The sequence below is a fragment of the Enterobacter cloacae complex sp. 2022EL-00788 genome, from assembly GCF_026627565.1.
In the GTDB taxonomy this organism is placed as follows: domain Bacteria; phylum Pseudomonadota; class Gammaproteobacteria; order Enterobacterales; family Enterobacteriaceae; genus Enterobacter; species Enterobacter pasteurii.
Window position 1 is genome coordinate 228,970 of record NZ_JAPNMC010000007.1, and the last position, 57,671, is coordinate 286,640.

The 57,671-nt window shown below is 54.1% G+C and carries 52 protein-coding genes (2 of these 52 only partly in view); 12 read left to right on the top strand and 40 right to left on the bottom strand.

Annotation, left to right across the window (positions count from 1 at the left end; translation table 11 throughout):
- The 5 genes in view from OWK27_RS13490 to OWK27_RS13510 are tightly spaced (at most 60 nt apart) and all read right to left on the bottom strand, a layout consistent with a single transcriptional unit that may run on beyond the window.
- Positions 1 to 1,819: the 5' end (the start) of a trifunctional serine/threonine-protein kinase/ATP-binding protein/sensor histidine kinase gene (locus tag OWK27_RS13490; RefSeq protein ID WP_267590554.1), read on the bottom strand. It extends 3,764 nt beyond the left edge of the window; 1,819 of the gene's 5,583 nt are visible here — the first part of the coding sequence; its start codon is at positions 1,817 to 1,819; the stop codon falls past the left edge of the window.
- 9 nt (positions 1,820 to 1,828) lie between these two features.
- The gene (locus OWK27_RS13495; RefSeq protein WP_242173775.1) at positions 1,829 to 2,209 is read right to left on the bottom strand and encodes a response regulator transcription factor; all 381 of its coding nucleotides are present in this window, start codon (positions 2,207 to 2,209) and stop codon (positions 1,829 to 1,831) included.
- A 22-nt stretch (positions 2,210 to 2,231) separates the two neighbouring features.
- Complete coding sequence (locus tag OWK27_RS13500; RefSeq protein WP_148422096.1) at positions 2,232 to 2,492, bottom strand: XapX domain-containing protein; 261 nt, start codon at positions 2,490 to 2,492, stop codon at positions 2,232 to 2,234.
- Positions 2,489 to 2,701 (bottom strand): DUF1427 family protein, encoded by a 213-nt coding sequence (locus OWK27_RS13505; protein ID WP_267590555.1) that lies wholly within the window; start codon positions 2,699 to 2,701, stop codon positions 2,489 to 2,491. Before OWK27_RS13505 ends, OWK27_RS13500 begins: the two co-directional genes overlap by 4 nt.
- Before the next feature lie 60 nt (positions 2,702 to 2,761).
- Positions 2,762 to 3,448, bottom strand: coding sequence for a hydrolase (locus OWK27_RS13510; protein ID WP_148422098.1), 687 nt, complete (start codon positions 3,446 to 3,448; stop codon positions 2,762 to 2,764).
- Positions 3,449 to 3,665: 217 nt separating this feature from the next.
- On the opposite strand from OWK27_RS13510, the gene OWK27_RS13515 reads away from it, so the two are divergent.
- From OWK27_RS13515 to OWK27_RS13535, 5 genes are all read left to right on the top strand, one after another.
- Complete coding sequence (locus tag OWK27_RS13515; RefSeq protein WP_267590556.1) at positions 3,666 to 5,537, top strand: amidohydrolase; 1,872 nt, start codon at positions 3,666 to 3,668, stop codon at positions 5,535 to 5,537.
- On the top strand, positions 5,537 to 5,944 hold the full coding sequence (locus OWK27_RS13520) for a DoxX family protein (RefSeq protein ID WP_267590557.1): 408 nt from the start codon (positions 5,537 to 5,539) through the stop codon (positions 5,942 to 5,944). The genes OWK27_RS13515 and OWK27_RS13520 overlap by 1 nt, the downstream gene beginning before the upstream one ends.
- Positions 5,941 to 7,560: an MFS transporter gene (locus OWK27_RS13525; protein WP_267590558.1), complete on the top strand. Its 1,620-nt coding sequence runs from the start codon at positions 5,941 to 5,943 to the stop codon at positions 7,558 to 7,560. The genes OWK27_RS13520 and OWK27_RS13525 overlap by 4 nt, the downstream gene beginning before the upstream one ends.
- Before the next feature lie 30 nt (positions 7,561 to 7,590).
- Complete coding sequence (locus OWK27_RS13530; RefSeq protein WP_267590559.1) at positions 7,591 to 8,412, top strand: alpha/beta fold hydrolase; 822 nt, start codon at positions 7,591 to 7,593, stop codon at positions 8,410 to 8,412.
- Positions 8,413 to 8,537: 125 nt separating this feature from the next.
- A complete protein-coding gene (locus OWK27_RS13535) occupies positions 8,538 to 9,779 on the top strand; it encodes a hypothetical protein (protein WP_267590560.1) in 1,242 nt (413 codons plus the stop codon).
- A gap of 37 nt (positions 9,780 to 9,816) precedes the next feature.
- Here OWK27_RS13535 and OWK27_RS13540 read toward each other — a convergent pair whose 3' ends face one another.
- Entirely contained in the window at positions 9,817 to 11,211 is a 1,395-nt protein-coding gene (locus OWK27_RS13540) for an MFS transporter (protein ID WP_256122508.1), read from the bottom strand.
- A 50-nt stretch (positions 11,212 to 11,261) separates the two neighbouring features.
- On the bottom strand, positions 11,262 to 12,350 hold the full coding sequence (locus OWK27_RS13545) for a cellulase family glycosylhydrolase (protein WP_267590561.1): 1,089 nt from the start codon (positions 12,348 to 12,350) through the stop codon (positions 11,262 to 11,264).
- Between the two features lie 185 nt (positions 12,351 to 12,535).
- On the opposite strand from OWK27_RS13545, the gene OWK27_RS13550 reads away from it, so the two are divergent.
- Positions 12,536 to 13,543, top strand: coding sequence for a LacI family DNA-binding transcriptional regulator (locus OWK27_RS13550; protein ID WP_267590562.1), 1,008 nt, complete (start codon positions 12,536 to 12,538; stop codon positions 13,541 to 13,543).
- Here the strand turns inward: OWK27_RS13550 and fosA are convergent.
- Positions 13,529 to 13,954, bottom strand: a complete 426-nt coding sequence (gene fosA, locus OWK27_RS13555; RefSeq protein ID WP_267590605.1) for a FosA/FosA2 family fosfomycin resistance glutathione transferase — start codon at positions 13,952 to 13,954, stop codon at positions 13,529 to 13,531. The genes OWK27_RS13550 and fosA overlap by 15 nt on opposite strands.
- 199 nt (positions 13,955 to 14,153) lie before the next feature.
- Here fosA and trpS point away from each other — a divergent pair, with 199 nt between their 5' ends.
- Positions 14,154 to 15,155 (top strand): tryptophan--tRNA ligase, encoded by a 1,002-nt coding sequence (gene trpS / locus OWK27_RS13560; protein WP_267590563.1) that lies wholly within the window; start codon positions 14,154 to 14,156, stop codon positions 15,153 to 15,155.
- A gap of 582 nt (positions 15,156 to 15,737) precedes the next feature.
- Here trpS and OWK27_RS13565 read toward each other — a convergent pair.
- The 3 genes from OWK27_RS13565 to OWK27_RS13575 are packed head-to-tail and all read right to left on the bottom strand — an operon-like array spanning position 15,738 to position 17,038.
- Positions 15,738 to 16,235: an Hcp family type VI secretion system effector gene (locus tag OWK27_RS13565; RefSeq protein ID WP_267590564.1), complete on the bottom strand. Its 498-nt coding sequence runs from the start codon at positions 16,233 to 16,235 to the stop codon at positions 15,738 to 15,740.
- A gap of 18 nt (positions 16,236 to 16,253) precedes the next feature.
- On the bottom strand, positions 16,254 to 16,586 hold the full coding sequence (locus OWK27_RS13570) for a DUF1493 family protein (protein WP_267590565.1): 333 nt from the start codon (positions 16,584 to 16,586) through the stop codon (positions 16,254 to 16,256).
- Positions 16,580 to 17,038, bottom strand: a complete 459-nt coding sequence (locus OWK27_RS13575) for an STM2901 family protein (RefSeq protein ID WP_267590566.1) — start codon at positions 17,036 to 17,038, stop codon at positions 16,580 to 16,582. Before OWK27_RS13575 ends, OWK27_RS13570 begins: the two co-directional genes overlap by 7 nt.
- A gap of 527 nt (positions 17,039 to 17,565) precedes the next feature.
- On the opposite strand from OWK27_RS13575, the gene OWK27_RS13580 reads away from it, so the two are divergent.
- Positions 17,566 to 17,928, top strand: a complete 363-nt coding sequence (locus OWK27_RS13580) for an amidohydrolase family protein (RefSeq protein WP_267590567.1) — start codon at positions 17,566 to 17,568, stop codon at positions 17,926 to 17,928.
- Positions 17,929 to 17,951: 23 nt separating this feature from the next.
- On the opposite strand, the gene OWK27_RS13585 is transcribed toward OWK27_RS13580, so the two are convergent.
- From OWK27_RS13585 to OWK27_RS13710, 26 genes are all read right to left on the bottom strand, one after another.
- On the bottom strand, positions 17,952 to 19,313 hold the full coding sequence (locus tag OWK27_RS13585) for a VasL domain-containing protein (RefSeq protein WP_267590568.1): 1,362 nt from the start codon (positions 19,311 to 19,313) through the stop codon (positions 17,952 to 17,954).
- A gap of 63 nt (positions 19,314 to 19,376) precedes the next feature.
- Positions 19,377 to 19,838 (bottom strand): hypothetical protein, encoded by a 462-nt coding sequence (locus OWK27_RS13590; protein ID WP_267590569.1) that lies wholly within the window; start codon positions 19,836 to 19,838, stop codon positions 19,377 to 19,379.
- A 23-nt stretch (positions 19,839 to 19,861) separates the two neighbouring features.
- Positions 19,862 to 20,305 carry a type VI secretion system baseplate subunit TssE gene (tssE, locus tag OWK27_RS13595; RefSeq protein ID WP_176608819.1) on the bottom strand — a complete coding sequence of 148 codons (444 nt, stop codon included), beginning with the start codon at positions 20,303 to 20,305 and terminating at the stop codon, positions 19,862 to 19,864.
- Position 20,306: 1 nt separating this feature from the next.
- Positions 20,307 to 20,843, bottom strand: coding sequence for a type VI secretion system lipoprotein TssJ (gene tssJ, locus OWK27_RS13600; RefSeq protein WP_267590570.1), 537 nt, complete (start codon positions 20,841 to 20,843; stop codon positions 20,307 to 20,309).
- Positions 20,824 to 21,924, bottom strand: a complete 1,101-nt coding sequence (tssG, locus tag OWK27_RS13605; RefSeq protein ID WP_267590571.1) for a type VI secretion system baseplate subunit TssG — start codon at positions 21,922 to 21,924, stop codon at positions 20,824 to 20,826. The genes tssJ and tssG overlap by 20 nt, the downstream gene beginning before the upstream one ends.
- The gene (gene tssF / locus OWK27_RS13610) at positions 21,879 to 23,642 is read right to left on the bottom strand and encodes a type VI secretion system baseplate subunit TssF (protein ID WP_267590572.1); all 1,764 of its coding nucleotides are present in this window, start codon (positions 23,640 to 23,642) and stop codon (positions 21,879 to 21,881) included. The genes tssG and tssF overlap by 46 nt, the downstream gene beginning before the upstream one ends.
- Positions 23,643 to 23,665: 23 nt before the next feature.
- Positions 23,666 to 25,252, bottom strand: a complete 1,587-nt coding sequence (tssA, locus tag OWK27_RS13615; RefSeq protein WP_267590573.1) for a type VI secretion system protein TssA — start codon at positions 25,250 to 25,252, stop codon at positions 23,666 to 23,668.
- Positions 25,252 to 28,635, bottom strand: a complete 3,384-nt coding sequence (locus OWK27_RS13620; RefSeq protein WP_267590574.1) for an ImcF-related family protein — start codon at positions 28,633 to 28,635, stop codon at positions 25,252 to 25,254. Before OWK27_RS13620 ends, tssA begins: the two co-directional genes overlap by 1 nt.
- Positions 28,619 to 29,776, bottom strand: a complete 1,158-nt coding sequence (locus OWK27_RS13625; protein ID WP_267590575.1) for a type VI secretion protein — start codon at positions 29,774 to 29,776, stop codon at positions 28,619 to 28,621. Before OWK27_RS13625 ends, OWK27_RS13620 begins: the two co-directional genes overlap by 17 nt.
- Positions 29,777 to 29,779: 3 nt before the next feature.
- The gene (locus OWK27_RS13630; protein WP_267590576.1) at positions 29,780 to 30,046 is read right to left on the bottom strand and encodes a PAAR domain-containing protein; all 267 of its coding nucleotides are present in this window, start codon (positions 30,044 to 30,046) and stop codon (positions 29,780 to 29,782) included.
- Between the two features lie 90 nt (positions 30,047 to 30,136).
- Positions 30,137 to 30,691: a tetratricopeptide repeat protein gene (locus OWK27_RS13635; protein ID WP_267590577.1), complete on the bottom strand. Its 555-nt coding sequence runs from the start codon at positions 30,689 to 30,691 to the stop codon at positions 30,137 to 30,139.
- A 123-nt stretch (positions 30,692 to 30,814) separates the two neighbouring features.
- Positions 30,815 to 31,495 (bottom strand): DUF2931 family protein, encoded by a 681-nt coding sequence (locus tag OWK27_RS13640; RefSeq protein ID WP_267590578.1) that lies wholly within the window; start codon positions 31,493 to 31,495, stop codon positions 30,815 to 30,817.
- A 44-nt stretch (positions 31,496 to 31,539) separates the two neighbouring features.
- Complete coding sequence (locus OWK27_RS13645; RefSeq protein ID WP_267590579.1) at positions 31,540 to 32,220, bottom strand: DUF2931 family protein; 681 nt, start codon at positions 32,218 to 32,220, stop codon at positions 31,540 to 31,542.
- A gap of 17 nt (positions 32,221 to 32,237) precedes the next feature.
- Complete coding sequence (locus OWK27_RS13650) at positions 32,238 to 33,920, bottom strand: T6SS phospholipase effector Tle1-like catalytic domain-containing protein (RefSeq protein ID WP_267590580.1); 1,683 nt, start codon at positions 33,918 to 33,920, stop codon at positions 32,238 to 32,240.
- Positions 33,917 to 36,442, bottom strand: a complete 2,526-nt coding sequence (locus OWK27_RS13655; protein WP_267590581.1) for a type VI secretion system Vgr family protein — start codon at positions 36,440 to 36,442, stop codon at positions 33,917 to 33,919. Before OWK27_RS13655 ends, OWK27_RS13650 begins: the two co-directional genes overlap by 4 nt.
- Positions 36,429 to 36,971 carry a putative T6SS immunity periplasmic lipoprotein gene (locus tag OWK27_RS13660; protein WP_267590582.1) on the bottom strand — a complete coding sequence of 181 codons (543 nt, stop codon included), beginning with the start codon at positions 36,969 to 36,971 and terminating at the stop codon, positions 36,429 to 36,431. Before OWK27_RS13660 ends, OWK27_RS13655 begins: the two co-directional genes overlap by 14 nt.
- Positions 36,965 to 37,525 (bottom strand): type IV secretion protein Rhs, encoded by a 561-nt coding sequence (locus OWK27_RS13665; protein ID WP_267590583.1) that lies wholly within the window; start codon positions 37,523 to 37,525, stop codon positions 36,965 to 36,967. The genes OWK27_RS13660 and OWK27_RS13665 overlap by 7 nt, the downstream gene beginning before the upstream one ends.
- Positions 37,522 to 40,152, bottom strand: a complete 2,631-nt coding sequence (gene tssH, locus OWK27_RS13670; RefSeq protein ID WP_267590584.1) for a type VI secretion system ATPase TssH — start codon at positions 40,150 to 40,152, stop codon at positions 37,522 to 37,524. The genes OWK27_RS13665 and tssH overlap by 4 nt, the downstream gene beginning before the upstream one ends.
- Before the next feature lie 172 nt (positions 40,153 to 40,324).
- Complete coding sequence (gene hcp / locus OWK27_RS13675; protein ID WP_001007319.1) at positions 40,325 to 40,816, bottom strand: type VI secretion system effector Hcp; 492 nt, start codon at positions 40,814 to 40,816, stop codon at positions 40,325 to 40,327.
- A 5-nt stretch (positions 40,817 to 40,821) separates the two neighbouring features.
- Positions 40,822 to 42,558 (bottom strand): OmpA family protein, encoded by a 1,737-nt coding sequence (locus OWK27_RS13680; RefSeq protein WP_267590585.1) that lies wholly within the window; start codon positions 42,556 to 42,558, stop codon positions 40,822 to 40,824.
- 2 nt (positions 42,559 to 42,560) lie between these two features.
- Complete coding sequence (gene tssL / locus OWK27_RS13685) at positions 42,561 to 43,214, bottom strand: type VI secretion system protein TssL, short form (RefSeq protein WP_267590586.1); 654 nt, start codon at positions 43,212 to 43,214, stop codon at positions 42,561 to 42,563.
- On the bottom strand, positions 43,211 to 44,548 hold the full coding sequence (gene tssK / locus OWK27_RS13690; protein WP_267590587.1) for a type VI secretion system baseplate subunit TssK: 1,338 nt from the start codon (positions 44,546 to 44,548) through the stop codon (positions 43,211 to 43,213). Before tssK ends, tssL begins: the two co-directional genes overlap by 4 nt.
- Positions 44,549 to 44,563: 15 nt before the next feature.
- Positions 44,564 to 46,111 (bottom strand): type VI secretion system contractile sheath large subunit, encoded by a 1,548-nt coding sequence (tssC, locus tag OWK27_RS13695; protein ID WP_267590588.1) that lies wholly within the window; start codon positions 46,109 to 46,111, stop codon positions 44,564 to 44,566.
- Positions 46,112 to 46,143: 32 nt separating this feature from the next.
- Positions 46,144 to 46,644 (bottom strand): type VI secretion system contractile sheath small subunit, encoded by a 501-nt coding sequence (tssB, locus tag OWK27_RS13700; RefSeq protein ID WP_014830481.1) that lies wholly within the window; start codon positions 46,642 to 46,644, stop codon positions 46,144 to 46,146.
- 704 nt (positions 46,645 to 47,348) lie between these two features.
- Positions 47,349 to 47,819 carry a SymE family type I addiction module toxin gene (locus tag OWK27_RS13705; protein WP_095907288.1) on the bottom strand — a complete coding sequence of 157 codons (471 nt, stop codon included), beginning with the start codon at positions 47,817 to 47,819 and terminating at the stop codon, positions 47,349 to 47,351.
- Between the two features lie 303 nt (positions 47,820 to 48,122).
- The gene (locus tag OWK27_RS13710; protein WP_267590589.1) at positions 48,123 to 48,431 is read right to left on the bottom strand and encodes a helix-turn-helix domain-containing protein; all 309 of its coding nucleotides are present in this window, start codon (positions 48,429 to 48,431) and stop codon (positions 48,123 to 48,125) included.
- A 556-nt stretch (positions 48,432 to 48,987) separates the two neighbouring features.
- Here OWK27_RS13710 and dndB point away from each other — a divergent pair.
- From dndB to dndE, 4 genes are read left to right on the top strand one after another with little or no spacing between them, the layout of a single operon-like run.
- Complete coding sequence (dndB, locus tag OWK27_RS13715; RefSeq protein WP_267590590.1) at positions 48,988 to 50,073, top strand: DNA sulfur modification protein DndB; 1,086 nt, start codon at positions 48,988 to 48,990, stop codon at positions 50,071 to 50,073.
- Positions 50,070 to 51,704 carry a DNA phosphorothioation system sulfurtransferase DndC gene (gene dndC / locus OWK27_RS13720; protein ID WP_149121090.1) on the top strand — a complete coding sequence of 545 codons (1,635 nt, stop codon included), beginning with the start codon at positions 50,070 to 50,072 and terminating at the stop codon, positions 51,702 to 51,704. Before dndB ends, dndC begins: the two co-directional genes overlap by 4 nt.
- Positions 51,694 to 53,694, top strand: coding sequence for a DNA sulfur modification protein DndD (gene dndD, locus OWK27_RS13725; protein WP_267590591.1), 2,001 nt, complete (start codon positions 51,694 to 51,696; stop codon positions 53,692 to 53,694). Before dndC ends, dndD begins: the two co-directional genes overlap by 11 nt.
- Positions 53,694 to 54,047 carry a DNA sulfur modification protein DndE gene (gene dndE, locus OWK27_RS13730; RefSeq protein ID WP_149121092.1) on the top strand — a complete coding sequence of 118 codons (354 nt, stop codon included), beginning with the start codon at positions 53,694 to 53,696 and terminating at the stop codon, positions 54,045 to 54,047. The genes dndD and dndE overlap by 1 nt, the downstream gene beginning before the upstream one ends.
- A gap of 71 nt (positions 54,048 to 54,118) precedes the next feature.
- Here dndE and OWK27_RS13735 read toward each other — a convergent pair whose 3' ends face one another.
- The 3 genes in view from OWK27_RS13735 to OWK27_RS13745 are tightly spaced (at most 27 nt apart) and all read right to left on the bottom strand, a layout consistent with a single transcriptional unit that may run on beyond the window.
- Positions 54,119 to 55,843, bottom strand: coding sequence for a DUF262 domain-containing protein (locus tag OWK27_RS13735; protein WP_149121093.1), 1,725 nt, complete (start codon positions 55,841 to 55,843; stop codon positions 54,119 to 54,121).
- A 27-nt stretch (positions 55,844 to 55,870) separates the two neighbouring features.
- Positions 55,871 to 56,851: an O-methyltransferase gene (locus OWK27_RS13740; RefSeq protein WP_267590592.1), complete on the bottom strand. Its 981-nt coding sequence runs from the start codon at positions 56,849 to 56,851 to the stop codon at positions 55,871 to 55,873.
- Positions 56,844 to 57,671: the 3' portion of an ATP-binding protein gene (locus OWK27_RS13745; protein ID WP_149121095.1), read on the bottom strand. The gene runs 465 nt beyond the window's last position; the window shows 828 of its 1,293 coding nt (coding positions 466-1,293); its start codon lies beyond the right edge, outside the window; its stop codon occupies positions 56,844 to 56,846. The genes OWK27_RS13740 and OWK27_RS13745 overlap by 8 nt, the downstream gene beginning before the upstream one ends.

Consider the following 57,671-nt stretch of genomic DNA (forward strand, 5'->3'; position numbering starts at 1 on the left):
CGTACTGCCATTTGTCCTGATACTTGTTGTGGACCACCAGCCCGTCATCAACAATGCGGCGGAAAAACTCATGCACGAACAGCGGGTTGCCGCCGGTTTTTTCGTGGATCAGCGTGGCGAGGTCGGTCGTCGCCGCGCTGCGGGTGCGAAACACCGTCGCCAGCCAGCGCGCCACCGCTTTAACCGAGAGCGCCTGCGGGACAATTTCCGTCGCGCGTTGCGCCGCCTCCGGCAGGCTCGCCAGCTGCTGCTGTAGCGCCGGGTCGGACAACGAATCAATATCGCGGTGCGCCGCCACCACCAGCAGCGGGATAACGCCGCAGTTCATCAGCAGGTGCTTCAGCGTATGCAGGCTGGCGGCGTCGCTCCACTGGAGATCGTCGAGCACCAGCACCAGCGGACAGCCCTGGGAGGCGAAGGTTTTAACCAGCGCCAGCACCATATGGCTAAAGCGCGCCCGGGCATCAATGGAAAACGTATCCGCCGAAAAGCGGGGTTTACTCTCCAGCAGCAGGCCCAGCTCGGGCACCAGGCTGACCGCCAGCGCTTCATACCCCTCAAGGGCGCGCGAGAGGCGGATTTTCCACTTCGCCACCTCTTCAGCGGGCAGCCCGAGCAGGTGCAGCGTCAGGGTGCGAAACGCCGAGCTTAATACGCCGTAGGGCAACGTCGGCGAAAACTGATCGACCTTGCCCACCGCCAGCAGCACCCTGCGCTGCTGCAGCGTTTTTAGCGCCGTGGCGATGATCGAGGATTTACCGATCCCCGACGGCCCGCCGATCGTCACCAGCTCCGGCACAATGTTTTGCCCCACCCGCTCAAACGCGGCGATAACGTCGTTTGCCTGCGGGTGCGCCGCAAACAGGGAGTCCGCCAGATGGATCGCCGGCGTCCGGTCCTGCTGGCCGGGCGCAAAGGCGACGATCTCACCTTCGGAGGTTAACGTCGCCTGGCAGCGTCGAAGATCGGCAATCAGCCCGTCGACCGTCTGGTAGCGGTTATCGGGATTCTTCTCCAGCAGCTTGAGGATGATGGTCGACAGCATGCCGGGCACGTCCGGGCGCATCACGGCGGGAGAAAGTGGCTCCGACGCAATGTGGTAATGCGCCCAGTTGGTCTGCTCCTCCGCGGCCAGCTCAAACGGCAGGCGTCCGGTCAGCAGCTCATAAAGCACGATGCCCAAGCTGTAGAGATCGCTGCGGCAATCAACGGCGCGCCGGGTGCGGGTGGTGTGCTCCGGAGACATATAGGCGGGCGTACCGCCCGAGACGGCCAGCCGGGTCTGGGAAAAAGCCCCGGAGATACTGCCTGAAAGGCCAAAGCTGCCCAGACGACAGCTGGAATCGTGATGAACGAAGATGGTGCCGGGTTTGATATCGCCGTGGATCAGGTTTTGCAGGTGCATCTGGCGCAGCGGCGCGCAGATCTGGATCGCCAGCTCGATAAACCGCGCGATCCCCGAGATCGCCCTGCCCGCGCGTCGCGCCAGCAGCTCGAAGGAAAACGGGGCATACACCAGCGCGAAGCGCCCCCGGTACTGGGTGGAGGCCACGGCGCGGATGGCCCAGCCGTCCTGGAGATGGTCTCGCAGCGCAAACTCATTTTTGAGCAGCCGGGTGGCCCGCTCTTCCTCTTCGTCGCTGACCGCGGTGGCAATGATAAAGGAGCCGCCAGAGTGAGGATGCCGCGCGTGCATCCAGGAGATCCCTCCCTCCTGCGCCAGCACGGTAAAAATGACATCCTCTTTAAGGACAAAAACCCGCCCTTCATGGAAATTTCCCTGGGCGGGCCAGAATGCAGGCAGCTCGTTTTCGTTCATCCGCGATCCTTATTGTCGGCGGGCCAGCTCCCGCTGAATATGATCCAGCAGAATATCGATGTTAATGGGCTTACGCAAAAATGCAGCGGCGCCCATATCAAGAGCGTACCGCTGCATATTTTCATCAGCATGACCGGAGATAAAGAGCACGGGGGGAGGCGGGGCGGCCAGCAGCCGCAGCTTTTCAAACAGCTCCAGGCCGCTCATGCCCCGCAGCTTGATATCGGCGATCACCAGCGACGCGCCGGACAGGGCGAACGGGTGGCTCAGAAACACCTCTGCCGAATCAAACGTATCGGTCGCATACCCTTCCGACTCCAGGAGGTTACTCAGCCCGCTGCGGACAGAACGTTCGTCATCGATGATGGCAATGCGCCACGGCAGCGTCATGCTGTTATTCCTCAGAAAATCATTAAACGTCGCGGTTTTCCTTCACGGGCGCGGAAGGCGCCGTGCCGCTGATTTTTGGCACACACTCGTGGCGAAACCAGGCGAGGGTCAGCGGTTCGCGACTCAGCACCCGACGCCCTACCGGGATCAACTGTTCGCCGACCAGCATGCCAAACAGGCCAAGCAGGGCGACAACCGGCGGTGCCGGAGAATGGACGTTGAGCAGAGCGTAAAGTACCCCAGCCACCACGCCGCACACCAGCGAAATTATCCAGGCCTTCATGACGACTCTCCTGCCGGATGGTGAACCACCGCCGGAACGCTCGTCACGCTGTCGCGGGCCAGCAGATGGCGCGTCGCCTGTTCACCCGCCAGCATCCCCAGCAGGCCAATCAGCGCCAGCGCGGGCGGCGCGGGAGAGCGTACCTTCAGTGCGGCATACATCAGGCCGATCAGCACGCCTGCCGCAAGGGATATCAACCCTGTACTCATAGTGAACTCCAGAAAGCAGTCAGTGGCAGGCCGGATGAGGGACCAGCCTGCCGCCGGGGCTTAGCGGGCCGGGACCGGCGCTAAGGTACGGTGCTCGCTCTTCTGGCGAGACGGGGATTTGTGCACCATGGTGTAAGCGTAATCAACGCCCATACCGTACGCGCCGGAGTGCTCGCGCACGATGTCCATCACCGCGGTGTAGGTCTCTTTACGCGCCCAGTCGCGCTGCCACTCCAGCATCACCTGCTGCCAGGTCACCGGGATCACGCCCGCCTGGATCATGCGCTGCATCGCAAAGTCGTGAGCTTCTTTGGAGGTGCCGCCGGACGCGTCCGCCACCATATAAATTTCGTAGTCGCCTTCCAGCATCGCGCACAGGGCAAAGCTGTTGTTGCACACTTCGGTCCACAGGCCGGCAACCACCACCTTCTTCTTGCCGCTGGCCTTCAGCGCGTCGCGCACCTTCTGGTCGTCCCAGGAGTTCATGGAGGTACGCTCCAGAATGTCCTGGCCCGGGAACACGTCCAGCAGCTCCGGGTAGGTGTTACCGGAGAAGCTTTCGGTCTCAACGGTGGTGATGATGGTCGGGATGTTGAACACTTTTGCCGCTTTCGCCAGCGCCACGGTATTGTTTTTCAGCACCTGGCGGTCAATAGACTGCACGCCAAACGCCATCTGCGGCTGGTGGTCGATGAAAATAATCTGACAGTTCGCAGGGGTTAAAACTTCGAGCTTTGAAGTGGTCATAGCATTTTCCAGTGGTTAAGGGTGAAATCGCCGCGAGTGCCGCGCCGATAAAGTCACCCCCATCCTGCGGTTTTCCGCCTCCGGACGTAATTATCTCTTCGTATAGTTAACCTTAGGTATAGTTATACTTTGGTATACCTATCCTATTGTATAACTGGATCTTTGCCGAAACCGGTTCCCATAATCCTGACCATTCCCCTCTCAGTCAGGAGCAGTTATGGTTACCCTCGGTAAAGCCGATCTCATTCTGGTTAACGGCCAGTTTCACACCGTCGATCGCGAGAACCCTCTCGCCGAAGCCGTTGCCGTGCGCGACGGGAAATTTCTGGAAGTGGGTACCGTCGCCGAGGTGATGCAACACCACTGCGACGGCACCAAGGTGGTTGATTTGAAAGGCCACGCCGCGATCCCCGGCCTGAACGACTCGCACCTGCACCTGATCCGCGGCGGGCTGAACTACAACCTCGAGCTGCGCTGGGAAGGCGTGCCGTCGCTGGCCGATGCCCTGCGGATGCTCAAGGAGCAGGCCCTGCGCACGCCGTCGCCCCAGTGGGTGCGCGTGGTGGGCGGCTGGAACGAGTTCCAGTTTGCCGAGCGCCGCATGCCGACCCTGGACGAGATCAACAGCGCCGCGCCGGATACCCCGGTCTTTATCCTGCACCTGTACGACCGCGCCCTGCTCAACCGCGCCGCGCTGAAGGTGGTCGGCTACACCAGGGACACGCCCAACCCGCCGGGCGGCGAGATCCAGCGCGACGCCAACGGCAACCCGACCGGGATGCTGATTGCCCGTCCGAACGCCATGATCCTCTACGCCACGCTGGCGAAAGGGCCGAAGCTGCCGCTGGAGCAGCAGGTCAACTCCACCCGCCAGTTTATGCGCGAGCTGAACCGACTGGGGCTGACCAGCGCCATCGACGCGGGCGGCGGCTTCCAGAACTACCCGGAAGATTACGAGGTGATTGCCGAACTGCACGAGAAGAAGCAGATGACCATCCGCATCGCCTACAACCTGTTTACCCAGCGTCCGGGCCACGAGCTGGAAGACTTTGAAAAATGGACCGACATGCTCACGCCGGGCCAGGGCAGCGACTTCTTCCGCCACAACGGCGCGGGCGAGATGCTGGTCTTCTCCGCCGCCGATTTTGAAGATTTCCTCGAGCCGCGCCCGGATCTCGCGCCGGGCATGGAGGACGAGCTGGAGCGCGTGGTGCGCCATCTGGTGGAGCACCGCTGGCCGTTCCGCCTGCACGCCACCTATAACGAATCCATCAGCCGCATGCTGGACGTGTTCGAGAAGGTGAACCGCGACATTCCGTTCAACGGCCTGCACTGGTTCTTCGACCACGCCGAAACCGTATCGCAGGCCAACATCGACCGCATCAAAGCGCTCGGCGGCGGCATTGCCGTGCAGCACCGCATGGCCTTCCAGGGCGAATACTTCGCCGAGCGCTACGGCATCGAAGCCACCCGCCACACGCCGCCGGTGGCGAAAATGCTCGAAACCGGCGTGCCGGTGGGCTTAGGCACCGATGCCACCCGCGTGGCGAGCTACAACCCGTGGACCGCGCTCTACTGGCTGGTCTCCGGCCGCACCGTCGGCGGAATGCAGATGTACGATCACAGCGCCCGTCTGGACCGCGATACCGCCCTGATGCTCTGGACCCAGGGCAGCGCGTGGTTCTCCAGCGAACAAAACCAGAAGGGGCAGATCAAGGTCGGCCAGCTCGCCGACCTGGCGGTGCTGAGCAAAGACTACTTCCGCGTGCCGGAAGAGGAGATCAAGGGCATCGAGTCCGTTCTCACCGTGGTTAACGGCGACATCGTCTACGCCGCAGGCAGCTTTGGCCCGCTTTCCCCGCCGGCCATTCCGGTCCTGCCCGAGTGGTCTCCGGTGGTGAAGGTGCCGGGCCACTACCGCAGCGCGCCGCCGCAGGCCGCACGCGTCGGCTTGAGCGTAGTTCACCACTGCAGCGGCCCGTGCGGGGTTCACAGCCACCAGCACGATTTCGCCCGCACGTCAGCAATGCCGGTGTCCGACGATAACGCTTTCTGGGGGGCGCTGGGCTGCAGCTGCTTTGCATTCTGATGAAAAACACCTTTACCCCGCCCCGGGTCGACCTGGGGCTGTTCTTCCTGCGCCTCGCCGGCAGCCTGCTGCTGCTGTACGTGCACGGCCTGCCGAAGGTGCTGCACTTCAGCGAAGAGCTGACGCGCATTGAGGATCCGTTCGGCTTCGGGCCGTATGCGAGCCTGATCCCGGCGATTGTCGCCGAGGTGATTTGCCCGCTGTTTATCATTGCGGGCGTCTACACCCGCCTGGCGTGCCTGCCGATTATCACCGTGCTGCTGGTGGCGATGCTGGTGGTACACCCGAACTGGTCGATTGCCGAAGGGCAGTTTGGCTGGCTGCTGCTGATTATTTTCACTACCCTTGCCCTCACCGGGCCGGGGCAGTGGCGGCTGCAGCGTAAGGCTGCGGAGAGGTTCGCATGACCCAGGTTAACGACGTTCGCGACTCCCACGTTGAGCCAGCGCCCGCACCGACGGTTTCGCCCTGGCAGCCGCTGAGCCAGCCGGTGTTCCGCATGCTGTGGATCGCCACGGTGGTCTCTAACGTCGGCTCATGGATGAGCGACGTCGGCGTCAACTGGAGCATGCTGACCCTGAGCGCCGATCCGCTGAATATCGCGCTGGTGCAGGCGGCCAGCAGCCTGCCGATGTTCCTCTTCGCCCTGCCCTCCGGGGTGATGGCGGACATCGTCGACCGGCGAAAATACCTGCTCTTCTCCCAGCTGTGGGTGTTTATTGCCGCCGCCGGGCTGACGGTGCTCTCCTTCACCGGACACGTCACCCCCACCGTTCTGCTGGTGGCGACGTTCCTGCTGAGCGTGGGCGCGGCGATGAGCTCGCCGCCGTTCCAGGCGGTGGTGCCCGACCTGGTGAACAAGCCGGAGCTGGGCGCCGCCGTGGCGCTGAACTCGCTCGGGGTGAACATCAGCCGGGCGATTGGCCCCGCGCTGGGCGGTTTTCTGCTGTCGCTCGCCGGGCCGTGGATGGTGTTTGCCCTGAACGCGCTCTCCGTGGTCGGCGTGGCGTGGGTGCTGTGGCTCTGGCGTCCGGCGCCGTCCGTGCAGCGCCTGCCGCCGGAGCACTTCTTCTCGGCGGTGCGCTCCGGCATTCGCTACGTGCACGCCGCGCCGGTGCTGCGCAACGTGCTGGTGCGTACCGTGGCCTTCTTCGTTTTCGGCAGCGCGGGCTGGGCACTGCTGCCGCTGGTGGCGCGCCGCGAGCTGGGCTTAGGCCCGGCGGGCTACGGCGTGATGCTGGCCTGCATTGGCCTGGGGGCGATCGCCGGGGCCATCCTGCTGCCGCGACTGCGCCAGCGGCTGAACGCCGACCGCCTGATGGTGGCCGCCAGCCTGACGTTTGCCCTCACCATGCTGGCGCTGGCGTTCGTGCGCCACTTCTGGCTGCTCAACCTGTTTGAGTTTTTCACCGGCTTCGCGTGGATTGCGGTGCTGTCGACCCTCAACCTCGGCGCGCAGCGCAGCGCCGCCCGCTGGGTGAAGGCCCGCGCGCTGGCGGTGTATCTGACGGTGTTCTTCGGCTCGATGACCGCAGGCAGCGCCATCTGGGGGCAGATTGCCTCTCAGTTCGGCACGCCAACGTCGCTGGTGGTCGCCACGCTGGGGATGGTGCTTGCAAGCGCGACGGCGTTCCGCTGGAAGCTGGAGAAAGATCCTGATTTAAATCTCGACCTCAGCGGCCAGCCCCTGGACGGCGTGGAGATCGACCTGCCGAACGAGCGCGGCCCGGTGCTGGTGTCGCACGAGTACATCATCGACCCGCACAACGCGAAAGCGTTTTTGCAGGCGGTGCACGAGCTGCGCCGGGTGCGCCGCCGCGCCGGGGCGATGAGCTGGGCGGTGTACGAGGATATTGAGCGCCCCGGACTGTTTATCGAGACCTTCCTGATGGGCTCGTGGATTGAGCATCTGCGCCAGCAGGAACGCCACACCATGAATGACCTCCTGCTGCAGAGCCGCGTTCTGGCTTTTCATCAGGGCACAACATCACCGGCCATTCGCTACCTGGTTGCGCCGGTATAACCATAACCATCACCTGTACAGGAACACACTATGGCAACGTTTAAGGCAAAAGACGGCACGCAGATTTACTACAAAGACTGTGGCGCGGGCAAACCGGTTCTCTTCAGCCACGGCTGGCCGCTGGACGGCGACATGTGGGACAGCCAGCTGAACTACCTGGCCGAGCGCGGCTTCCGCGCCATCGCCTTTGACCGTCGCGGCTTTGGCCGCTCGGATCAGCCGTGGAACGGCTACGACTACGATACCTTTGCGTCCGACATCAACGACCTGATCACCACCCTGGACCTGCAGGACGTGACGCTGGTGGGCTTCTCCATGGGCGGCGGCGACGTGACCCGCTACATCAATAACTACGGCAGCGCGCGCGTGGCCGGTCTGGCGCTGCTGGGCGCGGTCACGCCGATCTTCGGCAAATCGGATACCTTCCCGCAGGGTGTGGATCAGAGCGTGTTCGACGGCATTCGCGACGGGCTGCGTAAAGATCGCGCCCAGTTCATCAGCGACTTCGCCACCCCGTTCTACGGCACCAACGCCGGGCAGACCGTCTCTGCCGGTGCTCTGACCCAGACGCTGAACATCGCCCTGCTGGCCTCGCTGAAGGGCACCATCGACTGCGTGACCGCCTTCGCCGAAACCGACTTCCGCCCGGATATGGCGAAAATCGACGTCCCGACGCTGGTGATCCACGGCAGCAACGACCAGATCGTGCCGTTTGAAAGCACCGGCAAGCTGGCGGCAGAGATGATCAAAAACGCCACGCTGAAGGTGTACGACAACGCGCCGCACGGCTTCGCGCTGACCCACCAGGACCAGCTCAACGAAGATCTGCTGGCGTTTGTGAAGTCGCTGTAATGTCCCGGGGCTGACGCCAGCAGGCGTCAGTCTGAATATGCGCTTCCCGGCATACTAAATTTGAGCGTAGAACTCCCTCTCCCTTGTGACTAGTATTCCTTCATTTCAAAGGGAGACTACATAAGATGAATATCCAGTTTCATAAGCGGCTAACCCGAAAGTTTATCTTCGCTATTTTAACATCCTCTTCATTTGTCACAGCCTGTACATTTAGCGTTATATGGTTCTATCTTGCGAATATTGACCGGCTTGATATTTTATACGATGCGTTGAGCGTGAGTAGCGCAGTAGGAATAATATTTGGATTTACCCTTGTATCACTAATTGGCTTCAGCCTTGTCATTTTTATCTCATCTTTCCTTGCTTACTTAATTTACACCGCACATGAGAAAGAGTTTGTTAAATACGAAGGTTTGACACATAGTTTTACCTCAGTCTGTTTTGGTAATAGCTTTGTGATGTGCGTTGTGCTTATCGGAGCGTTTTGCTTACAATTTTTTCTGGATATAAATGGTTTTATCGTTCTTGCCTTAGCGGTAGCCATAATACTGGCCGCATCGTATGGCTTATGCTACAAGCTTATGTTCAACGTTCAGTCATATAAGGATGTTGATAATACGCGTGATGTAAAATATTTGCAGAAAAACGCCGTCAGGAACTGGCTGCCTCTGTTATTGATTGCCCCTGCTTTTACACAAATCTTCCCGCTCATTTTTATCGCGGGCCAGCTAGATTTTAACGAAGAAAGTAATACATTATTACAGGTTATCATTTTTCTTGCGCTCTCGGTCGCGATGATTATTGTAGGCATTTTCCCCGGAATGATCCTGATAAATGAGAAGAAAAACAAAAGTATATTGCAAATAATCATTTATACACTAATCATTATTCCTGTCAGCATGCTTGTCCTGACAATGATTTTCCGCCCCACCCCCAATATGATCATTAACATGACCATGAACCTTTCCGGCATAAGCGACTGGCGCACGCATCAATATTACATAGATACTCATACTCACCCGCCAGCGATGTTTGATGGTTTAACATGGAACACACGTTACTATAAAGATATACCTTCGAGATTCTTTATCACCGGCGTAAACATTTTCTCGCTTGGAAATATTCAGCTTATTTGCCCTACGCAAATCAATCATGCCAGATCGCTGAGCCTGAAAACTACGCCAGACAATTTTGACGAATATGACCTTCGCATAAAACGATTAAAAAACACCGCTATGAAATGTATCCCGTTTAAGAAAGATGAGATACACCAATGGGATTCGCCTATAGCTGAGCCTGTTTATTTTCAGAAAATAAAATCTACCGGTGATAGCCTTTTATTAAAGTTGCTTCATGATATCAAGTAGCTTGTTAAGAAACGCCCGCAGCGCGGGCGCTACTTAATCAATTCACCGTAAGCGTAGGCTCATGCTTCTGCCCAGGCTGACCGCGTTGCACAACGCCGTGCTCGCGCTCCGCCAGCAGCCGACAAATCTCCGCATGCTTCTCCTCGGTAAAGGTAAAGCGCGACATAAAGCCCATGCGGATCAGCGACCCAATCGCCGGCAGCAGGCAAATCCCGAAGAACAGCCCGGACAGCACGCCTTCGCTCTGGATCTGCGCCTGCGGCACGTAGCCGATCATCGTCAGAAACACGCCGATGAGCCCGCCGCCTACCGCCACCGACATCTTGCCGGTAAAGGTCTGCCCGGAGAAGGTGATCGCCGCGCAGCGCTTGTGGGTGTGATACTCCGCGTACTCGATGGTGTCGGCAATCATCGACGAGGTGAGGATATTGGTCATCATCACGAACAGCGTGCTCAGGCCGAGCAGAATGAACAGCATCGTCACCTGCTGATACCCGATGAACCACATCACCACGCGCACCGCCACGTCCAGCCCGCAGAGGATCATAAACAGCTTCCGCTTCTGCATCCGGCGCGTCAGCATCGGGGCCACCAGGCACAGCACCGCCGCCACAATCCCCATCACGCCAATCGCCATCTGCAGGCTGCCGTCGCCCAGGTTATTGATAAAGAAGTAGATATACAGCCCGCCCGCCACGTTGTGAAACACGCAGAAAAAGAACGACAGCAGGACGATAAACAGCGGCTTGTTCTGGCGCAGGTTGTGGAAGGTGTCGCGGATGGTTACCTTTTCCGGGCTCGGCGGCACGCGCTCTTTGATCTGCATAAAGCCGTTGAGCATCAGCGGCAGGCCCACCAGCATCATCACCAGCGCCGCCATAAAGTAGCCTTTATCGTTGCTGTACTGGGCGAAAAACGCCGCCAGCTTCGGGAAGAAGATGTTGGCGCAGGCGATCCCGGCGTTCACCCCGAGCATCGCCGCCGTTACCGCGCGGGTGCGCTGAGCGGAGTCGTTGGTCATCACCGACGACATCGACCAGAACGGGATATCGGAGATAGCGTACAGCGTCCCCCACAGGATGTAGGTCACCCCGGCGTAGAGGATTTTGGTGGTCATGTCTGCTTCGATTTTATAGAACGACAGCAGCGTGACCCCGGTGATCAGCAGCGGGGCGATCAGCAAAAAGTGGCGAAACTTGCCGAACCGGCTGTTAATGGTGTCCATAATGCTGGCAAACAGCGGATCGTGAACCGCGTCCCACGCGCGGGCAATCAGGAAGATGGTGCTCGCCGCCAGCGCAGAGATCCCCAGCACGTCGGTGTAAAAATAGTTAATAAACGAACCCACTAAACCAAAGCTAAAACACTGACCTAATCCATAGCCAAAATAAGACCACAGCTCGCGAGACGGTATTTTCATTGTCGTTGCCATTGATATATGCCTGCCTGGTTGCCCGGCGGTCGGCCGCCGGGTCGATATTATTAGCCCTGGACTTTCGGGGCGATCTTGCGCAGCTGCTGCATCAGGGCGATTTCACGGCGCGAGAACGGAATGCCGTTCTCCTCAAACACGTCGTGGAACCAGACGCGGCAGTAGTCCGTGGACTCCTTCATCACCACCGGCCACGGCAGCCACGTCTGGGTTTTGCCGCGCACCAGCCCCCACTGGTACGGCGCGACCTTCGCTGCGTACATCAGCGGGAGCTGCTCCTCGATGGTGCTGCCCACGTGGCGCGCCAGCCATTCGGTGCAGAACAGCGGGCGACCGAGCTGTTGCAGCTGCTGGATAATCGCAGTCATGCGCCCGGTGTGGGTGTAAGCGTGGAAGCTCACCACGTCCGAGAGCGCCAGCGCGGTCTGGTCCAGCGGATGCTGGAAGAACGTTTCGCCCTCCTCTTCCGGCGGAAGGCGCCACGCGCAGACGGTGAGCGGCTGGGTCGGATCTTCTTCACGCACCCACTGGAATGCCAGCTTCATGAGTTCGTGAGCGCAGGTCTCCAGCTTCGCGTCGTACTGCACCTCCTGCGTGCCCGTTGCGAAAATGCCGCGGTTGCCCGGCTCGTTATACAGATCCCACAGCAGCACGCGCTTATCGTTGCGGAACTGGCGGACAATGTCGCGTATATAACGCTCAATCTGGGGCCAGCAGTCAGGATCGCACACCTTATCGCGCCCCGGGCTCGCCGCCGCCTGGCTATTGTGCTTGCCCGGCACCGGGGGCTTTTGCGGGCCGAGGTACGGCTCGTCGCCGGAGAAGCCGCAGTCGTCCATCAGGGTCAGCATGGTGCTGAAGCCGCGGCCGTCGGCAATCGTCAAAAAGCGGTCGATGCGCGCCATCAGCCCGTCGCGGTCGTGCTCCCAGACGATAAACGGCAGGTTGATGCGCAGGGTGTTGTAGCCCGCCTCCGCCGCCCAGCCCAGCTCGCGCTCGATGGTGGCGGCATCGAAGGTCTCTGCCTGCCAGATATCGGTCCAGTTCACCGCCGTCGACGGCAGATAGTTAAACCCGCACAGCCAGCCTTTTTGCTGATACCACGCCTGTGCCTGCTCCCTGCTCCACTGCTCTTTCATTACGCGTCCTCTTGCTGATAATATTTAGCTAATAAATATTAGTTGCGGGATAAATGCGCAAATCACGGCGCTCAGAAAAGCGACGGTACTCACAAAGTTCACGCTTCGATGAATGAGAAACGTGATCGACGGCGCTAAAGCGTGCGGTTAGGGTATGATGCGGAATCGCGAAAGGGAGAGGACGGATGAAGCGAAAAACGAAAGTGACGATGAACGATATTGCGCGGGCGGCAGGCGTGTCGCAGGCGACGGTATCGCTGGTGCTTAACCAGTCCCGCAACATCAAGCTCAGCGACGACACCCGCCAGCGGGTGATTAACGTGGCCACCGAGCTCGGCTACGACCGCCTCCCCACCGTTCACGCCCCGCGCAACCAGGAGGAGATCGCCCTGCTGGTCAGCTCCATGCAGAGCTTCGACCCGTTTATCGACGCCATCAGCCAGGCGCGGGAAGCGGCGTGGCGCAACGAGACCCTGCTCACCGTCTACGACTACGGCGACGACATCGAGCTGGCGCTGAACATCATCCGCCAGCTGGAGAAGCGCAACTGCATCGGGATTATTCTCGCCTCGCCGGTCACCACGCTGGTGGACATGACGGCGTTCCAGGACTGCACCCGCATTCCGCTGGTGCTGCTTAACCAGCGCGACCCCGGCTCGCCGCTGCTGCCGTCGTTTATCCCGGACGACTACGCCAACGCCTTCCAGGTGACTAAGCACCTCATCGCCTGCGGGGCCACGCGCATCGCCCACATCACCGGCGAGAGCTGGATGGAGGCCTCGCGCCAGCGTCTGGCGGGCTACCAGGCCGCGCTGCAGCAGGCCGGACTCGCGTGCGACGATAATCTGGTGCGCCAGACCAACTGGCAGTTCAGCGAGTCCTTTACCGCCACTACTTCACTGCTGGAACTGACTGAGCGCCCGGACGCCATCTTCTGCGCCAGCGACTGGCTGGCGATTGGCTGCTATCAGGCGCTGGCGGTGAACGGCGTGCGCATCCCAGAAGACATGCTGCTGGCGGGCTACGACGACCAGAAGATCTCCGAGCAGCTCACCCCGCCGCTAACCAGTATCCAGCTGCCCTACAGCGAGCTGGGACGGCTGGCGGTGGAGTACCTGTGCAATCAGGAAGATGCCGCCACGCACGTGACGCTGGCGGGCAGGCTGAAGGTGCGTGCCTCAAGCCTCGTCTGAGGTAAACACCATGCCGGCATAGGGCTTCTCGCGACACGCCGCCAGCCGCGCGGCGAGGCTGCCCACGTGCAGCTCCAGCTTGTGCCCGTCCGGGTCGAGAAAGTAGAACGACGCCCCCTCGCTTTTGTTCTGCTTCCAGACGGTGACGCCCGCCTGCTCGAGCCTTTGCGAGTACGGTTCGAAATCCTCTTCCGCCACGGTAAACGCGTAGTGGGTGTAGTCGCTCTCCTGCGGCGGCACGACCCGGCGCGCCTCGTCGTACGACAGGCAGACCCACAGATCGCCGCAGGTGAGATAGGCCCCGGTATTCCAGCGGGCGTGCAGCGCAAGCCCCAGCAGCTCGTGCCAGAAGGTGACGCTTTTTTGCAGGTCGCTGACCGCGAGGGTCAGGTGGTTGAGTGATTGCAGCATGACGTGCCCTTTTGTTTTTCGCGCCGGACGTGGTACGGTAAAGAGATGAACATAAACCACGCCGTGCTCACCGTAAACCGCTGGTGGCTGCCTTCTTAAAGGCGGCACGGAGTAGTTTTCCCCATTTTAAGATAGCCGCCGAAAGGCGGCTTTCTCACATCTAAGACCCCTTTCGGCATTACAACGTTAAGGAGTCTTTATGAACGCACCAACCATTCTCACCGGCGACCGCCCAACCGGCCCGCTGCACCTCGGCCACTTTGTCGGATCGCTGCGCCAGCGCGTGGCGCTCCAGCACACCCACAGCCAGTTTGTGCTGATTGCCGACCTGCAGGGGCTGACCGACAACGGCAGCAACCCGCAAAAAATCCGCGATAACATTCCCGAAGTGCTGGCCGACTACCTCGCCGCCGGCATCGACCCGAACCTGACCACAATATGCCTGCAGTCCGCCCTGCCCGCCCTCGCCGAGCTGACGATGCTGTATATGAACATCGTCACCGTTGCCCGCGTGGAGCGTAACCCGACGGTGAAAAACGAGATTGCGCAGAAGGGCTTCGCCCGCTCGCTGCCGGTCGGGTTTATGGCCTACCCCATCAGCCAGGCGGCGGACATCACCGCGTTTAAGGCCGAGTGCGTGCCCGTCGGCGACGACCAGCTGCCGATGATTGAGCAGACCAACGAGATTGTGCACAAGATGAACAGCCTGCTGCCCGCCCCGGTGCTGCGCCACTGCAAGGCGATGCTGAGCGACACCAGTCGCCTGCCCGGCATCGACGGCAGCGCCAAGATGTCGAAATCGCTGGGCAACACGCTGCACCTTTCGGCCAGCGAAGAGACCATTCACCGTGCGGTCAGCGCCATGTACACCGACCCGAACCACCTGAAGGTGAGCGACCCGGGGCAGATTGAGGGGAACGTGGTGTTTACGTACCTCGACGCGTTTCATCCGGACAAGGGCAAAGTGGCGGCAATGAAGGCGCACTATCAGGCGGGTGGGCTGGGTGACCGGGCGTGCAAGAACGAGCTGGAGGCATGCCTGCAGGAGCTGATTGCGCCGATGCGGGAGCGGCGGGTGATGTATATGCGTGATAAGGGCGAGCTGATGGCGATGCTGAAGCGCGGGACCGAACGGGCGCAGGGGGTGACGCAGGCGACGTTGAGGGAGGTGAAGGTGGGGCTGGGGGTGCCGGTGTTTTGAGAGTGTGAGTTAAGAGAGTTGGCGGTGGAGTGTATGGTACCGGCATGAAGCCGCTAACTCTTTTATTACGGAAATCAGCGAGGCGCAATAAATTCTGAAATGCATTATTAACCAATGTCGTTTGTCACTCTGTTGAGAGAGCTATATTCATAGACTCTTTATATATTAACCGACTCGGCAAATGCTATGAGCAAGTTTATTATTTATATGCTGAATATATTTTTTGTGGCTATGTACTGACTATACTTCTCATTTCTTTGATTAGTTTTGATAACTGGGAGGACCGCACAATCGCAATAATGTTCATATGAAGTAGCGCACAGCTTATCGCAACATTACTGAATCGAGTACTTCCTCATAAGATACATATTTTAGGAGGGATAGTTGAACTGGCAGAAGGGCCGCTATTAGTTATTGGAGCAATTGTGTGTCTGGATGTGTTAGAACCTGGCCGATGAAGATTATTGGAATGTTTGCGTGGGTTATTTTTATGATGTTTAGGCCATCATTTACGAAAAGAGATTAGTAATGATAATTCCTGCCCACGCATACGAAACGCTGGCGGGCAAGTTCAATATAACGTTATGCAGCAGAGCCAGAGGTTGGACGTTCATTCCACGCATCGTGCGCTAACAAGTTACCGTCCTTGTACAAATGGGTAATCTTCTCATAATTAAATGCCACCTCCTCCATATGCCCCGTCCCCGGACAGCCTCGGGTGTCATACATTACTGGACTCACAGAAATGACCTTAACATTCTCGAGCGTGATTCGGTAATACTCCTCCTCTTGCCCGGAGTAGTTAATATGGTAAAACCTGAATTCTGCCTTTTTAAGGGCCTGACCCGTCGCTGCCGCTTTGAACAGATAGGGCGAAGAGCTGTCCAGTTCCTTGGTAAACTGAAACGGCGAATGTTGGCGAGTGCCGGTGACCTTTCCCGTTGCCGAGTCGGTTGGCAGGCTGAGGTTATGTTGTAATCCTCTTAGCTCTATACTTCCTTCCCTATGTACAACGTCACAAGAACCACAAATCATTGTGCCGCCGTCATTGGTTAAAAAGAGATGTACAGGTACGGCCATTCTATTGCTCCTTGCGTTTTAGTCGTATAACCATTTGCCCGCTTTTGCGGATTCGATAAGCATTCCAATGGTGAAATCAGGAACCATCACCACAGGGAATTCTTTGAATGGATTCCATGAAAAAGGCTCATCAGGATAGTAGGTGTTTATGTTAAAATTCCCTCTATCAACATCAAATTCTTTAAAAAAATCTTCCATTAAATCTTCTGCTTCAGTGACATCAAGCTGCATGTCAGTATCCAAATCCGTTTTTGCATTCAGTAATTTTTGCCTCTCTTCGTTATTCATCAGATAAACGCCATTATAGCGTCTGGCTAAGGCATAGATGCGCTGCTCAATATCCTCTACCATAGCTTGTCGTAGCCCCGTGCGATTCGATTATAATCACGTATTGCAGCATAGGTGATTAGTGATACATCAGCGACTAATATCACCATACCAACTAATGGAATTGTTCTTCCGATAAACGTGCTGATTTGTGAAACCATCCTACAGCGTACAGTCCATGGTGTGTAGCCGCCAATCCATGTCGGGAGCCTAATGCCATACGGGAACTTAGCTTGTTTAAAATAACGCCGCATGGCTTTCGAGGCTCGGGACGTTCCTTCCTTCGCTCCCGCGGGTTTCTTTCTGGTCTTCTGATTATTAGCACCGCTGTATAGCGCAGCAATTCCAGCGACGTCGTCAATACCAAAATGTTCGGCAATTGACTCACAGTAAATCATAAAGAAAAGGCCGCCAGCTGTAAGGTTTGTTCTCCCGGCATAAAAATATGTTCCATTTAGTTCTTCGGTTGTATCCATTCTTCCTCCGAGGATTGTTCCAGGAAGAGATAATAAAAGCCAATAAAAATTTATTTTGAGAGGCACAGCTTATTTCTTTAAATAAAAACAAACATTCATCTGAACACAACTATTCGTAGTTATTATTCACACTCACTATATGAAATACTGCAAAAAAAGAACTGTGGTGCCGGGTGCCTCCCGGTGAGCAAAGCCCGCATAATGACGTTACCCATAAATGATGCCCCGCCGCACAGGGAAATTCGCCACAAAAAAGTATATAAAAAGTGAATGATAAAAAGAGGTTCAAAGAGTTAATAACACGTCGGTTATTTAGCCACCACTCCAAATAAGCTCCAGCAACTCCCGTTTATAACTACAGCCTATCTTTATTACCCTCGCAAATACTAAAATAAGTTCCACTTTATTGCCCATCAATGAGATAATGTATCTTGGTTTTATGTCATCCTTTTTGAGTTAATAGTAATGCCTTACTTTGGCAGCAGGTCGTCAGCGCTCAGGGCTACACGGCGTAATCAAAAGACCATGTGACCCACTTTACCGACACGCTGTTCTGTATCGACGGCAATGGCACCATTGTCGATATTAACTGCCCTCTGTCCAACTTCTATTTTACGAATGCGGTCTTTCCCCTGCGCGCCATGCTGGAACGCGGGCTTAACGTTGGCTTAGGCACCGATATTGCGGGCGGCCATAGCCCTTCGGTATTTGATGCCTGCCGCCATGCCATAACCACCGGCAAAGCCCTGAATGATGGTGTCGATGCCCGTATCGCCGCTGAACAACGCGGCAGACCCGACTCGGCAATCAGCTTCCGGGAAGCGTTCTGGCTGGTGACCGACGGCGCGGGAGAGGTGCTTGACCTGCGCGTGGGCAAGCTGGCGGAATGATTGCCCGCTTAAAAGCGGGCCATTTATCTACCCGATGCTTTCTGCTTAATCTTAGAATAACGGGCGGTTAATTGTTTCAGGTGCATTTCTGCCTGCGCGCTTGCCGCAGAAGGTAATGGCTGGCCTTCGGCCGTTTTGGCCAGGATCCTCAGCTGTTCTTCTGCGGGTATCGCCTGGTTAAAGGATTGCATCGCGGAAAACACCACGGATTTCAGCTCGCTGACGGTCATGTATTTGCCCTTCTGCTCATCCAGCCCGTTCAGACGATCGCTCAGCTGCTTCAGCTTTGTCATCCCCTGATGCCAGCCTTCCAGATTTTCTGTCGGCAAAGCGCTGGCGTTAAGCTGTTGCTGCCACCGTAGCGCCATGGACTCAGCCTGCTTCGGCCACAAAGCCTGCGCCTGCTCCACAAGCTGCCTGCTGTAGGCAATATTCCAGTCCGGGGGAAGCGCATCCAGCCGGATTAGCTGCTGCTGCGTTGCTTTAATAAAGGACTCTGGTGACGTCAGGCGCTGCCGTGCCGCATCCCGCTGCGCAGGCGTGAGCATTGCAGGTAATGGCGCAAGGGTTGCTGCAAGCTGCTGCTCCTGCGGGTCAGGCCGGTTGAAGTGCTGCCACCCCCACACCGCGGCCGCGCCTGCCACCAGCATCGTGCACATCCCCGCCGCAAAAGATCCCCAGGGTTTTACCGGTTCCGGTCTCGCCACAACGTCGATATTTGGCTGAGACTCCGGCTGCGCCACATATACCCACCTCACCGGGTCGGTTTTTGCCGCCACGGGACTACCCAATGCAGCATTGTTAGATATTCCGGCAGCAGCTGTATGATGCTGAATGACAACGCCCGGTTCTGACGCATCATGGCTGTTTTCGAGCCTTACGGCACCGTTATGCATCAGGGTACGCAGGGTATCGAGCTGGCTCAGATGTTTAAGCTCAAGGCGCTGTAACGCCTCCCCGAGAGCCGTAAGCTGTTGCTCAGCTTGATAAAGCTGGCTGAGGTCACTGTAGTTAAGGGAAAGGGTTCGCATCAGCTGCTGCAAACGCTGGCTGAGCCCGCTGAGGATTTCCATGCGGGCATGCACAGGCTGCGGCCAGAGCGTTCCCCACTGGTGGCTTATGAGGGCCTCCAGTATTGCCAGCCCTTCATTCAGGCCGGGTAAACCGGCAAGCTGCGTACGGGCAAGCGTATACCAGGATGCGGTCTGAAGCTCGACACCATTTTGCTCAAACAGGGAGAGACAGAGTTTTTCCACATATTGCCAGTTCACATCCGGGCGCGCCGGATGAGTCAGCTTGCTCAGCTCATCGCGCAGGGCAGCATAATCCGGTAGCGTGCGCGGATCGCTGCCGGTTTTAATCTGACGGGAGGGGGTGCCATTCATGACCAGTTGTCCATTTAATGTCGGAGGGGGATTGTTTATGCAACTTCGCAGCTATCTGCCTTTCTATGGCAAAAGCCCCGCAATAACCTCAAAAAAAACCTCTTCATCAAACGTGCAGGCAGGCCCATTTTGCTGATTAAAAGTCCAGTGCTTAACGTGACCTGCGCGCATAAATAAACGCCCCAGCGCGGTGACGCGTCCCTGGGCATGAAGAGAAACTTCCACTCCGCCCGTCACGCCCTGAGCGTACAAAAACAGCGGGGTAAGTTTTATCATCCTGTTTTCATAACACAGCGAAATACCCGGCACCTTAAAAACCCGGCCTTCCACCAGCAGGTCGGAGAGCAATACGTCGGATAATTCAGGTGTGACGCCGGTACCCGCTAGCCAGCCGGAGATCTGTTCCTGAAGCTGCTCCATCCGGAGACGGAACTCCGCAATGTCCGCCTGGTTTCTGTTTTTACTGCCGCGTAGGGGTTCCTTCCGGGCCTGTAGTTTTGTGAGAAACTGCATTTTTGCTGACATGGTTAACCGTTCTTCCCTGTAACTCAGATCCTGGCCCTGCTGTCCAGGTACTGTTGTTGTTTAAGGTGCCGTAACAGCACCCTTCCTTCCGGCATAAACTCGGTGCCATAGCGCACCAGCCCGATGCCCTTCAGTTCAGCATCAATGGCGTAGCGCAGCTCGCCCGGCTGCGTCTGCTCAAGCAGGGTGACATTCAGGCTTTTCAGGCGTGGCTCATATTTCAGTAACACCCCTGACAGGGTGGCTATCAGTTGATGGGCGGTACCGGGCATTCCCTGGAGGATTTTCGTCATGTCCGGCAGGCCGTAGTCAGGCAGATGCGCCAGCGTGCCCGCCCGGCAGTTGAGAATGCGCTGCATGTTGTCCAGCACCGACAGGATGAGCTGGTTTTCTTCGCTGACGTGGTTCAGCTCCAGCCCGCCGGCCACGTTGCCGTACAGCATGTCATACAGGGAAGGACGCGGCATATCAGTTGCCCTCCACAGGTTTCAGCACCAGCCGGTTGTTACCCGCATCAATGATACGGGGTTTGTCGGGGTCAAGGTCATCCCGGGTGAGCACCACCCGCCAGGTATCATTCGCCTGGTCAGGCGCCAGGAACATTGCCGCTACCGCCACGTACCGTGCCGCGTCATCCATCGGCATATCCACCAGTACAGCCCCGCCGGGCAACAGCCGAATGTCTTTCTGCGCGACGATATCGGCTTTCAGTGCCTGGCTGTCGCGGGCAAACAGTGACGGATAGTCCGTGCTGTCAAAGGCCTGACGTTCCTTCAGCTGATAAATGCGCACCACGGTGGACAGCGGTATGCCTCCGGCATTGCTGTTAACCGCCTCGCGCGCGCGGATGTCCAGATGCAGCGTTTTCACCTGCCTGTAGAAAATGGATTTCGTCACGGCCACCGTGCCATCCGTCACCTTTTGTGTCAGGCCACAGCCTGACAGTGACAGGGAAAGCACTACAGCAGCCAGACAGGAACCGGTATTACCAGCGGTAATCGCCATCCTCATGAGTCTCCTTACGTTGATGATTTTCCTGAACCCGCTGATATCGGCCCAGACTGATAATGATCGGACGGGGGGTCCGTGACGCCCCCGCAGCCAGCGGTTTCATGATGGCTGTTCGCCCCAGCTGGGGGCTGTCCGGTGTCGTGCGGCAACAGATTTGTGCATCAGGTAGCAGCGCGCGATCCACGCGGAGCTGCATGCGAACGTCCAGGCGGCTTCCGAGATAAACATGCAGCAGCGCCAGAAGGTCAGCGTGCAGTCGCCCTCCGGGTAACCAGCCTTGCGCTTCACGGGCATCTCCGGTTGTGAGCTGCAACAGCACCTGGCCGTTCACATCCGTGGCATGGTCTCCCATTACCGGACGTCCTTTCAGGCTAACCGGCTGGCGCACGCTCATGGTCACCGGGGCGTTCAGCGGTATGCGGCGCCGGTCATGATGCCAGACTCGACCCTGTGTTCCGGGTGCCAGCAGGCTGACCAGCGATACCAGCCCTTCCGCCGTGCGTCCAGGCAGCAGCATCACCGGCAATAACGCCAGGAAGCGTGAAACCGGTGTGGCAATGTTCTGCGCACATCCGGGAATGCCGAGCCCGGCAAGCCCAAGCAGATACTGTGACGTTCTGTCCTGCCCGCCGGCCTCAAAAATGGCCGGGTACGAATATTTACGCCAGATACGGTAATACTGGGCGATAAGGCGATGGTTGAAGATATCGAGAAAATCCGCCGTCGCTTCATACCCCTCCCGCTGCTGCGCAATATCGTCAATATAGTGAGACGGCAGCGGCGATTCGACGCCGTAAAGCCCCATAAAGTTGATGCGTACGGTGGGCGGCAGATGCGGATGCTCAGGCGCTTCCGCCCCTCTGATTTCACCAGCGGGGAAGCCCATCCCGGGATGAGGACGGAAGCGCACCGGCTCCTGACGGACCTGCCAGCTGCTGCCGGTAACGGGCGCATCCGGCAGGCTTTGTTCAAGCAACTGGCCGAAACGGTAAAAACTGGTATACGGGAGGAACTCCCGGTACTGCGCAATCAGCCGGGCAGACGCGGACTGTGGTTCTCTTTCCACCGGATGCATTTTCCTTCAGGCTGAACGATAAGGGTAAGCTGGTTAAACTGGTTCATGTCGGCATAGAGCGCCAGGAAACGGTTGAGCATCTCGCCGAAAAGGTGGACATCACCCTCTCCTGTGAAACCGTTACCGTCGACCGTCACCTCCACATCCAGTCCCCTGAGCAGATACCCCTCCTCAAAGCGCTGGATGCGGTGGTGCGCCACCGCAAGAATGGCATCTAGACGACGGTTGTTCAGCTCATCCTCCTGCCAGTTGTAGAGGGCAAGCGTGCCGCGCAGCACGTCGGCGCTACTCATCATGTTGAGAAATCCAGTCCCCAGGTGGCTCATCACCCGCCAGTGAAAGCGATCCTCTGCCGGGGGATAGACCGGCAGGGTGGGCTTGCAGAGGTTGCGAACGCTCACCCGGGTCTGTAACGTCTGCTCGCAGCGGTCAAGCAGCGTGCTCTGAAGCGCTCTTCTGGGCAGCTGGCCGTTGGTGCCGGTGATGCGCAGGGATAACGTCTCCCGCTCTGCCATACTGACAGCCTCCTGTTGCTGTCCACCGAGGATCAGCCAGGTATCGTGCATGCCGGTGACGCCCCGCTTCACGCGGGTGTGGTAATAACGCTCTGGCGCCTCCTGGCGCAGCATGCCGCCCCGGTGGCGAAAACTGGTAAAGGGGACGTATTCCGCGCAGCCGGAACGCCCGGAGCCGGTCACCGAATCCACGGAATATATCTCCGTATGTCCATCCTGCACGCGTTTCGGACGCAGCAGATATTCACTCTCCAGGCCGCTGACGGTCAGCGGGTCGGCCTCAAGCGTGAAAAGGTTAATCACCGGCACACAGTGCAGGCGCAGGGCATCATCCGTCACCGGCAGGTCAGACGGCCACTGCTGATTCAGCACCACCTCAATATCAAACCCCGGTATACCTGCCGGCAGGGTGATGTTTTCCAGCCCGTTCATGTGAACGAACATAAACTTTTCCCGGAAGGTAAAATATTCCAGCAGCAGCTGGTAACCGCTGAAGGCGCTGTCGCCTTTGGGCCACAGGCGGTCCTCCTCCGCAAAGCCGCCAGGGGAAAACCAGGCGTCGAGGCGTATTCTGTCGGTCTGCCCCGGCAGGCGCAGGTACAGGGCCGCCTGACGTTTCGTCAACATCAGGTGTAGCGCGCTGCTGACCGGGGCTTCCGCCGCCAGGTACAGGCACAGGCGCTTCAGGTCAGTCTGCGACCAGTCCGCCTGTGTGCTGCAGGCAAAACGTATTCTCAGGAGCGAACGACCGTCCGGCTCCGTGGCCATGGTGACCTGTTCCACCGCCATGGGGTTGAGCGGCATATCGCGGGTGGTACGGTAACGGCAGACGGTATTTTTCGGACCCACGGGCCGGGAGCTGATTTCCAGCCCGGCGGGTACGATTTCGGCCATTTTCATTGCCGACAGCTGGGGCGTCAGGGCCACCACCGACAGGGAGGGAATGGTGCGCAGGTAATGCGGCCAGAGCATGCTGACCAGGCTTTCGGTGAGCTCCGGCAGGTCATCATCAATTTTCTGACGCAGCCGCCCCATGGAAAAGGCAAAACCTTCAAACAGGCGCTCCACGTAGGGGTCGGGTGTCCCGGCCTTATCGAGATCCAGCATCGCCGCCCGGTCAGGATGGGTTTGTGCGAACTCCTTTCCGGCTTCGCGCAGGTAGCGCATTTCGGCGTCAAAATAACGCAGGGTTAAATCGTCCATTTCGTTCCGGTTTCTCTTTCACTTTATCCACACAGTACCGCTGCACGGGCAGGGTCAATAGCAATCAGCCCAGCCAGTAACGTGTCCATCACAGGAGCCAGGCGGGTTTTATCGGCTTCACTGCGTCCGGCTTTCAGCCTGAGGAGCTTGAGGTGACGGGCGCGCACTTCGAACAGCAGTTCCGGCTCCCATTCACTGAGCGTCATCCCGCCAGCCTGTTCATCCAGTTTTGCAAACAGATGCACCGCCAGCTCATTTTTGCCGACCTGCTCAGCGACACGTCCCATCAGCAGGCGCAACAGCCACTGCTGGCGTGCTGTGGTAATGCCGGGCCGCTTCTGTAACCAGGAAAGCGCCGCATCCGCTCCTTCGCTGTCGGCAATCTGTAAGGCTTCCGGCTCCAGCGCCAGAATATCGTTATCCCCGGAGGCTGCCGCCGCTGTCACGGATGTCTCGTCCTGCCAGTGGACACCGCCATCCATCACCTGCTGGCGTATCCAGTTCAGCGTCACTTCATCCGCAAACGGCGTGCCGTCGTTAAAGCCCAGCGTCTCAAGGCCCGGCAGGCGGGTGAGCAGCCCCTTCAGGTCGTTCTGTACGATATCGGCAAGCGCTTCCTGCCCGGACTTCACCAGCGCCTGATGGCTATACCACTGTAAATCCAGCCACAGGTGGTTGGCTCCCCGGGTAAACATGCTGTCGCTCTGCTCCAGCAGCTCCAGCCAGCTTTGCTGCAGGTACAGCCTTTTCAGCAGCGCGCGCTGGTCCGGTTTAGGCGGCTCAATACGGGTTTTGCCATCTGCCGATAGCGGTGGTAACTGATGCAGGGTGTCGTGGCGGATGCTTTTCATCAGATGATGCCCTGCGAGCCAGCCGTCTGGCTGGTCACGCAGGTATTTCGCCAGCACCCTCGCCTGTGAGAGCAGGTCCTGTCCGGAGGTGATACCGGACAAGACGGGTGGGCTGCTGCCTGCAGCGGGAGCAGGCGTATCGGCCACGTTCTGGGGGACAATGGCATCGACACCGCCGGATTTCATCAGCCGGGCCTCGAGCGCCTGATACAGGCCACCCAGTTCCGGGCGGGAAGCATCGTCAGTGAATGTTTGCTCGGCCAGCCAGAGCGCACCGGCGATACGCAGGGTATCAGCCTTCGCCACCTCGGGATAAAGGGAGAGACTGTCCAGCATGCGGGTACTGCCCAGCCACGCCAGCGCCGCCATCCGGCTACGGTCGCGTAGCGGATGCAGTTGACTACCATAACGCTGAAGCAGCCCGGCCAGCAGCTCCAGGCCGTCCGCCAGACCGCTTTCTCCATCTCTGTGCAGACGGGCCCAGGTGTAGTACGTCGCCACGCGGATATCCTTGGCCGTCGTGGTCAGGACCTTTTCCGCAAGCTGGCAGACAAGCTCCGTATCAGCCCCGGAGAGCTTATTGACCTCTTCACGCATCTGCTGGAAGTCGTCATCGTAACCGGGGTCATCCCCGGCAGGATTGTCCGCGGCAACCGGCGCAAGCCAGTTGTCCCACAGGGCGATACGCGCCTGCGCTCTGGCCCCCGTCTCTTCTGCTGTGGCCAGACAGGCGCTGAGCAGGGAATTAATGGTCGCCATCAGTTGTCTCCTTCTTCGGTGATACCGGCAAAATCCATATCCGCCTGCGGGGCGGCGCTGACGCTGAAAATCGTATCCGGCAGAACAAAGTTACGCAGTTTTAGCAGCGCGAGCGGTCCGGCCCCCGCTTCCGTTCTCAAAATGTAGTTAAGTAACCTGCCGTCCTGCGCCTTCCAGCGCACGCTGAAGCTGCTGGCGGCACCTGAATAAGGCTGCACATCGGCTTCATCCAGCAGGCGGATAAGCCCCCAGCTTCCGGGCATATCGGCATACTGCCGCGTACCGGCCTGGGTGCTGATCCAGCTTAAGGCGGCACCCGGTGCCTCGGTGTCAGCAGGCCAGGTAAAGCGTTTCCAGGTGGGCATCTGGTTAACGTAGGTAAGCTTCTGGCCATCAATCACCATGTCCGTCTGCATGACTCCTGCCGCCGTCCCGGGGCGTAAATCAAAATGCAGACCGGCTTCACCATTGGTGAATACCACATCCGCAATCTGGCTCAGCGTATTGACCGCGCGTAAAAAAGCCGGGTTAAAATTCAGCCCCTGCGCATTAATACTGTCCGGCACCCAGCGGCTCCCTTCACGGTGTAAAACGCCGTTCAGGTTGCCCTGAAGGAAGCGGGCGATACGCCCGGAGTCGGCGTTGAGGTATTTCGCCAGCAGGGGAAGCGACACGTCGCTGCTGACATTTTTGAACGGATAACGTCCGCCAAAGGTACTGTTCCACTCATCCACCACCGACGCCCTCCACTGTGCGTTCAGGCTTTCCGCCGCCGGAGACAACACCTGCTGCCAGGCCTGCTCCATCGGCCGGACAAAAACAGTCTGGCCAAAGCCGCTCCACTCCTGGCCGAGCCCTGCCGCCATCAGGCTGCCGTAGTCGCGGGTGGTGGTTAAATCCACCGCCTTCCCCTGAAACACGGTTTGCGCCAGCGTCCGGGTCATGGCCTGCGGGTCGGAAGAGTTGGTGACCTGCTGCAGGCGCAGACGCACCTGCGTCACCCGGGTCAGGAAGGTCTTGAGGCTGAGCACGTCGCTGCCACCGCCCTGATTATCCATCAGTGCCAGCACCGGCCCGAAGGTGGCATCCAGCGGCCCGTGCGCAACAGCACTCTGGTCAATGGCCGGTTGCGTATCCCGGGAAAGCAGGTTTCTGGCGGATTTAACCAGCGAATCAGCCACCGCCTCGCCGGTTCTGCCGGTACGCCCCTGGACATTCAGGGTATTCATCAGGGCAACCAGCGGCGACTGACGCACATCCGCCATCAGCGTCAGCTGGTCAATGGCATCAGAGAGCGTTTCCGCTTTCTGCCAGCGCAGACCGTTGAGGAAAGCCAGCCAGGCGCCGCCGAAATCGGCAAAATAGCGTGCCGTCAGGCGCTGCCTGACCTCTTCCGGTGAAGCCTGCTGCTGCGATGTCTTGCCGCTGTCCGTTAGCACCCAGTCCATCTCTTCACGCCGCCCTTTTGCCACCCGATCAATGGCTGGCTGAACCGCCTCTTCCCAGGCCTTGCGGGTGAACATCCCGGGCACCACATCATCGGTAGTGAAGAGCCGGGCGGCGTCCGTATCGCCAGTCATATCCGCAAGACGCATGTCGGCATACTGGTGCGCCACCTGCGAGAGCATTTTCTGGTACAGCGTGGCATCACTGTTACGCACCCCCATCAGGCGGACCAGCAGGGTTCGGGCCTGACTGACAAGCCCGTCATTCGCTGGCAACTGCCACTGCGTATGCGCTGCAGACTGCGCGCCGTAAAAAGCCAGCGGATCCGGCCCCTTCGCCTGCCAGATCCCCTGTGCGACACCCTCACGCTGGGGCCAGTCCCGCATCAGTGTGCGGCTGAACCAGGCAGGCTCCATCCGCTGCGGGTATGCCAGCATCAGGTAGAGTTTGAGCTGGTCATATGCGGCTTTTGCCATCCGGCTGCGCTGCGGGCTGTCCGGCGGAAGCTGGATAAAGCCCTCAAGCTGCTGCTGAAGGTGCCCGGCGGCGGCATCACGCAGCAGAGGTAATGCGCCCTGCGCGTAGCGGGGTAACACCGCCGCCAGCAGGGCTGCGTTCTGGTTCATCCCGGCATGAAGGTACCAGGGCGCCCCGTGCGCCTCTCGGTATTGCAGGCGGGATATGGTTTTTTGCATTTCAGACAGCGCCTGCAACCGCCCGGCCTCAGGCTGCCGGGTGTCCAGCGTCCGCCGGACCTGCTCCTGTGCGTTCGAGACCAGGCTGCGGTTACCCAGAAAGGCAACCACCATGCCCGCCCCCCATAGCAGCATCAGTACAGAGACGGTGACCGCCAGCGCACTGCGCCAGCTGAAGCCCGGCCTGTGCGGGCGAAGCCCGGCGGGAAGCGCCTTTACCGTTTCCACGATAGCGTCCCAGCGGTTATCACGGCCCCAGTGGTGTTTTACGGTACGCTCGCCACCGGTGGTCGCAGGGCTGAACACCACCCCGGCCAGTGGCAACGGACGATAAGGGTTCAGCAACGCAGATAACGGCCCCGAAACGGAGGCGATGTCATTGCTGAGCCGGTCAGCCAGCGTCAACAGAAAATGGTGTTGCGGGGCATCGCAAACCTGCTGGATCCCCCGGGCGACCAGCCCCGGAACCAGCGCCTGCAACTGGCCGGCCAGCTTGTCCGGCTGGCATCGGGCCGGTAACAGGCACCCCACCGGCTGGGTGACACGCGCTGCATCGTCACCGGCCTGCTGAAGTGACCAGACGTACAGCGGCAGCCGCCAGCCAAGGCAGGTATAACGTGCGCTGATGCCCCGGGACAGCGTATCCAGCGCATCCCCAGTGAACGACGCAGACGACGCAGCACCCAGAGCACTGGTGACCAGAACCATGCTATCAGCAGGACGATGGCGAAGGCGACGCAGCGCAGTGAGCCAGGCCTGATCTTCCGGCTGCGCCGGATCTCCGCCCCAGAGCAGCAGGGTTCCCTGGTCTTCCTGCCAGTATTGTGATGTCAGCCCGGGCGTCAGTTGTTCCACATCGCTGACGTGGCCGGTGACCAGCAGGATTCGTACCCTGCGGCTCCAGAGCCTGCCGTACTGATGCCGCAGGGTCTGACGGATGTCGTTGACGGTGACGTTATGCGGAGGGGTCTGCACCAGCCGGGATTCATCGTCGGGCAAACCACTCTCCTGGCGGGCCTTGCGGCGATGTGCCAGTTCCTGTGCATATTTTTTGATGGCTGGCAGATAGCGGATAAACGCCAGTCCCAGACACAGGAGCACCAGTGCCAGGATTTGCTCATTGCGCGTCTCTATGCCCAGGCGTGCACCGTAACGGGTTATCAGCCACCAGATTGCCGCCACGCCGACAAAAACGATCCCGACCCGCCCGAGACGACCAAACAGACTACCCGATGTGTTCATCTTCACTTCCTGATGTGACGGTACTGATAAAGCGCTCTTCTCCGGAGGAGAACAACGTCAAAAGAGAGGGATTACCAAGGGTGACCAGATCGGCCGCCAGGGCGGTCAGCAACCATGGGGCCGCGGGGCCCGGGATACCGCACCACTTTTCCAGCAACATACGCCCGGCAGGATCCCACCCAGCACCATGTTCGCTCCCGACGGTCATGAGCGGTGCAGCAACCTTTTCCCAGTTGCAGCTGTCAGCCAGTACACGGGCAGTCCGGCAGGCAATAGTCTGGGTTTCAAGAAACAACGTGAGATCTTCTTCAAATTTGTCCATGTCCAGCAGCATCGGCCGCAACAGACGGGCCGGGTGTGGCAGACGGTATTTTTGCGCCACATCATCACTGGTCAGTAATAATGCGGCCAGTCCGTCGGAACAGGTGTCGCCGCCGCAAAGTTGCATTACCAGAATCAGGCTGACTGTCAGATCCGGCTGCTTCAGGCGCTCTTCAACCCATCCCATGGAAAAGACAGGCGTTATTGTGATGTCATCAGGCGCAGCGCGTTGTGGGAACAAGGATGTCCAGACGCGGGTAAAGGACTCAGATAATCCGGAATCGGGCAGATCGGTTACCAGCGTCACTTGCAATGGAAGACCTGAAGGCAACTGGCAAAGCGCATCTGTTATACCCACAAGCAGCTGATGCAAGGACTCATCTGCCAGATGAGAGCGGTCAGAGAGGTAGTCTATTTTCCTGATAAGACCGTACTGCAGCGGTAATGCATCGTGGAGGCAGCCCGCGGTAATCTTATCGGGTAAAAAAATACAGCTGCCAACAATCGCAAGATACCTTTCAGTCCAGGCTTCCCATTGTTTCTGGGCATGTTCAGCTTCTTTTTTCAAAAAATTATGTTCATCAACTTCTTTACCCCGCAGCCAGCCTCTCAGGCAAAGAAGAAACAGCCAGACTCCTGACGGTGCGAGGGAGACCATCCAGATATTGCATCCCGAAAGCGATTTCACCATACCGGAGGCGTGGATTAAGAATAATAAAATCCCGGCGATGGCCATCAGCACGCCAGTCAGCAACCACCACAACATGGACGGTGCCGGGGACAACTCCGTTGTCAAAGATTTCGCTCTGTTCCAGCCCATGGATTATCCTATTGCGCAATCCGGTGCACTGGAGATCACCTGGCATCCGCACTGGCATTTACATCCGTCCACCGCGATAGACTTATCGTCAGATGACCATTCGAGTGCGCCTTCCACGATAGGATTGGTACTATGTCCGGGTATAGGACAACTCACCATATCGCCAATCAGTGCAACTTTTTTGCCGTTAACAATCATGGTGGAGGATGCCGAAATAACTTCTCCGCCGTGTGTTGTTTTATCACCGAGTAAAACGAAACCTTTAGACATAAAACACTCCAGCATTAAAAATGCTTTGGTTAGTTATCCTTTGATTAAAAGCAAGCAGTACACAACAAAGATATGTTTAATTTATTATCTTTAATTTCTATTATTTAACTTATCACAAGCCAAAGATGATCCTCCTGTACAACTTTTCTGAAATAATAATCTTGCCTTTTGTTCATTTTTCTCAACTCCCTTCCCATCTAAATACATCACACCCAAAAAATACTCTGCCGCAGGATCGCCCTGTTTTACTGCAAGTTCAAACCAGAACCTGGCAGTTTTATTATCAACCGAGACACCTTCTCCATTTAAATACATATACCCTAAATTAGATTGAGATATTGCATTACCTCCTCTTGCCGATTTTTCGTACCAATACCTGGATTTTGAATAGCTTCGCTGGACTTCTGTACCATCATAATAAAAATCACCCACAGCAAGCTGAGCATCAACATTTCCAAGCCTTGCTGCTTTTTCATATAGTTTGAAAGCAGTGCCTATATCTTTCGGGGCTCCAAATCCTGAGCTATACATATTAGCTATAGTATATAGATCATCAGCGTTCGTTTCGGTGGCCAGATCAATGTTTGTTGGCTGGGAAACACAAGAGGTAGCACTGATAATAAAAAGAAAAAACAACAATCTCATTATCGCCTATACCTTTAACGTTAAAAAAATAAGTAAAGTCAGAAACAAGCATTCGCCTATTCACTAAGTGAATAGGCATATTGCCATCGTGTAGCGTTAATAACTTGGCGTAAATGTCAGCTCTCACCAGTTGCCGTAGGGGTAGGTTTTACCCTTGATAAATTCTTTAATATCTTGATCATATCCATATGAAAAATCACTTTTAGTCACGCCTTTACACATCTGCATTTTGTCACCGGATACGGTGGTGATTTTGGCATCCGACTGAGGGACCACCGGATCACCTAAATTATCCAGCCAGACACTTACCTTGCCGCCAGGGGCCAGACCAATCACCATCGTGTCACGATAATACGTCTCATCGGGACGATAGCTGTCGGTATATAACGTGGTCATCTGCTCCCAGGTCCCTTTTTTGAACAATATCAGGGTTTCATAACTCTTTTTATCGATGACCGAGTCCCAGCAAAAACGCAGCATCAGCGGCAGCGCCTTACCTTTGTTATAATACGACTGTGTCACCCCCAGATGGTCATTCCAGCGCCCTACGCTGACCTGACTTGGTCTCGTCGTATCAATATACTCGTAGGTAGTTTTGTAACCGGCACCGTCCACCATCAGCGCCTGAGTGGCCAGGGCGGGCAGTGCTTTGGGATAGATAAAGAGAAATTTCCATTCGTCGTAGGGCAGTTTTTTGTAGCCCCATTCGGTCTCACCCGGAGCAAGAGACGAAGTTTTTTCTGCGGTACATCCGGTCACTGACACCAGCAACAGTGCAGTAAAAATGAGTTTAACTATGGTCATATTGCCATCCTGTAGCGTTAATAACTTGGCGCAAATGCCGGCTCTCACCAGTTGCCGTAGGGGTAGGTTTTACCTTCGATGAAAGCTTTTGTCCCTTTGGTGTATCCATAACCATTAGGGAAATCAGTTACGCCTTTACACATCTGCATTTTGTCACCGGATACGGTGGTGATTTTGGCATCCGACTGAGGTACCACCGGATCTCCTAAATTATCCAGCCAGACACTTACCTTGCCGCCGGGGGCCAGACCAATCACCATAGTGTCACGATAATACGTCTCATCGGGGCGATAGCTGTCTGTATATAACGTGGTCATCTGCTCCCAGGTCCCTTTCTTGAACAATATCAGGGTTTCATAACTCTTTTTATCGATAACCGAGTCCCAGCAAAAACGCAGCATCAGTGGCAGCGCTTTACCTTTGTTATAATACGACTGAGTCACGCCCAGATGGTCATTCCAGCGTCCTACGCTGACCTGACTTTGCTCGGTGTTATCAACATATTCGTACGTCGTTTTGTAACCGGCACCATCCACCATCAGCGCCTGGGTGGCCTTTGCAGGCAGTGCATTGGGATAGATAAAGAGGAATTTCCATTCGTCGTAGGGCAGTTTTTTGTAACCCCATTCGGTCTCATCCGGAGCAAGAGACGAAGTTTTTTCTGCGGTACATCCGGTCACTGACACCAGCAACAGTGCAGTAAAAATGAGTTTCACTCTGGTCATATTGCCATCCTGTAGCGTTAAAAATTAGACGTCAAAACGTTGTCGTTTTTTACTGCGTTATCATTTAACCGCTGCTGATCGTCCATATACCATACGGAACGCACCCAGTGGTCATTGGGTTTATTCGGGAAGACAAACGCCTTATCTTCTTTGGGACCGAAACGATGAATAAATATCTCTCCCGTTTTAGGATCCACCCATAAATTACGGTCGGACTCGATATTCCATTTGGCGGAGCAGTGGGTATATTTCCCTATAAGCAGCCGTTCTTCTTCAGTAAAGGCCTGAGGCTCCTGTCCCAGACGTACCGCTTTTCCCTGGGCGATGGCTTTATCACAAAGGGCTTTCAACTCTGTCGGCAATGAATATTTTTCATCCCCTTCCTGGATTTCATAGAACAATACCCCCGCCTCCTGAGCCGCATCAAGCATCACCCGCAGGCAGACGTTGGCCCATTCATTGGGAACGGCCATGCGCTCAAAAAACACGGCGGCTCCCACCTGTTTTTGTATTGTGCCATTCCGATGTTGATTGCTGTTTATCACACCAACGGAGCGGGTTTTAGTGGTGATTTTCCCGTGAGGCAAAATGTGCTTTAAGGCAGGCAAAGACATCAGCATTTCTCTCGCTTTCTCCGCCTTACGATAGACTCGCGTATCGGTTTCTCTGGTATCGTCGCTGACGATTTCAAATTCAGGGCAGCTCAGAAACAGACTTTCATTTTCCTGCAGAGGTGAGCCCACCGGATTGTACCCCCCGCCAATGTCTGAATGCGCTCCCGGCAGCGCAAGCTCAGGCCACATACCCTGAATGCTGTTCAGGCTGAAGTTATACCGGTATTCATTCATCGCGGTGATCTGGAAAACTTTCTTCGCAACAGAAGGACGCAATTCCAGTTTCACTCTCGGATTGCTGCGGCCATTAATATCGAAGAAATTACTGATCCCGCCAATGGCCGCCACGGTATCGAAAAGTCCCAGGAAGCGAACTTCACCGGAAGGCTTACCGTCGTAAAAGTCCCCCCTGAGCCCTTTCGCGATCACGCTGGCTATTGCAGGATCCTGTTCCATCACCCGGTTGGCAAAGTGCCGCGCCGCCGCCGCCCCACGGCTAAAACCAAAGACATCAAACTGAATTTTTGCAATACAGAAATCCTGTTGGACATTTCGCTTCATAAAAGCTAAAAGTTCGCTGGCGATCCCTTCCATTGCCTCGTCAGTTTTCGTCACCACACCTTCAAACATATCCAGAATACTGGTGCCCAGCCCCATGCCAATGGCCGAGTCTGATTCCCCCGCCGCGGTACCTATCCCTGAAATGTAGGTTTTGATTTGAGCTGACGTCTGCTCTTCCTTAAGTGCCTGATCTGGCAAGTAGAGAGTATTCAACCAGTGAATATTTGAATAATATCCTCTGTAGCTGCCATTCGAGAGGCTGTCTTTATTGATGGCTTCAAGAAAGTCCTCACAGCTTTGCGCATCGTTTTGATTCACACCCTGGCTGGGAGCACTGCACTCATTAAATTTCAGCAGGCGAGATGCGGTATTTTCACGATTATTCCCTGTACCATCGAAAAACACACCGATGGTTAAGGTCACACCGCGTACTGGCTTTTTCTTTGCGACAACCGTTTTCCAGTCATTATGAATACTGGTTTTATGGGTGGCATCTGTTACGTCATACCCCTGGTATTTTGTCATTCCGCCTCTCCGTTAGTTTTTACCTTACCGAACTCAACTTTTATCGATGACGGAATTGATGTATTGACTGGCGCTGTTTTGCCATTTTCATCAGTAATTCCCTGTAACACATCGCCCTCTACCGTTGTTATTCGATAAGGCGTTGACGGCTGCGGAATACCTTTATCATCGGTAAGAATAAAACCACCACCAAATCCTACCGGCATTTCGATCGGTGCGATATCAAGGCTGGCTGCGCCCATCTTTTGTACATTCGCGCTTTTCAGCAGAATATTTCCCGGACAACCCAGTTCGATATTTCCACCGCTTAGTTTGATATAAGCCCCGCCACACGCAAGGACCAGTTCATGTTGAGCGGAGACAGTCACTGTCCCTTCAGAACTTTGAATCTCAAGATCCTGTTGAGAGCTAACCGATAAAGCGTCACTTTGCGCCTGAATATTTACCTCGCCTTTTGCTGCCAGCAACTGCATACCCTGGTTATTTGCCAACAGACTGACGGCTTCCCCTGCTGCAACGGTGAACGACTGGCCAGCACTGATATCGGTGTTGTCTCCCGACATGATACCCACACTTTCACTTCCCGAAGCTATCCGCAGCGCCCTGGCACTGACCATACCAACTCCCTCTGGAGCATGCAGCAGCATGCCCGGTGCGGTGAGGTCACTTAAAGAGGCATTCAATCGTTGCTGACTACCGACATCCCCCTGAGTGGCCTTTGCAGAGATGGCAGCCTTTGCCATACTTCGAGCCAACGTTAATGCCTGCTCCAGTTGCCGGATAGCATCATCCATCTCCAGCATCTGTCCTTGCGCCTGAGGCTGTATATCCGCACTGATAAACACCCCTTTCCCGCCCCGGATACTTACCCAGTCATCCGTCCGCAGCTCAGCACCTTCCCCCCGAAGTGCTCTGGACGCATCCACATTGTGACCTAAGTTCAGCTGCGTCTTGCCCCCATATTCGGTACTGAGCTTGATATGTTCCTCACCCCGTTTGTCTTCCATCCGCAGTTTGTTAAACGCAGCAGTGCGGATCACATTTCGGGTGCTGTTCTTCTCCGTCACATGGTCAACATGGCGGGAATCATGCAGGGCATGGGCGATATAGGGGCGGTCCGGATCGCCTTCATGGAAGGCGATCGCCACTTCAGTACCCTGTATTAACGGGAAGTGAAAACCATATACGTCGCCGCCGTAAGGCTTCGCCAGACGCACCGGCATACTTTCCTGGCCCGGATTTTTGTCATCCAGGTCGGCATCAAATTTCACCCGGTACAGGCCTGATGCATTCTGCCAGGCGTAAATATCCCCTTCTTTTGCACTGGTCACTCGGGCGGTCATGGTGCCAGTGACTTTCGGGCGAGGCAGTAAAGGCGGGCGCCAGCAGATAACCTCACTGTAGGGTACACAGGTTAACTCTGCCAGCAGCGCGGCCTTCCTGCTACCGGTGAAGATAATATGCGTGAGCAGTACGGGTCCCTGTAACTGCGCGGGTAATGTCGGATGAATACTGTCAGTGATGGTCAGGACCTGTGCCGGTGAGAGGCTGGCATCGGTGCTTTTGCCGGTGATGGTAGTCTGCCCGGCCAGAAAACGTTCGTGATCGAGGCGGGCCCAGAAGTTAGCGGTCTCCGGTGCCGGGTCAATTTTATCGCCCCTTTCAGGGTGGCGCAGTTGGTAATGGTACACCTCACCATAGTTGATGTTGTCACCTTCACCGCGGGTCATATCTGCTGGCGCAGACATCAGGAGGTTCTGGGCTTCGCGGTGATTGTAGTCCTTTGTGGTGACACTACCTTCCACCACACGGTGCGCCACGTTTAGCGCCCACACCGAGTCAGCACCATTGTCACTCATGCCAGACGGACTGTTAATCGCCAGCGTTTTATCAAACATCAGCGCAGCCTGGGTGTCCCCGAAGTGGATAACTTCTGTCTGAGTATCCGGTTGCAGGGTGAAAAAATAGAAAATCCCCACTTCCGCCAGAAGACGCTGGATAAATGTCAGATCGCTTTCCTGATACTGATTAATCTGCTCACGTTTCGGGTACGTTTTTTTAAGCCTGAATTCAAACTCCCAGCCCTTCATACCGTGTTCAGTCAGAACCTGCTCCACCACCTCAGGTACTGATTTATTAACGAAGAAGCGGTGTGTGCGGAACTGTTTATCCAGCAGGAAGAGAAAAGGTTTAAGCGTGATCCGGTACTGTGTCTGGTCAGCTGAGCCAGAAATGCGTCTGAAATCAGTGATAATACCGTGCACTTTTTTCTGTTCAGTCAGGCTTTCCAGTAACCCGGTTCCCATCGTCAGGGTTACGGATTTACGCAGGAACCATGCAGCATCAAGATGTTTGTCCGTACTGGTAAATAGGATGTCATACCTGTAAATCTTACTTATACCTTCAATTCCGCTGAAGTCTTCAACATCCAGTGGTGACGGACAGGAAGGAATATCAAGCCTATAGCGGTTCAGTGTTCCCGCCCCGGATAACACGTTTTTCAGAGAGTCAGAGAGATTCATTATTTTTCACTCCATGAACCGATCTAAGAGAGTATTTGCAGTAACCATTGCGTTCGCTTTGGTCGGGCTGAACATCACTGTCTTTCAACTCGCCGTATGGTCTCACTGCCTCCATATCATTAAGCGGGATGTCGAAAATACACCCGTCGGCAATCTCTACCCCGGCGACCATGCTGCGCGGTGCATCCTTATGGCGCTCAGAGTTCAGGACATATCTGACAATGAACTGGCCTTTATCAGGAAAAGAATGGAATGAAGGCGGGATGCATAGCTGGCTGTTCACGATACGAAGCGTGGGATCAAATGTAATTTGCCGCTCCCTGAATCGGGTTCCCCTTGGATCGATGGAAATACTGACTGGCTGGTAGTCCTCTGGCTCCGGAACGCTGAAGCACACATTGTCACCACTTGTGCTGACCGTTGTTATTTCATCAGGCCGAAGGTAATCCCCGTGTCCGGGGCATCCAGCCAGTAACGTCAGGCTGAGCAAAAAAGCATACCGGCAGCGAAAGGTTATTATTTTCACCATGGGAACCCCCGCAACGTGCTGGAATACAGGTTGCGGACAACATACTCAGACATGTTTCCGTCAAGCGTGATATCGCCTGCTTTTCTCATATCACACCATGTTTCGTACCCTTCAACCTGCAAAGAAAAATGGTCGGCAATAATCTGTGCCTGCTGCTCCATGGGATATTCACTTAACAGACGTCCATCCAGGACATAACGGTAACTCACTGCCCAACTAATCAGGCCCCGTCCGATGACGTTCATTCCTTTTTCACGCTGCCAGACATGACTCATTTCGTGAATAAAAAGATGTTGCAGAAAAGGCACAGCAGACGCGTAATCATCTCTGTACCAGTGACGGAAATAAATCTCCCCGTTCGGGCTCATCGCCGTATTTTTGTCCTGAAGTCCAAAAGGAAGATAACTGTCATGGTGGATCCAGACCTTATGGTACGGGATCGTCGATCTGAATACTGACTTCGCCAGTGCAATCTCACCTGAAGTCAGTAACCGCAGCGTTCCTTCCTTCTCTTCCTTTTGATCAGCATTCTTTTTTTTATCATGGATGGTCATTGCTCACCTTCCTGCCGTAGCTCAATCACAATCCCCTCCTCCTCACGCCATCCCAGAGTCAGTGCCTGCGGTTTTCGCTTCGCCGCCATATACCTCAGAAACTGCTGGCTCAGCACCGGTAAAATCTGCTGGTTTAGCAGGCTGTCGATATTGCGCGCACCGGTATCCGGCAGCAGGCAGGCGGCGGTCAGCGCGTCGTACAGGCTCTCATCAATGGTCGTGCGGATACCGTAGTGACGGGCAAGGCGCTGTGAGACTTTGTCCAGCTTCATCGCCACGATGGTGCGCATGGCGGCCTCACTGAGCGGGCGGTAGAGCACCGTCTGGAAACGCGCCAGCAGCGCAGGCTGGAAGTGGTCGCGCAGCAGCGGACGGACAAGCTCGTGCAGGCCGGCCTCTGTCGCCTCCGGCTGTTCGTCCAGCATCTGCATGATGTGGTCGCCGCCCAGGTTGGAGGTCATCAGAATCACCGTGTTACGGAAGTCGATTTCACGCCCCTCGCCGTCGCGCATAAAGCCCCGGTCAAAGACCTGGTAGAACAGGTTCATCACGTCCCGGTGCGCCTTTTCCACTTCGTCCAGCAGCACCACGCTGTACGGGCGTTTTCTGACGGCCTCAGTCAGAATACCGCCCTGACCGTAGCCGACGTAGCCCGGAGGGGAACCCTTCAGCTGCGACACGGTGTGCGGCTCCTGGTATTCAGAGAGATTGATGGTAATCAGCGACTTTTCGCCGCCATAGAGCGCATCGGCGAGTGTGAGCGCGGTTTCGGTTTTCCCCGTCCCGCTCGGCCCCGCCAGCAGGAACACGCCCTGCGGCCCGTTCTCCGGCGTCAGGCCGGCTCTGGACGCGCGCAGGCGCTGCGCCACGGCGCTCAGCGCCGCATCCTGGCCCACCACGCGTTTACCGAGGTGCTCTTCGAGGCGTAACAGCTCCGTCTGCTCGTCCTTCATTAATGACGAGAGCGGCACGCCCGTCCAGTCGGCAATCACCGTGGCGACGGTACGCGCATCCACGTCCAGCCCCAGCAGCGGGTTGTCCTGCTGAGCTTCACTCAGTTGCTGTTGCAGGTCTGAAATCTCCGCCTGACGGGAGATATCTGCGCGGCAGGCCACCAGCGCTTCCGTGAGTTTCAGCTCCTGGCCGTACTGCGCCTCCCGTTCGTCGAGCTCCAGAATAATGCGGACCTCGTCCTGCTCGATGGCCGCCAGCCGCTCATCGTGGGTGAGGTTACCCACCGCGATATCCTCCAGCAGCGCCTGCTTCTCCATCGCCAGGGCCGTGAGCTGCGCCTTCATCCGGGTCAGCGGCTCCGGCACGGTGTCGAGGCTCATGCGCACGCGGGCCGACGCGGTGTCCAGCAGGTCAACCGCCTTGTCCGGCAGCTGGCGGCCTGTCAGGTAGCGTCTGGACAGGGTGACCGCCGCCCTGACCGCCTCATCGGTAATGTGCACCCCGTGGTGCTGCGCGTAGCGGGATTTCAGGCCCCGGAGCATCAGGCAGGCGGTGTCGTCGTCCGGCTCGTCCACCTTTACCATCTGGAAGCGGCGCTCCAGCGCGGCGTCGCGCTCAAAGTACTGCTTGTATTCGCTCCAGGTGGTGGCGGCGATGGTCCTGAGTTCACCGCGGGCGAGCGCGGGCTTCAGCAGGTTGGCCGCATCCGCGCCGCCCGCCTGGTTGCCCGCCCCGATAATGGTGTGGGCCTCGTCGATGAACAGCAGCACCGGGGACGGAGACTGCTGCACCGCATCAATGACGTTTTTCAGGCGCTGTTCAAACTCACCCTTCACGCCCGCCCCCGCCTGCAGCAGACCGAGGTCCAGCGTGCGCAGGCTCACCGCTTTCAGGGACTCCGGCACGTTCCCTTCGGCGATGCGCAGCGCCAGCCCTTCCACCAGGGCGGTTTTCCCCACGCCCGGCTCGCCGACCAGAATCGGGTTGTTCTTGCGACGCCGCGAGAGAATGTCCACCATCTGGCGGATTTCATTGTCGCGGCCGAATACCGGGTCTATTTTGCCCTCACGCGCGTTAGCGGTGACGTCAAGGGTGAACTTGTCCAGCGCGTTCTGCAGGGCCGGATTCAGTTCGCCCTCTTTCACCTCACCGCCGGACAGCGGCACGCTGCCGCCCTGCGCCAGTTCCTCTTCCTGCTGTACCACTTTGCGCTCGTCTGACTGCGCATCCAGCAGCGGTCGCAGACGCTCAAGCTGGCTCAGCCCCAGCGTCAGCAGCGGCCATAAGCCGTCGCAGCGCACCAGGCTCTGCCGGTCCACCAGCGCCATCAGCAGGTGCTGGCTGCGGATCTGCGCTTCGCCTGCCAGCGAGGCGCGCAGCCACGCGTCCTGCATCAGGGTCTGAGTGCTGTCCGAAAGCTGCGGGCGACCGCGCACTGAACGGGGCAGCTTCTTCAGAAAATTCAGCAAATCCTGCCATATCCCGTCCATATCCCATTCATAACGGCGGGCCAGCACCGTCAGGTCGCCCTCCCCCTGCTCCAGCAGCTTCAGCAGCCAGTGCTCGGGCAGGATTTCCGCATGGGCGCGGGTCTGGCACAGGGAGGCTGCGCCTTCCATCGCGCGGGCGCAGTAGGGGTTCAGACGACGTAACAGGCTGGCTGGATTTTCCATGAGGCTCTCTCTTTATCAGTTCCGGACACGCTACCGCCCGTCGCTTTTCCTGGTATTCAGGAACCCAAAGCGCATAAGGTCGGGCAGGCAGACTGTGTTTTTCTTTGCTGAACGTCCGCGGCTACAGGCGTTCAGCAAAAACGGCGGACGGGAGACCCCGTCCGCACGAGACTCAGGCGGTGGCGCGTTCGTTCCAGGAATCGGAATGAATGATGTTGCCGTCCTTGTAGGTCCAGGTGATTTTTTCGTAGCGAAGCTCAATCTGCTCCAGGTGGTTGTGCTTCTCGAAAGACGGATCCTTGATGTCATGCATCACCGGATTCACCTTCACCACCTTCACGTTCTCAAGCTTCGTGTTGAAGTACTCCACTTCCTGGCCGGCATCGTTGATTTTGTACCACTTGAATTCCGCAGATTTCAGGGTCTGGCCGGTGGTCACCGCCTTGTACAGATACGGGCTGGAGGAGTCGATTTCCTTGGTGAACAGGAACGGCGTGTGGATACGCGTGCCGGTCAGCTTGCCGGTGTTGTTGTCGGTCGGGATGTACAGGTTGTGTTCCTGAGCGACAACTTCGATGCTGCCTTCACGATCCTGAACGTCCACGGACCCTTTGATGTCCGCACCGCCGTCGTCCTTCAGCCACAGATAAACAGGAATTGCCATGTTAATTACTCCATTTCATTTTTTGAGACGCCATCATCCTGCGATGGCGCGGGTGTGTTGCCCGGCAGCTGACAGGCATTCGCCTGCGGCACCAGACTGATTTCGACACGGCGGTTGAGCGCCCGGCCTTCCGGCGTGTCGTTGGTGGCGACAGGACGGCTTTCGCCGTAGCCCTGCACCGCAAAGCAGCTCTCCGGCACATCGCCGGTGTCGCGCATCCAGTCGCGCACCGCTGTGGCGCGAGCCTGTGACAACCTCTGGTTAAGACGCGGGTTACCGGTGTTATCCGTGTGGCCACTGACCACGATCAGCCAGCCGGGTTTCGCCTTAATGCCGACCAGCGCGTTCACCAGTACTTTTGTGGAGCCGGGTTTAAGTTCGGCTTTGCCGGAGTCAAACAGTGAGAGGCTGTCCAGGCGGACGGTCTTCGGCCCCTGCACCACCTTATTAATGACCGGGCGAGGAGGAGGTGGTGGCGCCCAGTCACTGAGCGCAGCCTCCACCGGCGGGATCAGACGCAGCCCCTGATACAGGCCCAGCCCGTACCGCAGCGGCGCGCCGCGACGTAGCCAGTCATCCAGCAGATTACTGTCCGCTTTGAGGCGCTGTTGTGCCTGCGCCTTTGGTGCAGGAGGCTTCCCGTCCAGACGATGGTAAAGCGCCAGATGATCGCCGACGCTGTTGAGCAGCCGCTGGTTATTAATAAAGGAGGCCAGCATTGCCAGCAGCAGAAACAGGCCTGCAATCATTCCGGCCTGACGCCAGCGTTGCTGGCTGCGGCTGAGTCCACGGCGGCGTGACAGCCCCGCCAGCAGAATATCCGGCAGGGGCAATATCGCCGCCTGCATGTCAGCCGACGGCGGCAGGGTCGTGAGGGCCGTGATATGCTGCTGCCACAGGTTGTCCGCTTTTGCCGCCACCGGTGCCAGGCAGAATCCCGCGGCTACGGGAGGCAGTGCAGGCAAATCGCCCTGGCGGATATTAAGCTGCGCGCCCACCACACGGTCGTACCATGCCTGCATGGCATCCAGCCAGAAGGCCTCCCCCAGGCGTGACAGACGGTCTGTGGCAGGGCTTTCCCGCAGCCAGTCGCTCACGGGGATCGCCCCCAAAGCCGGCAGACGCACCCGGACACCCGGCAGGTCCGGCGTTACGGTAAACCAGCGGACAGATATGTCATCCTCTGAGACATCCGGCCGGGACGGCCCTGAAACCATCAGAGTCACCAGCACCGGCGGCAGGCCGTTCAGCCACGGGCGACACTGCGCCACCGCCCGTTGCCAGGTCCGCAGCCACTGCCCGAACATGTCATCCGAGGTATGATGCTCCGGCAGAAGGCCCAGCATAACGGCCACCTGCGGAACGAGCGCAGGGCGCACGGTCGCAAGCTGTTCTGCCAGAACAGGAAGTTGCTCCGGATTCTCTACCGGCAGCCACCAGCCCGAAGGCGTTTCCCGGAATGGCTGACTCGATTCAGACCAGGCCGTAGCATCACCGATAATGAACAGCACGCTGCCCTGATAATCCTCCGGAGGCAGGTGGTCAGCACTGAAACGACTCAGGGCATCACGACGGGACTGCCGCAGGTGCCACTGACGCCACAGCACAAGGCCCGCAGCCGTGACAATCACCAGACAGAGGATCCACCGGGTTGTGACCGACAGCGGCCAGAAGCCGAGGATCAGCCACAGGCTTAAAAACAGGGCCAGCAGCGTCAGCAGAAGACGGGAACGTTCGTGCATGTTCATCCCAGCCCCGTAATCTGCGCCACCTGCCCGGCCAGCAAGGATGAGAGCACAAACCAGACTACCGCCAGCGCCACGATCCCCGCGCCCCATGACAGCCAGTACATCCGCCGCCCGGTTCGACGCCCGGCAGCCCGGACCACCACTGGCGCATCCTGACTGAGGGCGAATGGCGGTACCCGTTCGCCCAGAGCGCGCACTACATCTTCACGGCGCTCGTCATCCTGGCTACGGTACTGGCCGGTAAAGCCGAGCTGCAGGGTACGGTACAGACACATCAGCACCACCGGATCCGCTACCGGGGCTTTTAACTGCTCGCGAATACGCTCCCAGAGCTCCTCACCTGCATCAAGCCGGCCAAAAAAGTGCGCCTGCAGCGGGTCCTGCTGCCAGGTGCGCCAGCCATCATCTGCTTTGCCCCGGTTAAGGACGCTCTCGTCCAGCAGGGCGCAAAATGCATAGAGCATGGTATCGATGTTCGCCTGGCTGAAGCCTGCCTCAGCCAGTTTGTCACGCGCCTGCGTGACCAGCTGCCGGGCCTTTCGGTACAGCGCCCTGCCGTCCTGCACCTCCTGGCCGCTACGCAACTGGCTCACCATCAGCCAGCCGGGATAGAAAATCTGTTCAGCCTGAATGATTCCGGATTGATTCATGTCCGCAGCACCGCAAAGAGTTCCAGTTTCACCTCACCCAGCGAAGCCGGGGTATAGAAGGTACAGTTTCCCGCGTCCAGCATGGCCCGCGCCGCATCCGTACTTAAATCCAGCGCGAAATACTGGTTTTCCAGCCGCAGCGGAATGGCGGCCGGTACATGGGTGACCGGGCGAATAACCATCCCACTCAGCGCCACATTGACCACCTCGGAGACGTCATCCGGGCTCCCGGCCTTGCACAGCTGCGGGAACTTCGTCTGCAGCTCATGAGCGGGCATGGCGGAGCGAACCGATAACCAGAAATCGGCACCTTCCCTGAGGCGAGCATCATGCAGAGCGCCTCTCCACATCACGCCATCCTGTTTCAGTTCAATGGAGACGACCCGGGACGGCAGGCTGGCTTCAAGCAGTTTGTCTAGCAGGGTGAGCAGCGGTGGGAAAACCTGCTCCGGTGCATCATGACGGTACGCAGGAATATCACGCGTATCGTGCTCAAGAGAGAAGGTCAGCAGGCTGCCGGCAAGCCGGGCAAGTTCACGGTAAACCAGCTCCGGATGACGGTCCGGTACAGCAAGCAGTTCGGCCAGTACGGGTTCTGCGCTGTTCAGGGCATTCAGCAGCCAGAACAGCGACACATCAGCCACCGCAAAATCGGCTAGCCGGGCATTGCTTTCCCGACGCATGGACATCAACCGCTGACGGCGGGCCTGAAGACGATGCAGTAAGTCGGAAAGATCGCAGACCAGTGCCGGGCAGGCCGACAGTGCAAGCAGTGGCGGGATAAAGCTGCTGTCGCGCCGCCACAACCCCTGCGCATCCCGTACCAGCCGGGTGACCGGACAGGTCAGGTACGCCGCATTCTCCTGATGGGCCATGCGCAACGTCAGGCTGTGACGCAGGACAGCCAGCTCGCTGCGCTCATGTCCGGCGAGCTCCTGTACGGTAACCCGTTCAGCTTTCCAGCGGCGCGGACGCTCGCTGTCGCTGCCGTCATCAAGATTGCCACCGTTTGCGCTGAGCAACGGCAGGGCCAGCACGATATCCACGGACGTTCTGCCTGAGGCGGCCGAGAGATCGCAGACAGGCGGCAGGTTGTCAGACAGATCGGTATCAATCAGCGTGCCGTCCGGGAAGCGGACGGTCAGGCGTGTAGCGTTCAGGCGGGAAAGCGCCAGCAGGCTGTCATCAAACTCTGCCGCCACCACGCCCCACGGCTGTGCCAGCCCCATTCGGGCCACCGTATCAACCATATGGGCATCCCATATGGCCTGCTGCTGGAACTGTTGCGGGGCCAGAAAGGCCCCGTCTTCCCATAACGGGCGAAATATTTTCATCCCTGATGCCCCGACTTATGCTTTGGCTTTCGGCATCTGGCTGACCAGCGACAGGTTCACATCCATGCCTTCCACCTGGAAGTGCGGCACGGCAAACAGCTGTACGCGGAAGAAGCCTGGATTATCCTCAATGTCTTCCACCACCACTTTTGCCTCACGCAGCGGATGAGACGCCTGCAACGCATCGCCTGGATCGGTCATTTCGGTGACCAGGCCTTTCACCCAGTTGTTGAGTTCCAGTTCCAGCAGACGGCGGTCCTTGGTGGTGCCGATGTTTTCACGCTGAATAATCTTCAGGTAGTGCGCAATGCGCGACAGCAGGAAGATATACGGCAGGCGGGCGTTGATACGGCTGTTGGCCGTCGCATTAGCGGTGTCATACAGTGCCGGTTTCTGCGTGGAGTTCGCGGAGAAGAAGCAGGCATAATCGCGGTTTTTGTAGTAAGAAAGCGGAATGAAGCCCAGATTTGAGAACTCAAATTCACGGGTTTCCGGGATCATCACCTCAGACGGGATTTTCACCTGGCTGCCGGTACCCAGATCGTACAGGTGGATCGGCAGATCCTGCACTGCGCCGCCAGCCTGCGGGCCACGGATCTGAACGCACCAGCCGTTGTTGATAAAGCTGCGAACCATATTGGCGGCAAAAGCGAATGACGCACTGGTCCATAGATACTTCTCGTGATCCGGGCCTTTCACCTCTTCCACATAGTTGAAGCTGCGCACCGGCACCGTATCCGGACCGTAAGGCAGACGTCCCAGCACGCGCGGCATCACCAGACCGATATAGCGGGAGTCATCCGTCTCACGGAAAGATTTCCATTTGATATATTCCGCGCGGTCAAAGTAGTTGCCGATATCCTTGATGGCAGCCACCTGCTCCATATTTTCCTTGAGGAAAAATTTCGGCCCGGCAGAGCCAATAAACGGCATGTGGGCTGACGCCGATACTTTGGAGATATTGCGCATCAGCGCCACATCCTGCGGGCTGGCGTCGAATTCATACGCGGAGATCACCGCCCCGATCGGTTCACCGCCCGGGGTGTCGTATTCTGCGATATAGGTGTGTGCGTACAGTCCGCTCTGGATAATTTCCGGAGAGTCTTCAAAATCCTGGCGCAGGTCTTCTTTGGAGACGTCGAGGATTTCGGTTTTGACGTTCTGGCGATAATCGGTGTTGTCCACCAGGTGCTTCAGACCACGCCACAGCCCCTCAACCCGCTGAAATTCCGGGTTGTGCATCACGGCATCCAGCTGGCGGCTAATCTGGTAGTCCAGCGTGGCAATATGATGGTCAATCAGGGTCTTATCCAGCTTCTCAACTTTTGCACCTGATTTACTCAGGCACTCCAGGAACACCTGCATCCCGGCGGTCAGACGCTCGTCAGCGCTCGCGTCAGACATGGCCTGCGCATCCTGCCAGATATCCAGTGCGCTCAGTTCAGAAACCGGGCTGAGATTGATTTTCTCAAACAGGGAAGCATAAACGCCGCCCGTCTGCGGTCGTTCCAGCACAACACTTTCGCCCGTAACGGCATTTTGATTTTGTACAGACATCAGCATTTCCTCATTAATCCGTTAATTCATTGCGACCGTTACGGCTGTTTCGGTGCCAGAGCAGACAATTCATCGCGCAGTTCGCGGCTGAGCGCCGGGTCAAGCAGGATTTTTTCCAGCTCTTTTCGGAAGCCCTGGTTATCCAGCAGATTCGCTTTCAAATCGCGAAGCAAATTGCGCATGGCGAGCATGGCCTTCAGCTGGGGAATCTGGCGCGCAACCTCTTCTGGCGTAAAGTCCTTGATGTCGCGAAATGTCAGGCTGATATTCTCTTCGCTGCCATCACCCGCCAGCGTATTTTCAACGGTGAGATTCACTTTCGGGGAATATTCGGAAAGCACTGCATTAAAGTTATTTTTATTTACATCGATTTTTTCACGCTCTGATAACGGTCTTTGTTCTGCACCATTACTGAAATCGCCAGTCACCAGCAATTTAAGCGGCAATTCAACTTTCTTCTGGGCTCCCCCGGTATGTAAATCCAGTTTTAAATTAACGCGCGCCTTCGGAATCTCATTCTGGAAGCTTTTCTCGCTCATAAATCCCTCTTATCACCACTGTGTGAAAGTTTCCTGACTACATCTCTTTACACGCGGATAATAGGGTAAACGCCTTAACAAAATCAAATACGCAGATCTTTGTTTTTCAACTGGAAAATTCTTAAGAATTTTCTTTCAGACAACAGGCAATAATCCGAAAAGCCAAAAACGAGGTGTCCCAACACGCGCGTAAAATCCTCCAAAAATTCTGTAATTCCCAGAACAACTATCTAAAGAAAATGAATAATGCAGTCGCTCGTTAATTTTATTTGCAAAAAGAACAAAAACTGACCTTTCTCAACGCGGTAATTTTTTGCAATCCTTTAGAGAAATATCTTATTAAATTACGTCAATGAATAATTCTGAAATACCTCCGCACCACCAGACGCTACGCGGGGGTGTGCTAAAAAGCGTAATATTTATGTCCATTTCTGGACTATCCCTAAAAAGTGCTAATAAAAATCGATAAGTGTGATGTCAATCACAAATATAAGATCGCCCCACGTTTTGCTATTACGGAAATTCAGGGCAAAAATACCCCTCCATAACAATGAATTGCACCTCAACAGTTGGACACCCAACTGAGTAAGATGCAGATTCATCCATCGTAGCAGGATACCCGGACCGGAACTGATAGCAGCATTTACCGACTAGCATTCCTAGCCTGTCAGCATGAGGGGCAAAAAATTATTTTCTCTTTAACGTTACGCTTTCGTCTGCCCATTCCCACGCTTTATCACCGGTATATCGCCCGTATCATTCAACGCGCCCGGAAACGTCTTCAACCACTGCGCGACTTTCTGCTTATTTATATTCACCACGCTCATCCCTTCCAGGCATCCCCATAATTCTCTTGTATGCTGGGGCGTAATCACAATACAGTCTTTCATAGCCCGGATTTTCACCGGCATGCCGTTGATAAAGCCCGCGCGGGTTAACCAGTCGCCACCCAGAAGAAGGTATTTCATGTCTATGCGCGCATACAGTTCGCAACAGGCAGCACTGTCCTGCGGTGTTTCCGCGCGGGGATGGACGGGCGCCGCATTGGGCGGGTTGCCGTGAAGACGGCGGGCGCTGTTTTTGCGTACCAGCTCGCGGTTTTCAATCATGCCGGTGAAAGCGTCTGATTCTGTTTTGCAAACAGTAAACTCTGGCTTAAAATTCGTCGCAGCCATTTTCAACTCCCTATAAGTTGGTGGTGGTTAGCGGTATGGGGGTGTTGCAGCACCTTCATATCGCGAATCTTTCTTTAAATATTCTTCGATACTTCCTTTGCCGTTCGGCGTAATTTCTGGTGACCATTATACAGGGCTGAATATAAATACAGCGGTTTGGTGTGGGGAAAATTTGGAATTTGCGAGGGGGATTCAGGAAATGAAATCAGACGAATTGAAGCAAGATTCTAATGCAAGGATTTGGTTCTAGATCATTGGAAAGCCTTTCGAGAAGAGCAAGTACAAAGAAGCACTCTTTTTTGTTTAGAGCTGCTGGAGGATATTTTTTTTCTTCTCTGGGTCCAGCTTCGGCCAAAGACGGACCAAAGAAGCCAGTTCATCATCTTCTGTATAGAAGTATGCTATAGGCACTTCGAGAACTTTAGCGAGATGCCGGACAACTTCTATATTTGCCTGGTGGACACCTTTCTCGTAGCGGTTGATACGCGCGCTCGCTGCAAACTCATCTATGCCAGCCAAAATACCCAGGCTTTTTTGCGATAACGCCATGTCTAAGCGCACCTCTTTGAGACGTCGACTGAAGAGCTGATTGTGGGAATTAGATGTTTTCATAACTACGATAATCGTAGTTAATGCCCAACGAAGATACTACGTTTTACGTAGTGCAAGCACTTGATTGATTTTTACGTAAGAATTTCAAAAATCCTCGAGCACCCTCGCAAAACTACGTAAAACGTAGTTTTTATAGATTCCAAAGAAGCTACGAATAACGTAGTATCTCATTAGTCAACTTCCCACAAGGAGATATGAAGAATGGTTTGGTACAAAGCGTGCGTTTTAACTGCTCTCAAAAAGGAAGTTGATTTTGCTCGCCACCTTCGGTCTCAGGGCCTACACAACTATTAACGCTCTTAAGAGACCGTGACACAAAGTAAAATTCTTCTGTGCAGGATCAAGTGGCATCAATTCTGAACTCATACGGCCACGTCGTTACTTCAAATCTTTGGCTCGAGGTTTACATTCAAGAAGAATCAAGCACAGCAAAGAGTTACGTCAAATCATACGTAAATCTTTAACAATTCGTGTTTTATCATCATAAAAATTTCGTTCTAAGAAATTTTTTACGTAAAATATAACGTAATTGCGCCTTTAAAACAGGGACTAGAACATGGCTAACTTTGATGCAGATTATTGCTACTCTTTCCCCGCAGTGAGGGGCGTCCAGGCTGGACGACCATTCTATATCGCCACTTGCCCTATGCGCATCATCCCAAAGATCTTCAGCTTCGATGAGACAGACGTGCCGCCAGAGCTGCGCGCTCAACGTATCTTGAATAAATCACGCATCCCAGAGATGGTGCGTTATTTACTTGAAAACCCAAAAGATTACGTATTTTCTGCATTAACGGCATCCATTGCGGTCGATGTACAGTTTGACGAGTTCGAAAACTCTAACAATCTTGGAACGCTTCGCGTACCAATGGATGCGCAAATTCTTATCAATGATGGTCAACATCGCCGTAAGGCTATCGAGGATGCTCTTTCTGAGCGTCCTGAATTAGGGCAGGACAACATCCCCGTATTGTTCTTCGTTGATGAAGGTTTAAGGCGTAGCCAGCAGATGTTTGCTGATCTGAATAAATACGCCATCCGCCCCAGCCCATCACTATCCGCGCTTTACGATCATCGCGACGTAAGCTCGAACCTTGCTCGCTATCTTGCGATGTCTATCGAACCCTTTATTGGTCTTACTGAACTTGAGAAATCTAGTATCAGTTTGCTTTCCAATAAACTGTTCACGCTAAGCAGCATTAAACAGGCAACACGCGCCCTGCTTGGTAAAGACCCTAAAGTAGGCAGCATTGAGGACAATACGCACATCGCTACGCTATACTGGCAGGCTATTTTCAAAGTCATGCCAGACTGGCAGCTTGCTGCACGCAAAGAAGTATCTCCGGCGCAGCTCCGCCAGGATTATGTGCATGCCCACGGTATCGGTTTGCAGGCTTTGGGCCTTCTGGGCCGTTCACTACTGGCTGAAGAACCCGAACACTGGCAGGAAAAACTTACGAAGCTAAAAACCTTTGACTGGCGTAAAAGCAATCCTGAGATGATTAAGCGCGCAATGCAACATGGCAAATTGAGCAAAACCGGTACCGCCATTCAGCTCACGTGCAACGCTTTAAAAATAGCGCTGTCTCTCCCCCTTTCTCCTGAAGAAAAAGAGCTTGAAGCTCAGATGGTTGTATCATGAGTACATTAACTCAGGCCTATGATCTGGCCGACTATGAAGATTTCATAAACGAAGAGCAATTTGCTGGGCGTACTCTCGCTGATTTTGTCTCTGAAGTTCAGCGCGTCTACTGCGCAGATAAACGCCCTTGGGTAATTGGCTACAGTGGTGGCAAAGACTCTTCGGCAGTTATTACCCTTGTTTACCTGGCATTGATGGGTCTTCCGCCGGAAATGCGTACGAAGGATGTGTTTGTCGTTTCCTCAGACACGCTCGTAGAAACGCCGGTTGTAGTAGACCTCATCAAAAAAACGATGCTCCAGATTGAAGCTGGCGCTAAACGCGACGGCTTACCGATAACACAACATGCTGTAACGCCAAAAACCAACGAGACATTCTGGGTAAACCTGCTTGGTAAAGGCTATCCAGCGCCTACCCGTAGTTTCCGTTGGTGTACAGAACGAATGAAAATCAACCCGGTAAGTGACTTTATCAAAGATAAGGTCAGCCAGTTTGATGAAGTTATCGTCGTTCTTGGATCGCGCAGCAGTGAAAGTGCATCACGTGCTCAGGTTATTGCAAAGCATAAGATTGACGGCTCGCGCCTTGCACGCCATACCACCCTTTCGAATGCCTTCATTTACACCCCGATTGATACCTGGGATGTTGAAGACGTATGGAAATTACTGCGTGGTGCATTCAGATATGCGCCTGATGATATTGACGAGTGGGAAAGCCCTTGGGGGGGTAATAACCGCCCGCTGTGGACTCTTTATATGGATTCCTCAGCTCAGGGTGAATGCCCACTAGTTATTGATGACAGCACGCCTTCCTGCGGTAACTCACGCTTTGGTTGCTGGACATGTACTGTCGTCACAAAAGATAAAGCGATGGAAAGCTTAATCCAGAACGGTGAAGAGTGGATGTCGCCACTTCTGAAATTCCGCGATCTGTTGGCTTTCACAACCGATCCAGTAAACAAAGATACCTACCGCAACTATAAGCGACGCACAGGTAAAGTGAGCTACCAGTATGCGAAGGATGGCGAAGAACTTACCGCTGAGCGTAAACATGTTCCAGGCCCATACTGGCTTAAGTATCGGCAAGAATGGTTGAAAGATTTGCTGACGATTCAGCGTGATATGAACGCCCAAGGTCATACAATTACATTAATCACAGAACCAGAACTGCATGCTATACGCCAGCAATGGTTAAAGGATCCCAACGAGCCTGACTGGTACGACACATTACCGGGCATTTATCGCGAGGTTTATGGCGAGGATTTGGACTGGGTTATAGACGATCAATCACGTTTCGACGCCAGCGATGCCGAACTTCTTGAGCAAATTGCCCAAGGATTTGATGTTGTACCTGAAATGGTAATGAAATTGATCGAGCTTGAAGTTTCGATGGAAGGCCTTAGCCGCCGCCAGGGGATCTTCGACAAGCTAGGGACGATCCTCAAGCAAGACTGGGGAAGTCTTGAAGAGATAAAACAACAGCAGGAAGCTTTGCAGAAACGTAATGAGCGTGATGTTCATCAGGAAGAAGTGGCAAGCATAGAAGCTGAACTGCAGATGCTGCAGCAGAGAATTGCCGAAGTCAGCGAACCAAGCCTGCATACCAGTGAGGAAAAAGAACGTGTTAATTAAACAGCTGGTACTGCGTAATTATAGGGTTTTCAATGGAACGCATGTTATCGATCTGGCCCCTAAAAAACGACAGATCGACGATAACCCCCGCCCTATCGTTTTGTTCGGTGGGTTAAACGGTGCAGGTAAGACATCAATACTTTCTGCTATCCGCCTGGCCCTTTACGGAAGGCTTGCATTTGGTGCAACAACTCAGCAGCAAGAGTATGTGGAAGAGCTTAGCGCTCTGGTGCACAACGGCTCAACTTTGGGTGAACAACCCGATGAGGCTTCAGTCGAGCTTATTTTTACCTACAATAAAGGTGGCCAAGAGGCTGAATTTACCGTTACCCGCACCTGGCAAAAAGGTAAGCGAGACAAATTATCCTTACAGCAGGATGGCAAACTCATTGAAGGACTTGGCTATGATCAATGCCAGGGTTTCTTAAATGAGCTTATCCCCCACGGCATAGCAGACCTGTTCTTCTTCGATGGTGAAAAAATTGCGGAGCTTGCTGAGGACGAATCGGGAAATATCCTCCGTACGGCTGTGCGTCGTCTGCTGGGCCTGGATCTAATCGAGAAGCTCCGGAACGATTTAACGATTTTCGTTAAACGCCAGCAATCAGGTCAACTGGCTGAATCTCAGCAGCAGAAACTACTTGAACTTGAGAAACAGATTAAAGAATTTGCCTTTAAGACCGAGCAAATTCTTGAAAAGGCTGATTTCGCTAAATCGCGTATTGATCTGATCTCCAAGGAAATTGTGCAGAACGAGACCCTTCTAAATGCGCAAGGAGGGGCTTTTGCTCAAACAAAAACCCAGGAGAAACAGAAGGTCGAGACGCTTTTAAAAGAAAAAGATCGTCTGGAAAAAGCGCTTCGTCATGAGTGTGATAGCTCATTACCGTATGCTTTAGCACCAAAGACTCTAGGTCTTTTGCTAGAACAGATTAGTGCTGAGACACGAATAAAACAGGCAAATAGCTTCGAGAAGGAATTGAATCAATTTCTTACGCAACTCAAAAGCGACATTTCGTTCCGCTCAGGAAGCACAGGGAAAATTGCTGCTGAAGCAATAGAAGATAATCTTAAAACGTATCTTGCTGATAAGCCAAAAGGTGAATTGCTGTTTGACATATCTGAACGTGAAGCCGGGATGATTCAGCAGTCCATCGAACAGGATAGTAAAAAAGCCTGGCAACGTTTTGACCTTTATCGTAACCAGCTGGCAGAGGTAGAAGAACAGCTAGAGCAAGCCGCCGCAAACATCGCCCGGGCGCCGGAAGATGATCAGCTAATGGATATTTTTGAAAGACTCCGAGAACTGGATCGCCAACGTGAAGCTAAGCGGCAGGAGTATCGCTCATTGCTTGAAGAAGCAAAAAATACCAAACAACAGCAACTTGATTGCGCTCGGCAGATTCAAAAGGCTCACGACGCAGCGCACAACCAGCACAGCTTTAATAGCGCGTACAATAATGCACAAGAGACAATCTGCTTGCTTGATCGCTACAGTGAACTGTTAACGCAGGCGCGAGTAAAAACCCTCTCAGCTAACTTTGAAGTTGCGTACCGTAAGTTAGCCAGGAAAGAAGACTTGCAGCTGAATGCGCATATCAATCCAGAAACATTTGATGTTGAACTGGTGGATGAGAACAACAAAGTTATCAATCGTAAACTACTCTCCGCTGGAGAGAAGCAAATTTATGCGATAGCGATTCTTGAAGCGCTGGCTAAAACATCCGGGCGAGATCTACCTGTCATTATAGATACTCCTCTAGGACGCTTAGATTCTCAGCATAGAGATAAACTTATTAATCATTATTTCCCATATGCAAGTCATCAGGTCGTGTTGCTCTCGACTGATACAGAAGTGGATGAAAAGTATTTTGTGGATCAACTTAGAGATGATATTTCTCATGCATATGAAATCGTATTTAATGCTCGAACAAAATCATCTGCACTTAAACCAGGCTACTTCTGGGAATTAACTAAGGAGGCAGTATAATGCTCCCGAATAGAATGCAACTAAGTCGTCAGACAGAAGAACAATTAAAAAAACTGAAAGGTTATACTGGTATAACACCAAATATATCTGCAAGATTGGCATTTTTTCGATCTGTAGAAAGTGATTTCCGTTACACTAGCACCTATTCCAACAAAAAGCTTGATGGTTCTCTAGTTCTAGATAAAATTACTTGGCTTGGAGAAACATTACTGCTAACAGAGCTTGTCCTTACAATGCTTTATCCTAAGTTAGATAAAAAAGATTATATCAAAGCTTGGGCTGCTCATGTGGAAGATGGAATTTCGAGCTTAAGAAATCATAGAAGTCTAAAAGAGTTCTCAAGAAGTATTTAAATAGAAGCCACCTCTAATGAGGTGGCTTGCATAAAAACTCAATATGTTTAAAATTTAAATACTAATAACTTTCAGCATTTACACATTGTTTTGTCAAGCTTCCAAATAGAAGTAGCTAAATCCGTGAGAGCCTCGCACCTATAAAAAATCTGTTCTTCACTCCACTCATGAAGCTTTGAAATAGTTCTCGCACCATGAAATTCTGATGTCGAAAGGATTTTTTTCTTCTCATCAAAAATAGCGTTTTTTATTTTTCTATTTTTACCTTTCTCGAGAAGAATAGTATTGCCAATAGAATTAATCCATCTTGGGTAAGGTTTACTAAATAAATTCATCTCTTCCCCCCATGAATCACAATTTTTTGGTAAAACATGTTCAAGATCGACTTCTAAAAAATCGGGTATAAGTGCCTTCGTAGAACCTAAATGAAGTTCTATTTTGCAAGCAATATATTTGAGGATAGTAGAGCTTTCTGTTTCGTAATTTGAAAAGCTTTCTTTAAACGAACTTTGCACCTTTTCGATTAACGGTAAAAACCCCTCAAGAATTTGATCATTACTCTTCCCTGTCTTCATATCAGTTAACATTTTTTTGAATAAGGAGTCAATTTCCCCTATACCATAATCACAAATCGTCACCCAACGGAACAAGAGATTTAAAGATAACTCTGACAGTCTTTCCAGAATAGATTCATTATTCTTCATGGCATACAAAAAACATGGAAGATGAATTGTATAGCCTAAAAGATTCATCTCAGCCACTTTTTCTGCCCATTTACCACTGGTATTGATTTTAGGCCAATTTAAATTAGACTTGTTTTTTAGTTTATCAAATGAATCGGCATTATTGATTAAATTACTTAGGAATTTCCTTGTGTTGGCCTCGTTGTTTCCGATTGTTTTTCTAATTGTTTTATATAACGTTGCCTTAGTAACATCCATAGACTCATAAGCATTCCAATATACTTTTATATAATCTACAAAGCTGGCAGGAACAACTTGTATTTTCTTTACCAGATCATCCCATTCACTTAAAGCAGCATCTTGATAATTATTTGAAACATTACTGAGAATTTTATTTTTAAGTAAATCAGCAACTGATAAATCCATGCCTTTTGAGTTCAAAGATTCAAAAATAACATAAGCATCAAAATCGTCTTCAACCGTAATTGTTACAAATTTCAGCTTTGTAATTATGAATCTGAAAAATTTCTTCATTTCATTTAACGAATCACTTCTTCCAAAAAAATCTTTCCTTATTTTATCTTGAAAAAATCGTTTTGCTTTGGTTACTCTATTAGATTTATTACTAATATTAGTTGTAATCTCTCTAAGTGAGATATCTAATGCATCTTCAAAAAATTTCGAGTCTTTATTGTTTGCTCGTAAATAATAGTCATCTTGTTTAATGTGCCTATTTACACTTGCAAACAAAGAGTCAGCAATATCCTCTCTTTTTTCGTAGGAGCAATTTAGATCATTCTCTGAAATGAGACCATCAGAAACCAACTTTGAATAATCCTGAATAACAGAAAGAAGCAACATAAAACTAATTGTACGTTGCTGACCATCAACAATGTCATAATGAGTTGTATTTTTTTCTCGACTAGCCAAGAGCAAAGTGCCCATGAAATATTCTTTTCCATCACTGTAGGATGTAATGATGTCATTCCATAGTTCAGTTAGCTCATTATTTGACGTCCAAGAATAATCCCTTTGATATCTTGGTATAAAATAACGCGTATCTAATCCATAAAATATTTGTTCTAAATTCTTACCATCAGCTTTAATATTCATTTTCGCCCCTTATTACAATAATTTAGTTTAGATTGAGTCTATTTCAAAAAAAGAGGGGTAATATTTGTAGTTCTTTTTAAACTCTAAGACCTCTTCTTGATTAAATATTTTCTTATCAAAAATTAAATTATCATCACCAGGCATCTTTTCCATGAGATATCTTATTTCTTTATTAGTTAAATTCGGTACTTTAATCTCATATGAACAATCACTATCTTTATAGAAAAATAATTCATTAGCTCGGCAGCTTTCAATTTTCGCTTGTTCACTCGAGTTAAAAATAACAAAACTTAGAGTTGACATTCTAGCACCGTCTGCATAATCAAAGTAAGCAACTTGTTGGAGCTTGAACTTATCTTTATCTAAAATAGATATATTACGCTTAGACAGCACACTTTCAATTTGTGAAATAATTACTTGACGAATAAATTTAGAAAATTTAATTTTATTTGTCCACCCACGCTCATCAAAATCTCCTGGGATAAATTGCTTACCAAAAACCTCTTCGAATTTGCGTCTGTATAACTTGTCAACATTCCTTCCGAAATGTTGAATAAGTTCTTTTTCCCTATAAGGTTCAGAATTATAACTCAACGTGATTATACTTCCACTTGGTAAGCGCTCAACAATAGTAGACAAATCAGTCAACATTATTTTTGAAAATGCTGAGTCGTAATCCAACCAAACTATCGATTTTTTTGTAAGGTTTAATTTTGGCAAAACTTCATTTGAATGACCAAATTCTAACTTCACGCAATCATATGGTTTATTAAATAGATATTTTTCTTTAAATCGAGTATCGCTCTCAATACTTGTCATATCTTGGATATTGAGATATCTGTGAAACATTATAAAATCAACAAAATACTTTGAACCGAAACCAATATACTGGTAGTCAGAAAAAACACCGACAGGTGAAAGACGGACAAAAATATCCCTGAGCATTTTTCTCTCAATATTTTTCGCCGCCCGAATGCTATAATTGATAATATTTCCAGAATTAGCCATTTTGCAGCTCATATTTCATGTAATATTTAAACGTTTCTATACCAACTTCCTTGTTCGTTGTAACATTCAATGCTTCTTTAGCCAATTCAAGATCTTTCTGCAAGATTGTATATTGTACCACTCCCACTTCAGGAAGTGATTTTTTCTCTGCCGCATCAGGTCTTACAAAATCTGTATCTTGTTCAACTTCAAATAGCTGAATATTATTAGCATTATCAATTGCATTATTCAATGGCCTAATATCTATAGCGCCATCTCTAAATGCCATATCTTCTTTCATTCTTTCCTTTAAGAAGGATATCACAGGCCTTGCTGCAACTTTCATTTCATGCAATGCCGCTCTATAAACAGCATTATCTCTGTCTATTCCTGTTTTAGTTGTTGTCCATGGAAGCTTACTTGAATCTTCACAATTAAACTCAACAACCCCTCTGAAATATGCATAATCAGGATGATATTTTGGAATGCCATCAACTTGCCATCCAGTAATATTACTTTGTTCGGCAAATTCAACTAAGCGGCCATTACATATAATATACCACCCACCTTCTTCTAGACTTCTAGAGGAAACCCCTGCCATGACATTAACTGAAACTCCGTTAATATCAATTAATTTCCTATAAACGCCTAGCTCTGGTGACGAAAGAAACGTCAGTTCAAATTTGGATATTTTCGCTCCATTTAAATTAATATTCATGCCAGAGTTGATGCTTTTGAAATGCGCAACTGAAATTTCATGACTCAAAGAGTTGATAAAAATAGCCTGATTTAATTGCTCATTGATCTCTCTATATAAGTTGCTTACAGAAATTATTGTTTC

Coding starts and splice junctions, on each gene's coding strand:
- OWK27_RS13550 (WP_267590562.1), top strand. CDS start 12,536: ATGAAGCGAAAAACGAAAGTGACGATGAACGATATTGCGCGGGCGGCA.
- OWK27_RS13500 (WP_148422096.1), bottom strand. CDS start 2,492: ATGAAGGCCTGGATAATTTCGCTGGTGTGCGGCGTGGTGGCTGGGGTA.
- OWK27_RS13590 (WP_267590569.1), bottom strand. CDS start 19,838: ATGTCAGCAAAAATGCAGTTTCTCACAAAACTACAGGCCCGGAAGGAA.
- tssG (WP_267590571.1), bottom strand. CDS start 21,924: ATGCATCCGGTGGAAAGAGAACCACAGTCCGCGTCTGCCCGGCTGATT.
- OWK27_RS13650 (WP_267590580.1), bottom strand. CDS start 33,920: ATGACAAAATACCAGGGGTATGACGTAACAGATGCCACCCATAAAACC.
- OWK27_RS13625 (WP_267590575.1), bottom strand. CDS start 29,776: ATGGGCTGGAACAGAGCGAAATCTTTGACAACGGAGTTGTCCCCGGCA.
- OWK27_RS13565 (WP_267590564.1), bottom strand. CDS start 16,235: ATGGCCGTACCTGTACATCTCTTTTTAACCAATGACGGCGGCACAATG.
- dndC (WP_149121090.1), top strand. CDS start 50,070: ATGAGTACATTAACTCAGGCCTATGATCTGGCCGACTATGAAGATTTC.
- OWK27_RS13705 (WP_095907288.1), bottom strand. CDS start 47,819: ATGGCTGCGACGAATTTTAAGCCAGAGTTTACTGTTTGCAAAACAGAA.
- OWK27_RS13570 (WP_267590565.1), bottom strand. CDS start 16,586: ATGGTAGAGGATATTGAGCAGCGCATCTATGCCTTAGCCAGACGCTAT.
- tssA (WP_267590573.1), bottom strand. CDS start 25,252: ATGGCGACCATTAATTCCCTGCTCAGCGCCTGTCTGGCCACAGCAGAA.
- OWK27_RS13680 (WP_267590585.1), bottom strand. CDS start 42,558: ATGCACGAACGTTCCCGTCTTCTGCTGACGCTGCTGGCCCTGTTTTTA.
- OWK27_RS13655 (WP_267590581.1), bottom strand. CDS start 36,442: ATGAATCTCTCTGACTCTCTGAAAAACGTGTTATCCGGGGCGGGAACA.
- OWK27_RS13495 (WP_242173775.1), bottom strand. CDS start 2,209: ATGACGCTGCCGTGGCGCATTGCCATCATCGATGACGAACGTTCTGTC.
- tssJ (WP_267590570.1), bottom strand. CDS start 20,843: ATGGCGATTACCGCTGGTAATACCGGTTCCTGTCTGGCTGCTGTAGTG.
- OWK27_RS13620 (WP_267590574.1), bottom strand. CDS start 28,635: ATGAACACATCGGGTAGTCTGTTTGGTCGTCTCGGGCGGGTCGGGATC.
- trpS (WP_267590563.1), top strand. CDS start 14,154: ATGAACGCACCAACCATTCTCACCGGCGACCGCCCAACCGGCCCGCTG.
- tssL (WP_267590586.1), bottom strand. CDS start 43,214: ATGAATCAATCCGGAATCATTCAGGCTGAACAGATTTTCTATCCCGGC.
- tssK (WP_267590587.1), bottom strand. CDS start 44,548: ATGAAAATATTTCGCCCGTTATGGGAAGACGGGGCCTTTCTGGCCCCG.
- tssB (WP_014830481.1), bottom strand. CDS start 46,644: ATGAGCGAGAAAAGCTTCCAGAATGAGATTCCGAAGGCGCGCGTTAAT.
- dndE (WP_149121092.1), top strand. CDS start 53,694: ATGCTCCCGAATAGAATGCAACTAAGTCGTCAGACAGAAGAACAATTA.
- OWK27_RS13660 (WP_267590582.1), bottom strand. CDS start 36,971: ATGGTGAAAATAATAACCTTTCGCTGCCGGTATGCTTTTTTGCTCAGC.
- OWK27_RS13545 (WP_267590561.1), bottom strand. CDS start 12,350: ATGAAAGAGCAGTGGAGCAGGGAGCAGGCACAGGCGTGGTATCAGCAA.
- OWK27_RS13525 (WP_267590558.1), top strand. CDS start 5,941: ATGACCCAGGTTAACGACGTTCGCGACTCCCACGTTGAGCCAGCGCCC.
- OWK27_RS13645 (WP_267590579.1), bottom strand. CDS start 32,220: ATGACCAGAGTGAAACTCATTTTTACTGCACTGTTGCTGGTGTCAGTG.
- OWK27_RS13630 (WP_267590576.1), bottom strand. CDS start 30,046: ATGTCTAAAGGTTTCGTTTTACTCGGTGATAAAACAACACACGGCGGA.
- OWK27_RS13575 (WP_267590566.1), bottom strand. CDS start 17,038: ATGGATACAACCGAAGAACTAAATGGAACATATTTTTATGCCGGGAGA.
- tssF (WP_267590572.1), bottom strand. CDS start 23,642: ATGGACGATTTAACCCTGCGTTATTTTGACGCCGAAATGCGCTACCTG.
- tssC (WP_267590588.1), bottom strand. CDS start 46,111: ATGCTGATGTCTGTACAAAATCAAAATGCCGTTACGGGCGAAAGTGTT.
- dndB (WP_267590590.1), top strand. CDS start 48,988: ATGGCTAACTTTGATGCAGATTATTGCTACTCTTTCCCCGCAGTGAGG.
- OWK27_RS13665 (WP_267590583.1), bottom strand. CDS start 37,525: ATGACCATCCATGATAAAAAAAAGAATGCTGATCAAAAGGAAGAGAAG.
- OWK27_RS13740 (WP_267590592.1), bottom strand. CDS start 56,851: ATGGCTAATTCTGGAAATATTATCAATTATAGCATTCGGGCGGCGAAA.
- OWK27_RS13530 (WP_267590559.1), top strand. CDS start 7,591: ATGGCAACGTTTAAGGCAAAAGACGGCACGCAGATTTACTACAAAGAC.
- OWK27_RS13635 (WP_267590577.1), bottom strand. CDS start 30,691: ATGAGATTGTTGTTTTTTCTTTTTATTATCAGTGCTACCTCTTGTGTT.
- OWK27_RS13510 (WP_148422098.1), bottom strand. CDS start 3,448: ATGACCACTTCAAAGCTCGAAGTTTTAACCCCTGCGAACTGTCAGATT.
- OWK27_RS13520 (WP_267590557.1), top strand. CDS start 5,537: ATGAAAAACACCTTTACCCCGCCCCGGGTCGACCTGGGGCTGTTCTTC.
- OWK27_RS13710 (WP_267590589.1), bottom strand. CDS start 48,431: ATGAAAACATCTAATTCCCACAATCAGCTCTTCAGTCGACGTCTCAAA.
- OWK27_RS13585 (WP_267590568.1), bottom strand. CDS start 19,313: ATGAATGGCACCCCCTCCCGTCAGATTAAAACCGGCAGCGATCCGCGC.
- tssE (WP_176608819.1), bottom strand. CDS start 20,305: ATGCCGCGTCCTTCCCTGTATGACATGCTGTACGGCAACGTGGCCGGC.
- OWK27_RS13640 (WP_267590578.1), bottom strand. CDS start 31,495: ATGACCATAGTTAAACTCATTTTTACTGCACTGTTGCTGGTGTCAGTG.
- OWK27_RS13735 (WP_149121093.1), bottom strand. CDS start 55,843: ATGAATATTAAAGCTGATGGTAAGAATTTAGAACAAATATTTTATGGA.
- tssH (WP_267590584.1), bottom strand. CDS start 40,152: ATGGAAAATCCAGCCAGCCTGTTACGTCGTCTGAACCCCTACTGCGCC.
- hcp (WP_001007319.1), bottom strand. CDS start 40,816: ATGGCAATTCCTGTTTATCTGTGGCTGAAGGACGACGGCGGTGCGGAC.
- OWK27_RS13505 (WP_267590555.1), bottom strand. CDS start 2,701: ATGAGTACAGGGTTGATATCCCTTGCGGCAGGCGTGCTGATCGGCCTG.
- OWK27_RS13540 (WP_256122508.1), bottom strand. CDS start 11,211: ATGGCAACGACAATGAAAATACCGTCTCGCGAGCTGTGGTCTTATTTT.
- OWK27_RS13535 (WP_267590560.1), top strand. CDS start 8,538: ATGAATATCCAGTTTCATAAGCGGCTAACCCGAAAGTTTATCTTCGCT.
- OWK27_RS13515 (WP_267590556.1), top strand. CDS start 3,666: ATGGTTACCCTCGGTAAAGCCGATCTCATTCTGGTTAACGGCCAGTTT.
- fosA (WP_267590605.1), bottom strand. CDS start 13,954: ATGCTGCAATCACTCAACCACCTGACCCTCGCGGTCAGCGACCTGCAA.